60 protein-coding genes and 1 pseudogene (2 of these 61 only partly in view) are annotated in these 54980 nt (G+C 65.8%); 33 read left to right on the top strand and 28 right to left on the bottom strand.

Translation table 11 applies throughout. The features are described 5' to 3' along the window. The 3 genes from ACQR03_RS04965 to ACQR03_RS04955 form a co-directional block, all read right to left on the bottom strand. Positions 1-305, bottom strand: the 5' end (the start) of a protein-coding gene (locus ACQR03_RS04965; RefSeq protein WP_434841001.1) for an SDR family NAD(P)-dependent oxidoreductase. Its footprint begins 454 nt before the window's first position; only the first 305 of its 759 coding nucleotides appear in the window; it begins with the start codon at positions 303-305; the stop codon falls past the left edge of the window. A 155-nt stretch (positions 306-460) separates the two neighbouring features. Beyond that, complete coding sequence (locus tag ACQR03_RS04960) at positions 461-739, bottom strand: hypothetical protein (protein ID WP_434841000.1); 279 nt, start codon at positions 737-739, stop codon at positions 461-463. A gap of 125 nt (positions 740-864) precedes the next feature. Continuing rightward, the gene (locus ACQR03_RS04955) at positions 865-1806 is read right to left on the bottom strand and encodes a GlxA family transcriptional regulator (protein WP_315712236.1); all 942 of its coding nucleotides are present in this window, start codon (positions 1804-1806) and stop codon (positions 865-867) included. Positions 1807-1950: 144 nt separating this feature from the next. On the opposite strand from ACQR03_RS04955, the gene ACQR03_RS04950 reads away from it, so the two are divergent. Next, positions 1951-2649, top strand: coding sequence for a DJ-1/PfpI family protein (locus ACQR03_RS04950; protein ID WP_434840999.1), 699 nt, complete (start codon positions 1951-1953; stop codon positions 2647-2649). Positions 2650-2737: 88 nt separating this feature from the next. Here the strand turns inward: ACQR03_RS04950 and ACQR03_RS04945 are convergent, their stop codons facing one another. Further along, a complete protein-coding gene (locus ACQR03_RS04945) occupies positions 2738-3148 on the bottom strand; it encodes an NADH:ubiquinone oxidoreductase subunit NDUFA12 (protein WP_315712239.1) in 411 nt (136 codons plus the stop codon). Between the two features lie 165 nt (positions 3149-3313). Here ACQR03_RS04945 and ACQR03_RS04940 point away from each other — a divergent pair, with 165 nt between their 5' ends. From ACQR03_RS04940 to ACQR03_RS04930, 3 genes are all read left to right on the top strand, one after another. Further along, positions 3314-3979 carry a BA14K family protein gene (locus tag ACQR03_RS04940; RefSeq protein WP_316170455.1) on the top strand — a complete coding sequence of 222 codons (666 nt, stop codon included), beginning with the start codon at positions 3314-3316 and terminating at the stop codon, positions 3977-3979. 456 nt (positions 3980-4435) lie between these two features. Further along, entirely contained in the window at positions 4436-6754 is a 2319-nt protein-coding gene (locus ACQR03_RS04935; RefSeq protein WP_316170454.1) for a CHASE3 domain-containing protein, read from the top strand. Between the two features lie 122 nt (positions 6755-6876). Continuing rightward, positions 6877-9135, top strand: a complete 2259-nt coding sequence (locus ACQR03_RS04930; protein ID WP_434840998.1) for a CHASE3 domain-containing protein — start codon at positions 6877-6879, stop codon at positions 9133-9135. Here ACQR03_RS04930 and ACQR03_RS04925 read toward each other — a convergent pair. After that, entirely contained in the window at positions 9132-10025 is an 894-nt protein-coding gene (locus ACQR03_RS04925) for a DMT family transporter (protein ID WP_434840997.1), read from the bottom strand. The genes ACQR03_RS04930 and ACQR03_RS04925 overlap by 4 nt on opposite strands. 816 nt (positions 10026-10841) lie before the next feature. On the opposite strand from ACQR03_RS04925, the gene ACQR03_RS04920 reads away from it, so the two are divergent. The 3 genes from ACQR03_RS04920 to ACQR03_RS04910 all read left to right on the top strand — a co-directional run bounded on the left by ACQR03_RS04920 (position 10842) and on the right by ACQR03_RS04910 (position 16313). Then, on the top strand, positions 10842-14618 hold the full coding sequence (locus ACQR03_RS04920; protein WP_434840996.1) for a vitamin B12-dependent ribonucleotide reductase: 3777 nt from the start codon (positions 10842-10844) through the stop codon (positions 14616-14618). Between the two features lie 91 nt (positions 14619-14709). Next, on the top strand, positions 14710-15492 hold the full coding sequence (locus ACQR03_RS04915) for an ImmA/IrrE family metallo-endopeptidase (RefSeq protein ID WP_434840995.1): 783 nt from the start codon (positions 14710-14712) through the stop codon (positions 15490-15492). Positions 15493-15515: 23 nt separating this feature from the next. Further along, positions 15516-16313 carry an FRG domain-containing protein gene (locus ACQR03_RS04910; RefSeq protein ID WP_434840994.1) on the top strand — a complete coding sequence of 266 codons (798 nt, stop codon included), beginning with the start codon at positions 15516-15518 and terminating at the stop codon, positions 16311-16313. A gap of 149 nt (positions 16314-16462) precedes the next feature. Here the strand turns inward: ACQR03_RS04910 and ACQR03_RS04905 are convergent, their stop codons facing one another. Further along, positions 16463-16957 (bottom strand): protein-tyrosine phosphatase family protein, encoded by a 495-nt coding sequence (locus tag ACQR03_RS04905; protein ID WP_315712246.1) that lies wholly within the window; start codon positions 16955-16957, stop codon positions 16463-16465. Between the two features lie 206 nt (positions 16958-17163). On the opposite strand from ACQR03_RS04905, the gene ACQR03_RS04900 reads away from it, so the two are divergent. Next, a complete protein-coding gene (locus ACQR03_RS04900; protein ID WP_315751721.1) occupies positions 17164-17421 on the top strand; it encodes a hypothetical protein in 258 nt (85 codons plus the stop codon). Positions 17422-18205: 784 nt separating this feature from the next. Beyond that, entirely contained in the window at positions 18206-18559 is a 354-nt protein-coding gene (locus tag ACQR03_RS04895) for a hypothetical protein (RefSeq protein WP_315826839.1), read from the top strand. 115 nt (positions 18560-18674) lie between these two features. Here the strand turns inward: ACQR03_RS04895 and ACQR03_RS04890 are convergent, their stop codons facing one another. Further along, on the bottom strand, positions 18675-20216 hold the full coding sequence (locus ACQR03_RS04890; protein ID WP_434840993.1) for a hypothetical protein: 1542 nt from the start codon (positions 20214-20216) through the stop codon (positions 18675-18677). Between the two features lie 328 nt (positions 20217-20544). Here ACQR03_RS04890 and ACQR03_RS04885 point away from each other — a divergent pair, with 328 nt between their 5' ends. After that, positions 20545-20757, top strand: coding sequence for a CPCC family cysteine-rich protein (locus ACQR03_RS04885; protein WP_315751723.1), 213 nt, complete (start codon positions 20545-20547; stop codon positions 20755-20757). Between the two features lie 135 nt (positions 20758-20892). Here the strand turns inward: ACQR03_RS04885 and ACQR03_RS04880 are convergent, their stop codons facing one another. After that, a complete protein-coding gene (locus tag ACQR03_RS04880; protein ID WP_315751724.1) occupies positions 20893-21180 on the bottom strand; it encodes a hypothetical protein in 288 nt (95 codons plus the stop codon). A gap of 223 nt (positions 21181-21403) precedes the next feature. Between ACQR03_RS04880 and ACQR03_RS04875 the strand changes: the two genes are divergently transcribed. Further along, positions 21404-21640 (top strand): DUF2945 domain-containing protein, encoded by a 237-nt coding sequence (locus ACQR03_RS04875; RefSeq protein WP_315751725.1) that lies wholly within the window; start codon positions 21404-21406, stop codon positions 21638-21640. Next, entirely contained in the window at positions 21637-22218 is a 582-nt protein-coding gene (locus ACQR03_RS04870; RefSeq protein WP_434840992.1) for a DUF488 domain-containing protein, read from the top strand. Before ACQR03_RS04875 ends, ACQR03_RS04870 begins: the two co-directional genes overlap by 4 nt. 45 nt (positions 22219-22263) lie before the next feature. Here ACQR03_RS04870 and ACQR03_RS04865 read toward each other — a convergent pair whose 3' ends face one another. Both ACQR03_RS04865 and ACQR03_RS04860 read right to left on the bottom strand, forming a co-directional pair. After that, positions 22264-22497, bottom strand: a complete 234-nt coding sequence (locus tag ACQR03_RS04865) for a DUF2171 domain-containing protein (protein WP_315712258.1) — start codon at positions 22495-22497, stop codon at positions 22264-22266. An 835-nt stretch (positions 22498-23332) separates the two neighbouring features. Then, positions 23333-25402 (bottom strand): methyl-accepting chemotaxis protein, encoded by a 2070-nt coding sequence (locus ACQR03_RS04860; RefSeq protein WP_434840991.1) that lies wholly within the window; start codon positions 25400-25402, stop codon positions 23333-23335. 164 nt (positions 25403-25566) lie between these two features. Here ACQR03_RS04860 and ACQR03_RS04855 point away from each other — a divergent pair, with 164 nt between their 5' ends. The 6 genes from ACQR03_RS04855 (at position 25567) to ACQR03_RS04830 (ending at position 28666) form a co-directional block, all read left to right on the top strand. Next, positions 25567-26346 carry a transglycosylase SLT domain-containing protein gene (locus ACQR03_RS04855; protein ID WP_434841203.1) on the top strand — a complete coding sequence of 260 codons (780 nt, stop codon included), beginning with the start codon at positions 25567-25569 and terminating at the stop codon, positions 26344-26346. Between the two features lie 146 nt (positions 26347-26492). Further along, on the top strand, positions 26493-26777 hold the full coding sequence (locus ACQR03_RS04850) for a DUF2312 domain-containing protein (protein ID WP_434840990.1): 285 nt from the start codon (positions 26493-26495) through the stop codon (positions 26775-26777). A 131-nt stretch (positions 26778-26908) separates the two neighbouring features. Further along, positions 26909-27259 carry a zinc ribbon domain-containing protein YjdM gene (locus ACQR03_RS04845; protein WP_315751729.1) on the top strand — a complete coding sequence of 117 codons (351 nt, stop codon included), beginning with the start codon at positions 26909-26911 and terminating at the stop codon, positions 27257-27259. Between the two features lie 63 nt (positions 27260-27322). Further along, entirely contained in the window at positions 27323-27514 is a 192-nt protein-coding gene (locus ACQR03_RS04840) for a hypothetical protein (RefSeq protein WP_315712266.1), read from the top strand. A 477-nt stretch (positions 27515-27991) separates the two neighbouring features. Further along, positions 27992-28207 (top strand): hypothetical protein, encoded by a 216-nt coding sequence (locus ACQR03_RS04835; protein WP_316170439.1) that lies wholly within the window; start codon positions 27992-27994, stop codon positions 28205-28207. Positions 28208-28435: 228 nt separating this feature from the next. After that, positions 28436-28666, top strand: a complete 231-nt coding sequence (locus ACQR03_RS04830) for an FmdB family zinc ribbon protein (RefSeq protein ID WP_316170438.1) — start codon at positions 28436-28438, stop codon at positions 28664-28666. 27 nt (positions 28667-28693) lie between these two features. Here the strand turns inward: ACQR03_RS04830 and ACQR03_RS04825 are convergent, their stop codons facing one another. The 7 genes from ACQR03_RS04825 to ACQR03_RS04795 form a co-directional block, all read right to left on the bottom strand. Next, positions 28694-29128, bottom strand: a complete 435-nt coding sequence (locus tag ACQR03_RS04825) for a Rieske (2Fe-2S) protein (protein ID WP_316192636.1) — start codon at positions 29126-29128, stop codon at positions 28694-28696. A gap of 115 nt (positions 29129-29243) precedes the next feature. Continuing rightward, positions 29244-29966 carry a DUF3750 domain-containing protein gene (locus tag ACQR03_RS04820; RefSeq protein WP_315751730.1) on the bottom strand — a complete coding sequence of 241 codons (723 nt, stop codon included), beginning with the start codon at positions 29964-29966 and terminating at the stop codon, positions 29244-29246. A gap of 132 nt (positions 29967-30098) precedes the next feature. After that, entirely contained in the window at positions 30099-30941 is an 843-nt protein-coding gene (locus ACQR03_RS04815) for an SH3 domain-containing protein (RefSeq protein ID WP_434840989.1), read from the bottom strand. Between the two features lie 114 nt (positions 30942-31055). Further along, a complete protein-coding gene (locus tag ACQR03_RS04810) occupies positions 31056-31832 on the bottom strand; it encodes a DUF2066 domain-containing protein (RefSeq protein WP_315712277.1) in 777 nt (258 codons plus the stop codon). 82 nt (positions 31833-31914) lie between these two features. After that, the gene (locus tag ACQR03_RS04805) at positions 31915-32211 is read right to left on the bottom strand and encodes a copper-binding protein (RefSeq protein WP_315712278.1); all 297 of its coding nucleotides are present in this window, start codon (positions 32209-32211) and stop codon (positions 31915-31917) included. A 638-nt stretch (positions 32212-32849) separates the two neighbouring features. Further along, positions 32850-33056 (bottom strand): hypothetical protein, encoded by a 207-nt coding sequence (locus ACQR03_RS04800; RefSeq protein WP_434840988.1) that lies wholly within the window; start codon positions 33054-33056, stop codon positions 32850-32852. A gap of 55 nt (positions 33057-33111) precedes the next feature. Next, entirely contained in the window at positions 33112-33963 is an 852-nt protein-coding gene (locus ACQR03_RS04795) for a 3-hydroxybutyryl-CoA dehydrogenase (RefSeq protein WP_315751733.1), read from the bottom strand. A 441-nt stretch (positions 33964-34404) separates the two neighbouring features. Here ACQR03_RS04795 and ACQR03_RS04790 point away from each other — a divergent pair, with 441 nt between their 5' ends. The 6 genes and pseudogenes from ACQR03_RS04790 (at position 34405) to ACQR03_RS04765 (ending at position 38272) form a co-directional block, all read left to right on the top strand. Continuing rightward, the gene (locus ACQR03_RS04790; protein ID WP_316173772.1) at positions 34405-34869 is read left to right on the top strand and encodes a DUF2231 domain-containing protein; all 465 of its coding nucleotides are present in this window, start codon (positions 34405-34407) and stop codon (positions 34867-34869) included. Continuing rightward, positions 34866-36206, top strand: coding sequence for a PQQ-dependent sugar dehydrogenase (locus ACQR03_RS04785; protein WP_316173773.1), 1341 nt, complete (start codon positions 34866-34868; stop codon positions 36204-36206). The genes ACQR03_RS04790 and ACQR03_RS04785 overlap by 4 nt, the downstream gene beginning before the upstream one ends. Positions 36207-36244: 38 nt before the next feature. Beyond that, a complete protein-coding gene (locus ACQR03_RS04780) occupies positions 36245-36442 on the top strand; it encodes a hypothetical protein (protein WP_315712282.1) in 198 nt (65 codons plus the stop codon). A gap of 132 nt (positions 36443-36574) precedes the next feature. Next, positions 36575-36781: a hypothetical protein gene (locus tag ACQR03_RS04775; RefSeq protein ID WP_315712284.1), complete on the top strand. Its 207-nt coding sequence runs from the start codon at positions 36575-36577 to the stop codon at positions 36779-36781. A 95-nt stretch (positions 36782-36876) separates the two neighbouring features. Then, positions 36877-37671: a DUF72 domain-containing protein gene (locus tag ACQR03_RS04770; RefSeq protein ID WP_315826941.1), complete on the top strand. Its 795-nt coding sequence runs from the start codon at positions 36877-36879 to the stop codon at positions 37669-37671. Positions 37672-37713: 42 nt separating this feature from the next. Next, a pseudogene (locus ACQR03_RS04765) lies at positions 37714-38272 on the top strand (DUF4142 domain-containing protein). A gap of 31 nt (positions 38273-38303) precedes the next feature. Here ACQR03_RS04765 and ACQR03_RS04760 read toward each other — a convergent pair. Next, positions 38304-38609 carry a hypothetical protein gene (locus tag ACQR03_RS04760; protein ID WP_315826830.1) on the bottom strand — a complete coding sequence of 102 codons (306 nt, stop codon included), beginning with the start codon at positions 38607-38609 and terminating at the stop codon, positions 38304-38306. Positions 38610-39051: 442 nt separating this feature from the next. On the opposite strand from ACQR03_RS04760, the gene ACQR03_RS04755 reads away from it, so the two are divergent. The 6 genes from ACQR03_RS04755 to ACQR03_RS04730 all read left to right on the top strand — a co-directional run bounded on the left by ACQR03_RS04755 (position 39052) and on the right by ACQR03_RS04730 (position 45061). Beyond that, on the top strand, positions 39052-39789 hold the full coding sequence (locus ACQR03_RS04755) for a Crp/Fnr family transcriptional regulator (protein WP_315712288.1): 738 nt from the start codon (positions 39052-39054) through the stop codon (positions 39787-39789). A 64-nt stretch (positions 39790-39853) separates the two neighbouring features. Continuing rightward, positions 39854-41920 carry a sensor histidine kinase gene (locus ACQR03_RS04750; RefSeq protein ID WP_434840987.1) on the top strand — a complete coding sequence of 689 codons (2067 nt, stop codon included), beginning with the start codon at positions 39854-39856 and terminating at the stop codon, positions 41918-41920. A gap of 521 nt (positions 41921-42441) precedes the next feature. Continuing rightward, complete coding sequence (locus ACQR03_RS04745; protein WP_316164727.1) at positions 42442-43338, top strand: hypothetical protein; 897 nt, start codon at positions 42442-42444, stop codon at positions 43336-43338. Positions 43339-43471: 133 nt separating this feature from the next. Beyond that, a complete protein-coding gene (locus ACQR03_RS04740) occupies positions 43472-43678 on the top strand; it encodes a hypothetical protein (protein ID WP_315712292.1) in 207 nt (68 codons plus the stop codon). Between the two features lie 106 nt (positions 43679-43784). Next, entirely contained in the window at positions 43785-44192 is a 408-nt protein-coding gene (locus tag ACQR03_RS04735; RefSeq protein WP_434840986.1) for a hypothetical protein, read from the top strand. 194 nt (positions 44193-44386) lie between these two features. After that, positions 44387-45061 carry an HAD family hydrolase gene (locus ACQR03_RS04730; RefSeq protein ID WP_315712294.1) on the top strand — a complete coding sequence of 225 codons (675 nt, stop codon included), beginning with the start codon at positions 44387-44389 and terminating at the stop codon, positions 45059-45061. A gap of 10 nt (positions 45062-45071) precedes the next feature. On the opposite strand, the gene ACQR03_RS04725 is transcribed toward ACQR03_RS04730, so the two are convergent. The 4 genes from ACQR03_RS04725 to ACQR03_RS04710 all read right to left on the bottom strand — a co-directional run bounded on the left by ACQR03_RS04725 (position 45072) and on the right by ACQR03_RS04710 (position 47916). After that, complete coding sequence (locus tag ACQR03_RS04725; protein WP_315712295.1) at positions 45072-45908, bottom strand: HD domain-containing protein; 837 nt, start codon at positions 45906-45908, stop codon at positions 45072-45074. Positions 45909-46248: 340 nt separating this feature from the next. Beyond that, complete coding sequence (locus ACQR03_RS04720; RefSeq protein WP_315751740.1) at positions 46249-46638, bottom strand: cytochrome C; 390 nt, start codon at positions 46636-46638, stop codon at positions 46249-46251. Next, entirely contained in the window at positions 46628-47512 is an 885-nt protein-coding gene (locus ACQR03_RS04715) for a hypothetical protein (protein ID WP_315712299.1), read from the bottom strand. The genes ACQR03_RS04720 and ACQR03_RS04715 overlap by 11 nt, the downstream gene beginning before the upstream one ends. Positions 47513-47733: 221 nt before the next feature. After that, positions 47734-47916, bottom strand: coding sequence for a hypothetical protein (locus ACQR03_RS04710; protein ID WP_315712640.1), 183 nt, complete (start codon positions 47914-47916; stop codon positions 47734-47736). 207 nt (positions 47917-48123) lie between these two features. Between ACQR03_RS04710 and ACQR03_RS04705 the strand changes: the two genes are divergently transcribed. Next, positions 48124-48357, top strand: a complete 234-nt coding sequence (locus ACQR03_RS04705) for a DUF6894 family protein (RefSeq protein WP_315712301.1) — start codon at positions 48124-48126, stop codon at positions 48355-48357. Positions 48358-48502: 145 nt separating this feature from the next. After that, positions 48503-48886: a hypothetical protein gene (locus ACQR03_RS04700; protein WP_315712303.1), complete on the top strand. Its 384-nt coding sequence runs from the start codon at positions 48503-48505 to the stop codon at positions 48884-48886. Positions 48887-48899: 13 nt separating this feature from the next. On the opposite strand, the gene ACQR03_RS04695 is transcribed toward ACQR03_RS04700, so the two are convergent. The 4 genes from ACQR03_RS04695 to ACQR03_RS04680 all read right to left on the bottom strand — a co-directional run bounded on the left by ACQR03_RS04695 (position 48900) and on the right by ACQR03_RS04680 (position 53459). Further along, positions 48900-49826, bottom strand: a complete 927-nt coding sequence (locus ACQR03_RS04695) for a 2-hydroxyacid dehydrogenase (protein WP_315751760.1) — start codon at positions 49824-49826, stop codon at positions 48900-48902. Next, complete coding sequence (locus tag ACQR03_RS04690) at positions 49823-51121, bottom strand: ArgE/DapE family deacylase (protein ID WP_315751741.1); 1299 nt, start codon at positions 51119-51121, stop codon at positions 49823-49825. The genes ACQR03_RS04695 and ACQR03_RS04690 overlap by 4 nt, the downstream gene beginning before the upstream one ends. A 40-nt stretch (positions 51122-51161) precedes the next feature. Next, positions 51162-52451, bottom strand: a complete 1290-nt coding sequence (gene gabT / locus ACQR03_RS04685; RefSeq protein WP_316192638.1) for a 4-aminobutyrate--2-oxoglutarate transaminase — start codon at positions 52449-52451, stop codon at positions 51162-51164. Between the two features lie 120 nt (positions 52452-52571). Beyond that, on the bottom strand, positions 52572-53459 hold the full coding sequence (locus ACQR03_RS04680; RefSeq protein ID WP_315712307.1) for a LysR substrate-binding domain-containing protein: 888 nt from the start codon (positions 53457-53459) through the stop codon (positions 52572-52574). Between the two features lie 376 nt (positions 53460-53835). Between ACQR03_RS04680 and ACQR03_RS04675 the strand changes: the two genes are divergently transcribed. Next, positions 53836-54084: a hypothetical protein gene (locus ACQR03_RS04675; RefSeq protein ID WP_315712308.1), complete on the top strand. Its 249-nt coding sequence runs from the start codon at positions 53836-53838 to the stop codon at positions 54082-54084. Between the two features lie 69 nt (positions 54085-54153). On the opposite strand, the gene ACQR03_RS04670 is transcribed toward ACQR03_RS04675, so the two are convergent. Together ACQR03_RS04670 and ACQR03_RS04665 are read right to left on the bottom strand one after the other, a co-directional pair. Next, positions 54154-54744 (bottom strand): NADPH-dependent FMN reductase, encoded by a 591-nt coding sequence (locus ACQR03_RS04670; RefSeq protein ID WP_315826823.1) that lies wholly within the window; start codon positions 54742-54744, stop codon positions 54154-54156. Positions 54745-54872: 128 nt separating this feature from the next. After that, on the bottom strand, positions 54873-54980 hold the end of the coding sequence (locus ACQR03_RS04665) for a hypothetical protein (protein WP_315712310.1). Its footprint extends 129 nt past the window's final position; 108 of the gene's 237 nt are visible here — the last part of the coding sequence; the start codon falls outside the window, past its right edge; it ends in the stop codon at positions 54873-54875.

The following is a 54980-nucleotide window of genomic DNA, read 5'->3' as shown; positions in this document are numbered from 1 at the left end:
AGATCGCGAAAGCTGCGGCGGTCGGCAAAGCCGGCAGCATGCACCACCGCGTCGATCCGGCCGAACCGCGTTCGTGCCGCAGCCGCCAGCTCGGTGGCAACGCCCTGCCTGGCCAGATCGCCGCAATGAAACTCGGCTTCGGCGCCGGCCTCCCGGCACGCCGCGGCGACGTTCCGCAGACGCGCGAGACCTGCTTCGTCAGCCCCCTGCCCGTGCAGCATCAAGGCCTGCCCAGGTGCGGCCACGCGGCGCGCCACCGCAGCGCCGATGCCGGCCCCGCTGCCGGTGATGATGGTGACACGCATCGCGCCTCGTCTACCCCTCGGTTTCGCGGGGCGGACTATAGGTCTCACACCTGCCGATGCCAACACGCGGACGGACATGCGCCGATGTCCGTCGCGCGGGACTTCTTGCGCCTCGGACGTTCAGAACGTCCAGGTCGAACGGCTGAGTTCGCCGCTCAGCACTTGCCGCCGACTTTGCACTTGTTGGTCGACTGTGAAATCGTGCCGCCCTTGCCGCTGCAGGTGGCGGCATAGGCATTCACGCAGGCGACCTTCGCGGATGTGCAGCCCGCATGATCGTTCTTCACACAGATCGTCTCGCTATAGGTCTCGATCGTGCTGCCGCCTTTCTTGCAGACGCACATTCCGGTGACTTCGGCTTTTGCCGCAAAAGCGCTGTCGACACTGCTGACCGCGGCAGCAGCAAACAAAATCAGGGACAGAAATACGCGCATCGTATCCTCCATGGACAAAGTGGCAATGCGCGTACTATGCGCGCCTCGCGCATGTCACACAACTTTAACTTGTATCAACTGCCATCGAGGATCGTCGCCCGCGGCCGCTCGTCCACTGATCCAGGTCAGGCGGTGAGGCGTGCCGCGCGCCGCAGGGCCTGCGGCGGCTGGCCGAAGGCGCGAATGAAGGCGCGGCGCATCCGCTCAGGATCGCGAAAGCCGGTCGCCTCGGCCACCAGCTCGATCGGCTGATGCGAAGCCTGCACGCGATCGCGCGCCACCTCCAGCCTGAGACGCTCGATCGCCTTCGACGGCGTCGTCCCGGTCTCGGCCACGAAGGCGCGGGTGAAATGCCGCGTGCTCATGCCGGCACGCTCGGCAAGGTCGTCGACCGTCAGCGGCGCATCGAGATGCTCGCGCGCCCAGGTCAGGAGCTCGGCGAAGCGGCCGCTCGGCGCCTTCAGCTCCAGCAGCGAGGAGAACTGCGACTGCCCGCCGCTGCGGCGATGATACAGCACGAGCTGACGTGCGGTCTTCTGCGCGATCTCCTCGCCGTGATCGTCGGCGACCATGGCGAGTGCGAGATCGATGCCGGCAGTGATCCCAGCCGAGCTCCAGACATTGCCGTCGCGGACGTAGATGCTGTCAGGCTCGAGCTTCACCTGGGGGTAGGCTCGCAGGAACTGCCGCGTGCGCTGCCAATGCGTGGTCGCGCGCCGGCCGTCCAGCAGGCCCGCTTCGGCCAGCACGAAGGCGCCGGAACAGATGCTGGCAAGCCGGGTGCCGCGCTGCGCGACCTTACGAACGAAGTTCAGCGTGCATGCGTTGCGGCTCGCAGCTTCCACGCCCTCGCCGCCAGCGATCAGCAGCGTGGTCAGCGCCGACACCGGACCGAATTTGCGCGCCAGCATTTCGGCCCCTGACGACGACCGCACGGGTCCGGGCGTGGCGGCGACGACCCTGATCGATGGCGCGGCGCGCGCATAACGCGAAGCGATCTCGAACACCGAGATCGGTCCGGCGGCGTCGAGCAACTGAAAATCGGGGTAGATGAGCACGCCGATCATGGTGGATGGCTCCGTGAGCCCAAGTCCGTGAGCCCAAGTGTGAAATCCCAAGCCCGTCCGGAAACGAGGGAACTTTGGCATATGCGCCATCCAGCGGACCATGCAGAATGCCCGCCGTCAAGCACCACACCTGCGAGCACCGCCATGGCCCAACCGCTCTCGATCGCTCTCGTCCTGTTTCCACATCTGACCCAGCTCGATCTCACCGGTCCGGTGCAGGTGTTCTCCAGCGTGCCGGGGGCGACACTGCATCTGGCGTGGAAGAGGATCGAGCCGATTCCGACCGACTCGGTCCTCACACTGATGCCGACCACCACCTTCGCTGACTGTCCGCGGGCGGACGTGATCTGCATTCCCGGCGGCTTCGGCGTCGACGCCATCCTCGATGACGCCGAGGTCATCGGCTTCATCCGCCGCCAGGCCGAAGGAGCCAGGTACGTCACCTCGGTGTGCACGGGCTCGCTCGCGCTCGGCGCCGCCGGCCTGCTGGATGGCTATCGCGCGGCGACCCATTGGAGCGCGCGCGAGTGCCTGCCGCTGTTCGGGGCCACCGTCAGCACCGAGCGCGTCTGCATCGACCGCAACCGGATCACCGGCGGCGGCGTCACGGCCGGCATCGACTTCGCGCTGACCCTGGTGGCGCAGTTGGTCGATCGTCAGACGGCGGAGGCAATCCAGCTCAGACTCGAATACAATCCGGCGCCCCCTTTCACCGCTGGATCCCCCGACACGGCGCCGTCCGAGGTGGTGTCACGCATGCTGGAGCGGATCGCACCGTTCCGGAAGCGGCGAATCGAGGCGGCGGAGCATGCGGCGGCCGCCCTCAGGACCAACCCGGCGTAGCGCAGGCTTGGCAGGCTCCCGAAAGTAAAGAGGCCGCCCGGAGCTCGGGGCGGCCTTTTCCGATCGGGTCATCTCGAGCGAAATCGAATCAGCCGCCAGGAGTCCAGGGCTGATAATCACCGGTGGCCTTTGGCCTGCGACCGCTGCCCAAGGTCGAGCCGGCCGGGCGATACGCCAGCGCAGTCCCCGTCAGGTTCGGCTCATGCGGCTTTTCCCACTCGCGCGGCTTGTAGCCCTCCTGAGTCGGCGGCACGTCGACCATATGATGCATCCAGCCGTGCCATTCGGGCGGAATACGGCTGGCTTCGGCCAGGCCGTTATAGATCACCCAGCGCCGCTCGAAATGCAGCACCGGGTCGATCTTGCCGCCGGCAGTCCGATAATAGCGGTTGCCCTGTGCATCCTGCCCCACGAGCTCGCCGAAGCGCCAGGTCCACAATTGCGTGCCGAAAGTCTGGCCGTTCCACCACGTGAAGAGCTTTAGAAAGAACTGTTTCATGGGCTTGGGGCCGGTTCTGTGAAGGTCCCGGTTCTGATGCCACCCCGCCCGCATCTTGTCCAGTGTTGCACCGCCTCCGCCCGCGACGATGTATCGGTTCGCGGCGGGGAACGACATCCGCGGCCTGCGGTTAGGTCACTTTCCCCCCCTGATGGAGCGATAGCGATGACCAGACTGAAGAGATGGAGCACTGCGGCGGCAGTGGCGCTGATTCTGCCGCTGGCGGCAGCGACGACAAGCTTTGCCCAGGGTCCCGGCGGCGGCGGTCGTGGTCCGGGCGGCGGTGGTGGTGCCGCCGTCGGCGGGGGCGGTGGCGCGGCCGTCGGTGGTGGCGGCGGCGGAGCGATCGGCGGCGGCGGACGCGGCGGCTTTGCGGCGGGCCCGGGTGGCGCCGGGATGAGCGGCGGCAGCTTCGCCGGACGCGCAGCCGTTGGCGGCGCAGCGCTGGCGGGTCGCGGTCCGGCGGCCGGCGCCAACGTCGCCGTCAACACGGGTGGCGGCCGCGGCAACTGGAGCGGCGGCAATTGGAGTGGCGGCGGCTGGCAGGGCGGTCACCGTGGCGGCTGGCATCACCGCGGCGGCGGCTTCTGGCCGGGTGTCGGCGTTGGCGTCGGGATCGGATTGGGCAGCAGCTATGCCTACTACAACGATCCGTATTATTACGGGCCCGACTATTACTCCGACTACTCGTACTATGACGACTCCGCGCCTGTCGCCATCGTTGGAACCGAAGGCGTCGACCCGAGCTACTGCGCACGCAGGTACCGCTCGTATGATCCGGCTTCGGGAACCTATCTCGGTTATGATGGCTTTCGCCATCCATGTCCGTAAGAGTCTGACATAGTAGCTGCGACAACAGAGGGCGGCGAGCCTATGCTCGCCGCCTTTTTCGTGCCGTATTGTTGTTTGTTCTGTGTCTAATGCGCCACGTTGCAGGCCGATTTTCGCCCATATTCCAAAATGTGCCCCGCGACGTGCAGATGATCGTCCCGTTTCGGTCCAATATTGTTTGAGCTCGTGATTCTGCCCGTTTGGCCGCTTCGCAGGCTTGGTTGATATCAGTTGATGGACACATGGATTTTCGCGGGACTCGCGCAGTGCAAACGCCGCGGGTGAGCAGCTTGGGCCTGCCGCCCGCGAACGCGCCAAGAACTTCGAACAAGGAGGCGCGCCTTGCCGACATATCTTCACTGCTTGGACGCAGCTGCATCGAAACTCGGATGCATGGGGCTGGCCGCGATGATCCCCGGCCCAGCTGGCGGACATGTCGATGATTGAGAAACGCAGATGACCTATCAGCGCCTCGCATTGGGGCTCGGTCTTGGAACGCTGCTGGCGATCGGGGCCGCGTCCACGGCGCTCGACATCAAGTCGCGCCACGACGCGGCCTGGGTGAATTCATCGCTCGACATCCTGCAGAAGACCTCCGATCTGCGTCTGCTGCTACGCGAAGCGGAAGCGACCTCTCGCGGCTACGCACTCGTCGGTGACGATCAATTCAGGACGGAGTTTGCCGATGTCAGCACGAGAATTCCGGTCGCCATGGCCGAGCTGCGGCGCGCCGTGGCCGACAATCCCGAACCGCTGAAGCTTCTGACCGAGACCGAAGCCCTGATTGTCCGCAGGGTCGAGCTCGCTGCGGAGTTGATCCGGTTGCACGCCGCCTCGGATCGTGCGGGGCTCGAAGCCCTCAGAAGCCGCGCCGAAGGGCCGGCGACCATGAGCGAGATCACGGCCCATCTCGACCGTTTCGTTGCCGATCAGCGCAAGCTGCTGACGCAGCGTTCGATGACGTCGAAATCCACCGGATCGCTGCTGCTCACGATCGACCTGTGCGGTCTCGCGCTGCTGCTGATCATCGCCTTCTACCTCATCCGGCGGACCTATCTCCACGATCGTGCGCTGCGCGCGTCGCTGGTCCGCTCCGAAGCCGAGGCCAACTCGCTGGCGGAAAAGGCCGAGCAACAGCATCTCGACCTGATCGCCGCCCATGAGAAGCTGCGCCATTCCGCCGAGATCCTGCAGAACACGTTCAACAGCATGGCAGAGGGTGTGCTCGTCATCGATGCCACCGACACCGTGGTATTCTCGAACCCCGCGGTCGAACATCTGCTCGGCTACAGCCCGGAAAAGAATCTGGCCGACGTCCGCGCGCGCCTCCGCGTCTACGAAAGCGACGGCGTGACGCCTGTCGCAGCACACGACCTGCCGACGCCGCGAGCGTTGCGGGGCGAGAGCTTCGACCGCCGCGAGCTGATCGTCTACCGGCCCGACCGGGACGAGACGCTGCGGCTGATGATCTCCGGCCGCCCGCTGCGCGACGCCGCGGGCGGCATTACCGGCGCGGCGATGGTCTATCACGACATCACCACGGCGCACGAGACCGAGCGGCTGCTGCAGCAGGCGCAGAAGCTGGATGCGATCGGCAAGCTCACCGGCGGCGTCGCACACGACTTCAACAACATGCTGACGATCATTACCGGCACCATCGAAACGCTGGCCGACGAGGTGAAGGACCGCCCCGCCGCCGCGGCGACCGCGGCGCTGATCGGACAGGCGGCAGACCGCTGCACCGAGCTGATCCGGCATCTGCTCGCCTTCGCCCGCAAGCAGCCGCTGCATCCGCGCGACAGCGACGTCAACAGCACGATTCTCGACATCGCAAAGCTGCTGCGTCCGACGCTCGGCGAGCAGATCGAGATCAACTCGATCCTCGAAGAGGAGACGCTGATCACGCACATCGATTCGGCGCAGCTCGCCAACTCGCTGGTCAACATGGCGATCAACGCCCGCGACGCGATGCCCAATGGCGGCAAGCTGCTGCTGGAATCGCGCAGGGTGGAGCTCGATGAGGCCTATGCCTCAGCCAACGCCGGCGTGACGCCCGGCCCCTATGTCATGGTCGCCGTCAGCGACACGGGTACTGGCATGTTGCCGGAGGTCCGCGACCGCGCCTTCGAACCCTTCTTCACGACGAAGGAAGCCGGCAAGGGCTCCGGCCTCGGCCTCAGCATGGTCTACGGCTTCGTCAAGCAATCCGGCGGCCACATCAAGATCTACAGCGAGGAAGGACGGGGCACCACGATCCGGCTCTACATCCCTGTGCCCAAGGGACAGGCTGCGAGCCCTGCTCCGCCCGAGCCCCCGCCGCCGCGCGGCGAGGAGACCATCTTCATCGTCGAGGACGATCCACTGGTGCAGGACTTCGTCGTCTCACAGTTGCAGAGCCTCGGCTACAAGACCATCACCGCATCGACCGGGGTCGAGGCGCTGGCCAAGATCGACTCCGGCCAAAGCTTCGATCTCCTGTTCACCGACGTCATCATGCCCGGCGGCGTCAACGGCAAGGAGCTCGCCGAGGAGGCGCTGCGGCAGCGGCCCGGCACCAAGGTGCTGTACACGTCCGGCTATACCGACAATGCGATGGTCGAGCACGGTCGCCTCGACCAGGCTGCGCTGCTGCTCACCAAGCCCTATCGCAAGTCGGAGCTCGCCAAGATGGTGCGGCTGGCGCTGGCAGGCCCCGTGGATGACGCCTTGGCCGATGATGCCTTGGCCGAGAACGCCTTTTCCGAGGACGCGCCGACGCGCGCTCACTTCTCCTGACTTGACCATCGCGCAGATCGGAACTGCGATCGTCACGGAGCTGGGCGCCACAAATTCCAATGGAAACCTACCCCATGCAATTGGCAGGACGCGACGGCATCCCGCGCCATTGGAGGCCACCGATGATCCGCCGGCGGGTGGTGATCGGGCTTGGCCTTGGAACCCTGCTCGCGATCGGCGCCGCGTCGACGGGACTGGACATCAAGGCGCGCAACGATACCGCCCTGGTCGAGCACACGATGGAGGTGCTGGAGAAATCCTCCGAGCTCCGCGCCCTGCTGCGACAGTCAGAAGCCGCCTCGCGCGGCTTCGCATTGTCCGGAGCCGACCGGTTCATCGCAGAGTTTCAGGCGACGAGTGGACTTATTCCTGCGGCCTGGGCGGACCTGCGAGAGCTCGTCCGGGACAATTCCTCGCAGAGCGAGCGGCTGCGATCGATTTATGGCATCGTGCAGCGGCGTATTCAGCTTGCCGGCGAACTGATCCGTCGCCACGCGGCGAACGATCGCGACGGCCCGGAGGCGCTGGCGGCGAGCGCGGCCGGTCCGGCGGCGATGACGACGATCAACCAGGCGCTCGACGCCTTTACCGATGAGGAGCGCCGGCTGCTGGCGGACCGCGCCACGATCTCGCGACGAACCGGATCCTGGCTGCTGGCGATCGACCTCGCCGGCGTCGGCCTGCTGCTCCTGATGTCGGCCTATCTCGTCCGGCGCGCTCATCTTTCCGACCGGGCGCTGCGCTCGTCCCTCACCCGGTCACGGGAGACCGCGACCTCGCTGGAAGCCCAGGCCGTGCAGCAGCGCAGCGATCTCGCCGCCGCCTATGACGCGCTGCGCCGCTTCTCCGCCATTCTCACGAACACCTTCAACAGCATGGCCGAGGGCGTCCTCGTCGTCGATCCCGAAGGCACGATCATGCTGTCGAACCAGGCGATGGGACGTTTCCTGGGAACGAATGTGGGCAAGACCTTCGCCGAGATGCAGGCTGCCAACCAGTTCTACGAGAGCGACGCCGTCACCCGCATCGTCGACGAGGAGCTCCCGATCGCGCGCGCCTTGTGCGGGCTGTCGTTCGACCGCCGCGAGGTCGTGGTCAAGCCGACCGACGGCCGGCCGCAGTTTCGCCTGATGGTCAGCGGGCGGCCGCTGCGCAATTCCGCAGGCGCGATCAGTGGCGCCGCGCTGGTGTATCACGACGTCACCGACGTGCACGAGACCGAGCGCCTACTGCAGCAGGCGCAGAAGCTCGATGCCATCGGCAAGCTCACCGGCGGCGTCGCGCACGACTTCAACAACATGCTGACGATCATCACCGGGTCGATCGAGGTCCTGATCGACGCGGTGCAGGACCGGCCGGCGGCGGCCGAGTTCGCAGCCCTGATCGGCAGGGCCACCGATCGCTGCACCGAGCTGATCCGGCATCTGCTCGCCTTCGCCCGCAAGCAGCCGCTGCGTCCGCGCGACATCGACGTCAACGCCACGGTGGAGGACATCGCCAAGCTGCTGCGGCCGACCCTCGGCGAGCAGGTCGAGATCAGGACCGTTCTCGCCGACGAGGATCTCATCGCCCATGTCGATTCCGCGCAGCTCGCGAACGCGCTGGTCAACATGGCGATCAACGCGCGCGATGCGATGCCCGATGGCGGCAGGCTGCTGCTGGAGACGGCGAAGACCACGCTCGACGCGGCCCATGCAGCGGCCAATCCCGGCATCGTGCCCGGTTCCTACGTCATGGTCGCGGTCAGCGACACCGGCAGCGGCATGCCGCTGGAGGTGAAGGACCGCGCCTTCGAGCCGTTCTTCACCACCAAGGATGCCGGCAAGGGCTCCGGCCTCGGCCTCAGCATGGTCTATGGCTTCGTCAGGCAGTCCGGCGGCCACGTCAAGCTTCAGAGCGAGCAGAACCGCGGCACGACGATCCGGCTCTATCTGCCGGCGGCGCAGGCGACGCAGCAGATCGAGAAGGAGCACGAGCAGGCGCTGCCGCATGGCCGCGAGACGATCCTGGTGGTCGAGGACGATCCGCTGGTGCGCGACTTCGTGCTCGCCCAGTTGCAGGGCCTCGGCTACACCACCCTCGTCGCCTCGCAGGCCTCGGAGGCGCTGGCGATCGCCGCGCGGAACCAGCCCTTCGACCTGCTGTTCACCGACGTCATCATGCCCGGCGGCATCAGCGGCCGGCAGCTCGCCGAAACCATCATGACCACGCGCCCCGCGCTCCCAGTGCTCTACACCTCCGGCTATACCGGCGATGAGATGGTCGAGAATCGGCAGCTCGTGCCGGACGCGCTGCTGCTGACCAAGCCGTATCGCCGCGCCGAGCTCGCGCAGATGGTGCGGCGGGCGCTGGACGGCAAGCCGGCGGCCGGCTGGCGTTAGCCGCGGGTCGCCATCGCCACCGCGGCCAGCGTGAAGGCCAGCGCGGCCACCTGCCCTGCCCCGAGCGGCTCGCGCAGCGCGATCGCGGAGGCCAGGACGCCGATCACCGGCACCGCCATGGTGCCGATCGCCGCCACCGAGGCCGGCAGCCGCGACAGCGCCGCGAACCAGGCGACATAGGCGACGCAGAACTGGATCACGGTGGAATAGAACATCAGCGCCCAGTCGAGCTGATCCAGCTTCGTCCAGTCGGAATGCTCGACCGCGAAGCCCACGAGCACGATCGGCACGCAGCCGATGCCGATCTGCCAGGCCGCCGCCGACAGCGGCGGCAGCCTGATCGGGAGCTTCTTGGCCATGACCGTGCCGAGCGCGAAGCCGAACGCGCCACCGAGCACCATCAGGATGCCCGGCAGCTTGTCGCGGCTGGCGTTGAGCCCGTTGCTGCCCATGATCGAAGCCAGCCCGGCGAACGCCAGCACCAGCGCGAGCACGCGCAACAGCGTCGGCCGCTCGCCGAGGATCGGCCAGGCCAAGAGCGAGGCCCACACCGGCATGGTGTAGGCGATCAGCGCAGCCTCGCTCGCCGGCAGCCACAGCAGCGCCAGCCCCATCAGCACCATCCAGGCGGTGACGTTGAGCATCCCGGCCAGGACCAGCCGCGGCCAGACCTCCCGTGGCACGGCGAGGCTCTGGCGGCGGATGACGGCCAGCAGCGCCAACAGCAGCGCCCCCACCACCCCGGTGGTGCCGCGCAGAGTGAGCGGCGGCAGCACGCCGACCAGATGCTTTGTGACCGGCCAGTTGAAGCCCCAGCCGAGCGAGGTGATGGCGAGGAACATCAGCCCGGCGGGCGTGATCCGCCCGCTGGCCACTGGCTTGTCTGTCATGGAATCACCGGCGCCGTCCGTGGGACGATGAGCTTGCCGGCGTTTTCCCGGCCACACCAGGGATTGTGGGGCATGCCTGCCCCGCGAACGCTCCGTAGGCGCCCGTGAGTCCCGCTGATGCAAGCGAAACACGTCATTCGCACGCGAATAAATCTGCCCCTGTGAACAGCGGGACGAAGCCCTGTGGACAGCCTGCGGCACAAATTTTTTCGGTTTCGAATCCGCGAGGACTCGCCGATAGTTACGGCCATCACGATACCGGCACACGCCCTGGTTATCCCGTACTTTCCCCCATATTTAGTGTTTGATTTAGGAACCTGTACTAGTCCTTGACGGGTGGAGCGGAGTCGTCCTAGCTTCCGGCCCGGTTCGGCGCACAGTCATGTTTCGGGTCTGGCCGGCCGCTTCCCTCGAGAGGGTTCGAAGACGACCACGCCGCCGTCGCCACGGCAGCGGGCGTGGGTCGCCGTCTGCCCTGTAGACCATCGCTGCGCCGACGCGCCCCGACAGGGAACCCACTAGATGTGGGGCCTCCCCTGCAGGGACGACGGAGCAGAACGGCGGGAGTGACGCGTTGAGAACGGACGGTGCGGGCAGCGGACGGGCTGCACGCCCCGCGCAGGAAGACGGGGCGAGACGCCGGACAACGGCGCAAGGCCTTCGCCTTCGAGGCTGAACAGATGCGGACCGGGCAACCGGTTGAACTGCGGCGGCAGACGAATTTTCCGGCAGCGTCCGGGGACTTCCAGCCGCCGCCCTTGGATGCAATGATCCCGGCCGCCAAGCGCGGTCCGGCAAGAACTATTGGGGCTCGCGATGCGGATTGAACGGCGCAACACCACCGAAGGACAGTCGCCCTATGCAGGGATCGACTTCCGCCTGACCACGTCCGAGATCAAGAATCCGGATGGCTCCGTGGTGTTCCGGCTCGAGAATGTCGAGGTCCCCGAGTTCTGGTCGCAGGTCGCCTCCGACGTGCTGGCGCAGAAGTATTTCCGCAAGGCCGGCGTTGCCGCCAAGTTGAAGAAGGTCGAGGAAGAGAGCGTGCCGTCGTGGCTGTGGCGCTCGGTGCCCGACACCGAGGCGCTGGCTGCGCTGCCTGAGAACGAGCGCTACGGCAGCGAGCGCTCGGCCAAGCAGGTGTTCGACCGTCTCGCCGGCTGCTGGACCTATTGGGGCTGGAAGGGCAACTACTTCTCCTCGGAAGCGGACGCGCAGGCGTTCTATGACGAGCTCCGCGTCATGCTCGCCAAGCAGATGGTCGCGCCGAACTCGCCGCAATGGTTCAACACCGGCCTGCACTGGGCCTACGGCATCGACGGCCCCGGCCAGGGCCACTATTACGTCGACTACAAGACCGGCAAGCTGACCAAGTCGAAGTCGTCCTACGAGCATCCGCAGCCGCACGCCTGCTTCATCCAGGGCGTCGAGGACGACCTCGTCAATGACGGCGGCATCATGGACCTGTGGGTGCGCGAGGCGCGCCTGTTCAAATACGGCTCCGGCACCGGCTCCAACTTCTCGCGGCTGCGCGGCGAAGGCGAGCGGCTGTCGGGCGGCGGCCGCTCGTCCGGCCTGATGAGCTTCCTCAAGATCGGCGACCGCGCTGCCGGCGCGATCAAGTCGGGCGGCACCACCCGCCGCGCCGCCAAGATGGTGGTGGTCGACGCCGACCATCCGGACATCGAGGCCTATATCGACTGGAAGGTGAAGGAGGAGCAGAAGGTCGCGGCGCTGGTCACCGGCTCCAAGATCAACCAGAAGCACCTCAAGGCCGTGATGAAGGCCTGCGTCAATTGCGAGGGCTCCGGCGACGACTGCTTCGATCCCGAGAAGAACCCGGCGCTGCGCCGCGAGATCAAGCTCGCGCGTCGCGCGCTGGTGCCCGACAACTACATCAAGCGGGTGATCCAGTTCGCCAAGCAGGGCTACAAGGACATCGACTTCCCGATCTACGACACGGACTGGGATTCGGAAGCCTATCTCACGGTGTCCGGCCAGAACTCCAACAACTCGGTGTCGCTGAAGGACGACTTCCTCCGCGCGGTCGAGACCGACGGCGACTGGAATCTGATCGGCCGCACCAACAAGAAGGTCGTCAAGACGCTGAAGGCCAGGGACCTCTGGGAGAAGATCGGCCACGCCGCCTGGGCCTCGGCCGATCCCGGCCTGCACTTCAACACCACGATGAACGACTGGCACACCTGCAAGGCGTCCGGCGACATCCGCGCGTCCAATCCGTGCTCGGAATACATGTTCCTGGACGACACCGCGTGCAACCTGGCCTCGGCCAACCTGCTGACGTTCTACAACACGGAAACGAAGCACTTCGACGTCGGCGCCTACGAGCATCTCTGCCGGCTCTGGACGGTCGTGCTCGAGATCTCCGTGCTGATGGCGCAGTTCCCGTCGAAGGCGATTGCCGAGCTCTCCTACGAGTTCCGCACGCTGGGCCTCGGCTATGCCAATATCGGCGGCCTGTTGATGACCATGGGCCTGTCCTACGACTCCAAGGAAGGCCGCGCGCTGTGCGGCGCGCTCTCGGCCATCATGACCGGCATCGCCTACAAGACCTCCGCCGAGATGGCCGGCGAGCTCGGATCCTTCCCCGGCTACAAGAAGAACGCCGCGCACATGCTGCGCGTCATCCGCAACCATCGCCGCGCCGCGCGCGGCGAGGCGACCGGCTATGAGGCGCTCTCGGTCGCCCCGGTGCCGCTCGACCACGCCCACTGCCCGCAGGTCTCGCTGGTCAGCCACGCCATCCAGGCCTGGGACGACGCGCTCGCGCTCGGCGAGACCAACGGCTACCGCAACGCCCAGGTCACCGTGGTCGCCCCCACCGGCACCATCGGCCTGGTGATGGACTGCGACACCACCGGCATCGAGCCTGATTTCGCGCTGGTGAAGTTCAAGAAGCTGGCCGGCGGCGGCTACTTCAAGATCATCAACCGCGCCGTGCCCGCAGCCCTGCGCGTGCTCGGCTATCGCGAGAGCGAGATCGCCGAGATCGAGGCCTATGCGGTCGGTCACGGCTCGCTGTCGAACGCCCCCGGCGTCAACGCCACCACCCTGAAGGCCAAGGGCTTCACCGACGAGGCCATCGCCAAGGTCGAGAAGGCGCTGCCGACCGCGTTCGACATCAAGTTCGTGTTCAACAAGTGGACGCTCGGCGAGGACTTCATCGTCAAGCAGCTCGGCGTCACCACTGAGGCGATCGCCGCCCCCACCTTCGACCTGCTCACCGCGATCGGCTTCACCAAGCGCGAGATCGAGGCCGCCAACGTGCACATCTGCGGCGCGATGACGGTCGAGGGCGCGCCGCATCTGAAGGCGGAGCACTATTCGGTGTTCGACTGCGCCAACCCCTGCGGCAAGATCGGCAAGCGCTATCTCTCGGTCGAGAGCCACATCCGCATGATGGCGGCGGCGCAGCCGTTCATCTCGGGTGCGATCTCCAAGACCATCAACATGCCGAACGACGCCACGGTCGAGGACTGCAAGGCGGCGTATCTCTTGTCGTGGAAGCTCGCGCTGAAGGCCAACGCGCTCTACCGCGACGGCTCGAAGCTGTCGCAGCCACTGAACTCGCAGCTCATCGCCGACGATGAGGACGAGGACGATGCGGTCGAGTCCTTCTACGACAAGCCGATGGCGGCGCGCGCCACGCAGGTCTCGGAGAAGATCGTCGAGAAGCTGGTCGAGCGCATCGTCGTGATGCGCGAGCGCGAGAAGATGCCGGATCGCCGCAAGGGCTACACCCAGAAGGCGGTCGTCGGCGGCCACAAGGTGTATTTGCGCACCGGCGAGTATGACGACGGCCGCCTCGGCGAGATCTTCATCGACATGCACAAGGAGGGCGCGGCACTGCGCTCCTTCATCAACAACTTCGCCATCGCGGTGTCGCTCGGCCTCCAGTACGGCGTGCCGCTGGAGGAGTATGTCGACGCCTTCACCTTCACCCGCTTCGAGCCGGCCGGTCCCGTGCAGGGCAACGACTCGATCAAGTATGCGACGTCGATCCTCGACTACGTGTTCCGCGAGCTCGCCGTCAGCTACATGTCGCGCTTCGACCTCGCCCATGTCGATCCGTCCGAGAGCAATTTCGACGCGCTCGGCCGCGGCGTCGACGAAGGCAAGCCGTCGGAGGACGGCCCGAGCCAGCAGGCCGCGAAATACGTCTCGCGCGGCCTGACCCGCTCGCGCACCGACAACCTCGTGGTGATGCGCGGCGGCTCCTCGTCACCCTCCCCTTCAGGGGGAGGGTCGATCGGAAGCTCCGCTTCCGATCGGGGTGGGGTGAATCTCACCGCCCTCTCCCACGCCCGCACCGGTGACTCCCTCGACGGCGCCGTCGCCCTGAAGCAGGAGCCGCAGCACGACCTCTCGCCCACCGAGAAGCTCGAGGCGCTGCAATGGAGCAAGGCCGGCACGGCCAACACGCAAGTGGCCTCCAAGGCCGAACGCCGCGCCGAAGCCAAGGCCAAGGGCTACGAAGGCGAGATGTGCTCGGAGTGCGGCAACTTCACCCTGGTGCGGAACGGGACCTGCATGAAGTGCGATACGTGCGGAAGCACGACGGGGTGTTCGTGACAAAATTTGGAATTGGAAATGCCCGGGTAAACGCCCGGGCATTTTACAATATAGGTGTCTGAGGGGGGCCAATTCAAAAGCGAGGTAGCTGATGTCAGCCGACGACTATTTGGTTGATCCACTGCGAGATATAGAAATTCGCGCTCACGCAAAGACCCAACGCCGGTCTTTAGGACTTGGCGATGCCGTACGTATAGATCCACTGATACTTGAGCAGATTCCAAACATCTGGACTATTCACGGACCAAAGCCATTTAAGCTTGAAGTCACCTCAGACGAAGATCTGCCCGGCGATTCGGGGCTGACCACCTATGACGGATCGCGGGTCTTGATAAAGATCCCGAGGCGCATCCGGCACAAAGCCTTTTTGGGTGACGGATACGCGAGGTTCACAATTTGCCACGAACTCGGGCACGCGACCCTGCATATAACCAAGCTCATGCAAGGCGCAGCGCTGCCAAGACGTCGCAGCGGAAACTCGACGTCCCGGTGGATTCCTAAATTCAAATCCGCCGAGCATCAAGCCATGGTTTTCGGAGCAGCCTTTCTCGTCAACGACGAAACGGCTCGCCAGGCGCTATCCGCGGACGAACTCTCAGTCCAGGCCGGCATCAGCCTAGCAGCAGCACGCATTTACTTCGAACAACTGCAAGAGGAACTAGAACGGCCTGCTGCTGCTGCGAGAGTTCGCAAGATCGTGGATGAAGCACGAGCAGTGTTGACCCCAAAACCTCAACCGCACGCAACCACCTTCCTCGCGGAGCTTTGTACATACTGCCAACAACAGAAGCTCTTCCCGGTCGGAAACAAGTTCATGTGCCAGGGCTGTGATGCGGTCTATGATCGCTTTCAAGACGGCGACTCTGTCCAATAGCTGACACACCACTAGGACGAGACATGATCGAGGGCATTCACTGCACTTGGGAAGAGTTCAAGGCCGAAGCTGCACAACTCCGTCAAGCGGCCCCATCATTCTCGCCAATGCTATTTCGAGGGCAATCTAACGCGAGCTGGGATCTTGAGACGACATTGGAGCGAAGTGGCCACGGCGAAACCGTATCCGAATATTATCATCTGATACTCCGCATCAAAGCGGAAGCAGAAGTGGCAACAAACAACAAATGGGCCGACCTCCCCTTTATTCCAGAAATTGATGTACTGGCTCGCGATTACGATGAATTCAGCAGAGCACTAAGCAATTTGCCGCACTACGCGTATATGGCTTACCTCCGGCATCACAGCTTTCCGAGCCCGCTCCTAGATTGGTCAAACTCTCCCTATGTAGCGGCTTATTTCGCATTCCGGACAGAAACAGGCCCGGAGCAAGAGGTAGCGATTTTTGCTTACACGGAGCGAACTGGCTCGCTTAAGATTTCTTCCTCAGAACACCCTCAAATCCATCGACTTGGCCCGTATGTTAACGCCCACAAGCGACACTTCTCTCAGCAATCCGAATATACAGTTTGCGTCCATTTCTTAAACGGACGCTGGACTTTCGTCCAACACTCAAACGTATTCGATAGCTCACCGGAGGGGCGTGAGCAGGATGTTCTGAAGAAGTTTGTCATCAAAGCCACTGAACGCAAGGCTGTGTTGCGGGAGCTATCGGATTACAATCTTAACGCCTACACGCTCTTCGGCTCTGAAGAAGGTCTAATGGAGAGCCTCTCCAATCGAGAGGAGATTAGAGACTAACGGAGGTATAGCACGTAAACCCGATCGGCGCGTTAGTCGTCGCTGGCGTGCCATACGGATGCTAGCTCGCGGCTGACAATTCCCCCCATAGGCACCTCCACATCTTCTCCGATCTCCACGCCGACGTGGAGCTACGGTGACGCTGCACTTTACTCGATCTGTTTGCGCTCGAACGTCCTCACCCACTCCCGCTGATCTTCCGTATCCGGCACGCGCACGCCGCGTGCGGCGGCGATCCGGTCGAAGGCCTCAGCTCCATCAATGCCCAGCCGAATCATCACGCAGGCCGCGATCACGGCGGAGCGGCCGATGCCGGCGCGGCAATGGATCAGGACCGTCTGGCCGTCCGTCAGCCGCGCGGCGAGGTCGTGCGCGAGCCGCAACGCTACGCTGCGGCTCTCAGGAAGACCACGGTCGGGGATTGGAAATGACACGAAGGCCATGCCGTGTGACTGGCACAGCGCGGCCTCGCGCTGAAGGCCGAGGTCATGAACCTCAGCCGGCTCCAGCAGGCTGACGACGACGGCGATGCCCTCGCCCACCCAGGCCGCGATGTCCTCCGCCAGCCAGTCCTCCGCCCTCGGCCGCGCCGCGATGGCGAGGCGGCCGGCGGTGGGCAGGTCGATCCGGTGCAGGCGGGACATGGTGATGGTCCTGTCATGAATGAGCGTTCGTAACCCGGATGAGCGAGAGCGACATCCGGGATCGCGGCTGCCGAGACGGATGCACTCTCAGGCCCCCGAACATCATACCGCGTCCGCTACTCGATCCCCAGGATTTCCCGGAGCAGCGGAACGATCGCCGACACGCCGCAGTTTGCTACGAACCCAACAACGAAGGAGGTTCGTTCATGAAGATGGCAATCGTCTTGACGGCGGCTCTGTTCGCCGCTTCGCCTGTGTTCGCCGCAGAGACCGGCGCAAGTTCGCACGGCGCGTCGAAGAAAGCGCCCGGTCAGCAGATGCAGCGTAGCAAGACGTCGACGGCGCCCGGCGCTTCGGAGTACGCGCCCGGTCATCAGAGCAACACCGCCGCCGGCCCGGGGCATTCCGAGAGCGCTCCTGGCCAGCGCATGACGACCACCGGCTCCAGCACGCATAGGAAGTAGTGGGCGCGCGAACGGGAACGATCCCGCTTCTCGGCCCCCCTTTCGCTTGAAGACACAGAAAAGCCGTAAGCCTCTCAGTTCATCGTCAGACATCCGAGGGAGTCACATGCGCAAAGCGATCTTCATCCTTGCAACATCGATTTCAACCGCGCTGGTCGTGCCCGCCAGCGCGTTGCCTCGCGCTCCCCTTCAGGTCGATCGCGGCGCATCTGATCTCATCGAGGTGAGAGGCGGTCATGGCCATGGTCATGGTCATGGCTGGGGCCGCGGCGGCGGTCACCGGGCCTTCGGCTGGAGTCGCGGCCGAAAGGTGGGTTGGCGCGGCCATCACTGTCCGCCGGGCCACTGGAAGAAGGGATGGTGCTGATCGGCCGGACCAGGAGCGTTAGCAAGCATAGGGCGGATGAGCGGAGCGTAATCCGCCGCTTGACCAGATCGGCGCGTTACGCTTCGCTAACGCGCCCTACGCAGCGAGCCCTGGGCTCCACCTCCCTGCCCGCCATGAACCTCCACATCATGGCGTGCCGATCGTCATGGTGATGGGCAACCATGAATTTGATCACCGCACCTTTCCCGAAGAGCTGAAGCTGGCGCGCGCCGAGGCGGCGCGGTTCGGCGTGCATCCCCTAGAAGACGAGGCGGTCGTGCTCGCGGGCGTACGCTTTGCGGGCGCCACGCTGTGGACACGACCACGCGCTTCCCGCGCGCTTTGGTTGACCTGCATCAACAGGGTCGAAGTGAATCCGCATCAAGCTGTCATCGTCAGAGAAGCGGAGGCAGTATCATGGCCGACTCGCAAGCATCTCTCGTCCCATCCCACGACGCGCCCGATCCGCACCGTCAAATCGATTCAGCCGCTTGGGCCGTATTCTTCATCTGGCTCGGCGTGGTCATGCTCGCAGGGCTTCCCTGGGGCTGGTTCCTGGTGGGCGTCGGCATCCTCATCCTGGGCGCACAGATGGTGCGGACGCAACGGAGCCTAAAGGTCGACAGGTTCGGCGTGGTCATCGGGGTCATCATTCTTGCGGCCGGCCTGTGGGATCTTCTTGCCTTGCCGTTGCCGCTCATGCCGATGATCCTGATCGTGCTGGGCGGATATCTGCTCTGGAAGACGCTTTCGACGACGGAATCCCCCTAAAGCGGCGCACGAAACATCAGGAGGCTCGGACGAGCGGGACAGCCCGTAGGGTGCGGGCGGTTCGCAATGGTGGGCACGCGCCGCCTTGCGGCGGCGCTTTGCCCGCCCTGCGGCGCTACTTGAAACACACCGATTTGTCGTTCGGGTCGAACGAATTGCCCGGCATCGGCCGCAGCGGGGTCAGCTTGGGGTTGGCGTTGATCAGTCGCTTCGAATAGGCCCCCAGCGTGGCGTTCATCGTGTTCAGGCGGTCCTGGGCGTCGGTGCGTTGCAGCGGCAGGGTGACCACGCCAGAGTTGTAGACCTCCGCCCGCGACCATTGCTGGCCCTGCACGATGCGGCCGACGAGGCGCGACTTCAAATCGGCGGCGCTGTCACCGGCCGCGCTCTTGGCCCCGACGACGTTCGGCGGCAAGAGGCTCGGGTTGACGATCCAGCCGCGCGGCTTGGCAACGTTGTTGCCGAACAGGATCAGCTCGTCGACGGTGTTGTTCAGCGCCACATAGTCGCGCAGCGGCAGGCTGGCGTCGCCGGTGCCGGTCTCCTGGACGTGGCTCGCCAGATGCGGGCCGGTGGCGCAATAGGTGCCGAAGCTGAGCTTGATGCTGCCGGAGCTCATGGCCATGTAGCTGCCGACATCCGAGCCGCCCGGCGGCGACGGCGCGTCGTCGCCGCAGAAGGTGCCGTGCGACGAGGCATCCTGCAGGGAGTGCAGATAGAGCCCGATCCGGGCGATCTGCACCGGCACCGGCGGCTTCCTGGGATCGTCGAACAGCACGCCGGTGGTCCGGCTCTTGTCGTCCAGCCAGGACTTGAGCTGGGTGTAGTCGACGACGCCGTTGCTGTTGTCGAGCACCTTCGGTCCCGAGGTGATGTTGATGGCCGGCCCGATGGCGTAGTTCTCCAGCAGCGGCACGTTGCCGCTGATCGGCACGTTCGCCAGGCATTGCGGGCCGCTAAAGTTCGAGGAGCCGTTCGGCACCGTGTATCCGGCGGTGCACAGCAGGCCCGGGGCGTCGTCGGGCTTCATCGCCCATTGCCGGAGATCGTACAGCGTGCCCTGATAGACGCTGTCGATGGTCACGGGATAGCCGGGCGGCGGATAGTGGAACGGATACACCGCCTGCACGCCGCTGGCGCCGTGCACGTCGGTGCCCTGCCCGTTCGGCGAGAAGTTCAGCAGGTAATGATACAGCGGCCCGTCGGTGGTGTTGTTGGTGCGCTGGAAGCCGTTGAACTTGGCGGTGATGTAGCTGGCGCCGGAATTGGTCGATGTCGCCTGCCCGCCGCACTGGTCGATCGGCGCATATTGTGCGTAGTCGGAATTCTCGTTGTAGGCGGCGATCCAATAGGCCACGTCGGCGCGATAGCCGAGCGCCTGGGCGATGAAATAGGTCGAGTCGGCGTGGATCATGCTGCGGCCGGGCGGAATGACGGCGAACTGCACCGCCTCGAGCAGGCAGCCCCGGTTGAGCGCCTCCGCCGGATTGCGGCACGCGCTGGCCGGCGCGAGACAATTCCTCAAGCCGTCCTTCACGCGCGGGATGCAGATGTCCTCCAGGAACGCCTGCGCGGGGTGCGGCGTGATCAGCCCCCAGCCGAGAACGGACGATCCCACGACGACGGAGAGGGTCGACAATGCAAAGCCAATGCGCATGAAAAACTCCTTGGTGATTGAAATCCAGCCGGTCGGGAGCTGAACCATGGCCAAACGCCACGTCTCTCAAGCCACGCGAAACGCTGCGTGAGGCTTGCCTCGCGGATTCGGCGAGGATGATTTGCCCCCATCTCGATCAAAATATCAACCTATAGTTGTTATAACAAATGCATCGCTTTCGCAAAGATGGCGCGCTGCTTGGCCCGCCGACGGCTCGCCGTTGACGCAGGTCTTTCAGACTCGCATCATCACGCCCTGATGTATCGCGATGTCACCGAGCCGCCGTCGGAGGTGCGCTATCGCTGCCCGTGCTGCCGCTTCCTCACCCTTGGGTGAGCGCGGCGGGTTCGAGATCTGCCCGGTCTGCTATTGGGAGGACGACGGCCAGGACGACCACGATGCCGACCTCGTCCGTGGTGGTCCCAATGGAGCGCTGTCGCTGACCGAGGCACGCGCCAATTTCAAGACCCTCGGCGCCTCGGAGGCGGCGCATCGTGCATGCGTCCGTCTCCCCCGGCGGACGGCGGACGGCGAACGCTAGCTCGTCGCACGATGCGGGACCGTCATCGGCCCGACGGGAGACGCCGGATGTTGTCATCGCTGGATGCCACCACGCCAGCATAGCTATCGCAGGCGAGCACCAAGCGCTAGCGTCATGTCGCAGGGAACGAGCCGTTCAGCTCGCTCCGTCTCGTTTGCTATGAGCGTCGTTCTTCTCGCGCTGAGGAGAGATCTTCCAGTCGCGACCTGCCTTACGGTGGTCCCAATCGATGCCGGGTCCCATCCGATGCAGCGTGTGCTGCTTCTGACGTTCGCTGGTCGACTGCCCCTTCTCTCTTGCCGGCACGCCTGAACTCGCTTTGGTCTCCGCGGGATTGGGGGAAGGTTTTCCTTGCCCCTGAGCGAACAAGGGATTGAGGCTGACTGACGCCAGCAAGACGATCATGAAGGCAAAAGTACGCATGGAACGGCTCTCCCTTTGCATGTCACATCGACCATCCGGCCGCGACCTCGACAGGAGCACTCTGAAGGTCGCGGGCGGCTGCGGATTGATCTGGATCAGATATCCCGCGGGACCAGGCAATCGCGGCTCGCCGGAGCGGATTGACCAGCGATGGATGGAACATGCCTTTGCCTGAGCCGTTCCTGGCTGAAGTGCGGATCGCGGCTGTTTACAGAGCAGACAGATGACCAAGTTTGCGAAGGGCGACCACGTCTCCTGGAACTCGGAGGCCGGCCGCGTGACCGGACGCATCGTCGCGGTGCATGTGCGCGACTTCGACTACAAGGGCTATCGTCACCGCGCCAGCAAGGACTCTCCGCAATACGAGATCAAGAGCGACAAGAGCGAGCACATCGCCGCTCACAAGGAGAGCGCCTTGACCAGGGTGAGCGGCGATGAGGCTCGCGGTTCGCAGGGATGACCGAGCACTCACCCGCCAAGACCGCAATGACACGGGCGCGCGACGCGCTTCCCGTCTTCACCATCGGGCACTCCACGCGGACGATCGCCGAGTTCGTCACGCTGTTGCGGGCCGGCGAGGTTCAACTCGTCGTCGATATCAGGCGCATCCCGCGCTCGCGGACCAACCCGCAGTACAATTCGGAGGTGCTGCCGGCCGAGCTCGCGCGCCATCAGATCGGCCATCTGCGCATTGCCGAGCTCGGCGGCCTGCGCAAGACGAGCGGCATTTCACCGGACACGAACGGCTTCTGGACCAACAAGAGCTTCCATCATTACGCTGACTACGCCCTGTCCGATGACTTCCGGCGCGGCTTCGATCGCCTGCTGACCGTGTCGGCCGCGCAACGCACGGCCATCATGTGCGCGGAGGCGGTGTGGTGGCGCTGTCATCGTCGCATCGTCGCCGACTACCTGATCGATGCCGGCCGCGCCGTGTATCATCTCATGGGCCAAGACGAGGTTCGTGCGGCGACGTTATCTGAGGGTGCGGTGCGAGCCGGCGACAGATTGACCTATCCCGGCTCGAACAACGAATGACACGCAACTCGCGCCGCAGCCGACGCGCTCCGCATCGCGACCAGGCTAGGTCTCCTCCTCCATCGTCACCGCAACGGCGCCGATGGCCGACAGCCGCACCTTGTCGCCTTCGACGTCGGCGACGAGGCCCTTGTCGATGAAGTGATGATGCCCCTTGTGGCTGCCCTCGCCGCTGTCCTTCCTGGTCAGCTTGATGCGGTTGCCGTCGACGCGGTCGACGGTGCCGACATGCGCGCCGTCGGCGCCGATGACTTCCATGTGTTCCCTGATGTCCTGCATGACGCGTCTCCTTCGTGGCTGATGATCGGTCTGAAACGGCCTCAACCGGCGGGGTGCCCGAACAGTTCCGTCCGCGCACGGAGCCGTAGGGCGGATCAGCGCAGCGTGATCCGCCCTTCCTCCGCAGGCGGCGGTTACGGCTGCGCCAAACCCCGCCCTACGGACTCTCGTCATTGCGAGGAGCCGAAGGCGACGAAGCAATCCAGGGCGGCATGAGAATTCTGGAGTGCCGCGGATCCTGCCACGGGCTGCGCCTCGGCGGGGACCCGTCGGCTGGCAATGACGCGAAAATCCGCCTGCGCCGACAGGCCATTTTCATCAGCAGCCTCAAGCTGATCTGGCCTGTCCAGTCCTTCGGTGAAAAATAAATCACTTTCGCTTTTTCAAAAATCATGATTGTCTACGCCCATCCCGGCCCGCCGAGAGGGGCGTATCGCGATCGTCACGAGACGTGGGCCGGAGATGCGGTGGCTGTGAGTGTGCCGCAGCGGGCTTGAGGCCCACCGACGAACGGCACGCTTGCGGACGTGAAGACGCGTGGTCCTGGCGCCCCGAAGCTGGCGCCAAGTGCGGTGGTGATGATGATCGCGCCGTGCGACGGTGGCTAACAAGCCGGACACCGGGGAGATCGCGACATAAGCGTGAAAACCATCGCGCGGGGAATGCCGGGATGCCTCGGCTGAACCTGTGGTGACTGCCGCCTGCTTATCTTCTGCAGGCGGGCCATGGGTGCGGCCAGCGCCCGGCATTCCCCGCGCCCTCTCCCTTCAGAGGGCCAACGACCGGCAAGGCTCGGGCGCCATCTGCGTCGCGGGATCGCGCCCGCTTGGCGACGCTACGCCTTGCGCACGGTGCCGAGGAAGCCCTCCACCGCCACGCGGAAACGATCGGCATCGGTGGACATGCGGCGGACGGAGTCGACCATCGCCGCGCCCGCATTGCCGGTCTGGCGGTTGAGCGCTGCGACCGAGCCGATCGTGTCGGTCACGGCGCGGGTGCCCTGGGCGGCATGCTGGAAGTTGCGCGAGATCTCGGTGGTGGCGGCGCGCTGCTCTTCGACCGCCGCGGCGATCGCCGTCATCTTCTCGTCGATGCTGGAGATGTTGTGGCTGATGGCGCGGATCGCCTCGACCGACTCGCCGGTGGCGGCCTGGATCTCGGCGATCTGGCGGGTGATGTCGTCGGTGGCGGTCGCCGTCTGCGCCGCGAGGTTCTTGACCTCGCCGGCGACCACGGCGAAGCCGCGGCCGGCTTCGCCGGCGCGCGCCGCCTCGATGGTCGCGTTGAGCGCCAGCAGGTTGGTCTGCGCGGCGATCGCGGTGATCATCTTGACCACCTCGCCGATGCGGTTGGCGGCGCGGTCGAGCATCTCGACGGTGGCGTTGGTCTGCGCCGCCTTCTCCACCGCCTGGCGCGCATCGGCCGCGGAGGCCTGCACCTGGGCCGCGATCTCGGAGACCGACGCGGTCAGCTCCTCGGTGGCGGCGGCGATGGTCTCGAGATTGGTGGTCGCGGTCTCCGCGGCGCTGGCGACCGCGGCCGTCTGCTCGGTGGACTCATCGACCAGCTTGCGGACCTCGCCGGCGCTGGAATCGAGCTGGCCGGTCGAGTTGCCCATGCTGACGATGACCGCCTGCACGGTGTCGTCGAAGCTCTTGCAGGCGCTGTCGATCGCCTGCGAGCGCTCCAGCCGGCGGCCCTGGTCGAGCTCGCGCTCGCGCGACAGCTGCTCGGCGGTGGCGGCGCTCTCGCGCAGGCCCTCGAGGGCGGCAGCCATGGCGCCGAACTCGTCGGCATGAGCGAATTGCGGCACCGGCGTCTGGTAGTCGCGCTGGCCGATGCGCTGGATCGCCTGCATCAGGACGCCGACCGGGCGCATCAGGCGGACGCGCACCGCGCGCAGCGCCAGGCCGGCCACCACGAGCGCGGTGATGAAGGCGAGCGACTGGACGATCAGACTGCTCAGCGCCGCGGTCTTGATCTCCTCGGCGCGCGCGATCGAGCCGTCGAGCGCGGTCATGCCGATGGCGATGATGCCGGCGAACGGGCCCTGGCAGAACGCGTTCCATTCCGGCGCCGGCATCGCCGGCTTGCCGCTGCCGTCGAACCCCTTGGCGAGCTGGTCCATGCGCTGATGCGCGGCATCGACCTCGGCGCGCGAGGTCTTCACGGCCCCGGCGAGCCCGGTGCTGCCGCCCCCCGCCAGGAGGTCGTCGAGCCCGGACCAGCCGGCCGCGACGGTGCCGCGCCATTGCGCGATCGCGCCCTTCTGGGCGTCGTCGAGCGGCTTGGAGGCGTTGATGTTGGGGCGCAGCGCCGAGCATTGCAGGCCGTAGCGGTCGCGGACCTGCCAGGCCAGCCGCCGCGCCTGCACCATCTTGGCGATCGCCGGATCGGTCATCCAGGCGCGGTTCGAGACGGCGAGCGAGGCAGCGTTGGCGACGTCCAGCGTCTTGGTCATTGCCTGGTACCAGGCCTGCGTACGCGCCAGCACGCGTTCGGAGCGCGGCTTCGCGGCTTCATCGAACAACAGCTTGAACTGCGGAACCGTGGCGTCCCAGCTCGATTTCAACCCGGCCATGAGGTCGTCGCGCTCGGGCATGTCGACGCCGGCGAGCGCGGCGACGATGCCGTCATAGCCCTTGGCCTCGATGCCCTGATATTCGGTGAGCTTGGCGCGCGGATCGTCCTCGCTCAGCAGCACGCTCTGGATGTCGCCGCGGTGGGCGCGCATGACCAGGACGTTCTGGAAGATCGCCTTGTCGGCCGCGGTCAATTGCTCGGTCGCGACGCTCTCGCGATAGCGGCCCGCGGCGCCGCTCATCAGGATCGCCGTGGACACCAGGATGCCCGCCGCCAGCACCGACAACAGCACCATCAGCAGAGTACTGACCGATTTCTTCATCACGCCCCGCCCCACACCAGAAAGTGGCAGGATGACGCGATTGCACAAATTCTTCCTTAACCATGGACCGGCACACCGGCGGCCGAGGTAATCAGTTGCCGAAATCCCCTGCTCCACGCCAACAAAAATTGCGCAAGCCGCAACGCGGCAGCCGCTGGCGCGCGCTGCGGCGCGATGCGAAGCGAATCGCAGGGCGCGGTGCGCAGTGGTTGGGCCGGACGGTGGGCGCGGCGCCGCGGTGGATCAAGATCGCCTGCGGCGCCTTGGTGCTGCTCGTGACCTTCGCGCTGGTCAATCTGGCCTATCACGTGCTGCGCAAGCCGACCGAGCTGTTCGTGGTAACGGGTCATTCGCTCGACAAGGAGCCGGAGGAGACTTGGCGCCAATATGGCGCGCTGTTCCGTGAGAGCTCGACACGATCGATCACGTCGGAGCTGCTCGCCGCCCTGGCGCAGACCGAGAGCTCGGGCAATCCGGTGGCGCGCACCTATTGGCGCTGGCGCTTCGCATGGAATCCGTTCGCGCTGTATCAGCCGGCGTCCAGCGCCGTCGGCTTGTTCCAGATGACCGACGGCGCCTTTGCCGACGCCGCACGGTTCTGCATCCGGGATCACGAGGTGGTCAGCGACGGCTGTGGGTCGCCGAGCCTGTACGTCCGCGCATGGCCGGCGCATGCGGTGGCGCTCACGGTGATCTCGCTCGACCGCCAGGTCGCTGCCGTGCTCGCGCGGCAGCCTGGCGCCAAGCCGAGCGCGCAGCAGCGGCAGGATCTCGCGGCCGTCATTCATCTGTGCGGCGCCGGGCCGGCGGCCGGGTTCGTGCGCCATGGCTTCAAGCCGGCGGATGGCGAGCGCTGCGGCGACCATTCGGTCGCCGGTTATCTCGGCCGCGTCAATGCGATGAAGAAGCAGTTTCAGAAGCTCTCGGCGGCGGAGCAGAGCTAGCGCATGGCGTCCGCTCGGCAACATCGCAGCCCGCCCGGTTCCGCGTTAAGCACGTCGGATTCACTGATGTGGGCAAAGCGCGCCCGTTAAGACATTGGCAACGAACTGCCGCGCATTTTCTCCGTCCCATTAGTACAGGAGTCACCATGTCAGAGATCGGCATTCCCGGCGCGCGCATCCGGTCCTTCGTCGAGCGGATCGAGCACCTCGATGGCGAATTGGCGGAGCTGAACGAGCAGAAGAAGGAAGTGTTCGCCGAAGCCAAGGGCGAAGGCTTCGATGTCAAGATCCTGAAGGAGATCATCAAGCTCAGGAAGCAGGACCAGGACGAGCGCGACGAGCACGAGACGCTGCTCGACACCTATCTCCGGGCGATGGAAGCGGCCGAGACCGGGCCGGCCAGCAAAAGCCCCGAGCGCAAGGCGGCGTGACACGCCGCCGACCGACGATGGCGGCGCGCAGCCCATCTGCGCCGCGCGCTGCCCTCCCCGGGATTTTCCTTGCCCGGTTCCATCCGAGCCTCTAACGCTGCGCTACGCTTCTGCCCGCGCCCGAGGATGAGATGACCGACGCAATGACCTGCCCGCAATGCCGCTCCGAGCACGCCTATCAGGACGGCGCGCTATGGGTCTGTCCCGAATGCGGCCATGAATGGAGCGGCGACGCCGCCGTTGCGGCATCGGCCGGCGACGACGCCAGCATCCGCGACGCCAACGGCAACGTTCTGGCCGACGGTGACAGCGTCATCGTCATCAAGGACCTGAAAGTGAAGGGATCGTCGTCGGTGGTGAAGGGCGGCACCAAGGTGCGCAACATCCGCCTGCAGGAGGCGAGCGACGGCCACAACATCGCCTGCAAGATCGACGGCATCGGCCAGATGAACCTGAAGTCGGAGTTCGTGCGCAAGGCGTAGAGCCTAGTGCTCCCGGAACATTCGCGACGCCATGGCGTTCGGATCAACAACGGGAGGATGGCCATGCTGACGGACGACCAGATCGCGACGCTTTCGGATATCGGCCAGGCGATCGCCTTCTCGCCCGACCGGCAGGACGAACTCGATGGACTGATCCGCGAAGGTTATGTCGCCAAGGACGGCGACATCTACGAGCTGACGGCGAAGGGTCAGAAGATCCTGACCGATCGAGGTGCCGGATTGAACGAGGCCTGACGGACCGGAGGCTCGCAGCACCGGGCATCGGGGCGTCGGTATCAGCGCCACCGGAAAGTCTGGCATCCGGCCAAATATCATGCGGGGAATCGGCGGTTCGTCTGCAGACACCCTTGCGAATCGAACTCTGATTCACCCAATGAACGGCGATATTCCGCCCGAAGACCGAAAACAACGTCCGCGGGCGCCGCAGGACTGCGCAGGCGCTGCCTGTTATTTGACGCAACAGGTCCGGCTCAGGCCCGGCACTCAGGCCGAACAGCACAACACGGGCAAATCGCCAATTGATCGAGCAGCAAACGCAGGCCGGTTGCCCAACGCTGCGTGATCCAAGCAGTGAATCCGTCACGCTTCTGTGGTCATGAAGTGACACCCGTAGCAATCCGTTCCGTAGCAGCACGGCGTGGATTCATAACTTGGCATGAACTCTGCTTTCCCGATCCTGACCGGGTCCCACTCTTTGGAGGCAGAATCAACGTGCTCGTCACTCTCGTCGCAATGCTATGCAACGGCCAGCTCTGCATGGAGAAGGTCGTCACCAACAGCGAGATGTCCGGCATCACGATGACATCCTGCGCCGTCAGCGCGCAGATCGGAATCGCAGACTGGATGTCCAAGGGTCCCTATCACGAGTGGCATCTGCAGAGTTACAAGTGTGTCGCCGGCAAGTACGTGCCGAAGACCAACGCCTGATCCGCTTTGTCCGTCCGGCTGGCGCCCGGATATCCGGGGCCGGCCGGCCAGGCGGAAGAGCTCTGCACTGCTGTCGAATGTTCGACCCCAGTCGCGTCGCATTCGGGACATGCGCAGCAAAAAACGCTGCCGTCAGCGTGCAAACGCGCCCTGAATCGGCGAATTCGATGCGCAATGGCGCTGGCCCGCTTCGTGCAACGCCCCTCAGCGACAATGAGGGATGACGTCATGCCGTTCTACAGCTTCCATTGCGCAGCCTGCGCAGAGGATATCGAGTTGCTGATCGGGATTTCTGAAAGGCCGGTCTGTCCGACCTGCGGCAGTCGCAAGCTGACCCGCCTGCCCTCGCTACCGGCGCCGCCAGCGCGCAGCCCCGGCCTGATCAAGGCGGCGCGCAGCCAGGCAGCACGCGAGGGGCACCTCAGCAACTACAGCCGCGCCGAACGGAAGAAGCGCTGACCCGGCCGCGGCCGCCGGCCCTCGGCCTCAGTCCGATGTGATCTGCACGTCGGGCACGTCATCCTCGGGATCGTCGATGTCGAGGCCGTCCTCCTCGTCCAGATCGATCCCGGAGAGGCAGATGTCACCGTCGTCGATCACAAGCTCGACTGGAGCCAACGTCCGGCCCTGACAGGGCCCGATGAAGCATTGTCCGGTATCGAGGTCGAACTGCGCACCATGCTCGCCACAAACGAGGAAATTGCCTTCCTCGTCCATGAACTCGCCCGGGTGCTTGTCGAGGCGGGCGCCCTGATGCGGGCAGGCATTCTCGAAGCCATAGAAATTGTTGCCCTTGCGCGTGACCAGGATCGGCCAAGGCTTGGCGCTGCCGTCGGGCTCGCGGCGCTGGAGAACGAAGCCCCGCGCCGCGCCATCGTCCACCTCATAGGTCGCGCAGATCGCAAACAGCGTGCTCATCATCCGCCTCTTCTCGCCTCGCCCGGCGTTCTTGGCGCATCCGCGACATCACAGGCGCGCTGAAGAGGGTCGCAGCAAGCAGCATGCCAGCCAGTGCCTGACAGGCAGATCGCGGGCCTCAGACCGCTCGCATGCCGAGGCGGCCGATCCCGGGAAATTTCAGCGCCGGCCGACGCAGATCGACGCCGAGAACTCCCCCGAAGAAGTTCAGCTCGACGCCCTCGATCCACCCGACGGTGACACCGAGATAGCCGCCGAGCGATACGAACAGACCGGTCCCGGAGGCCGTGCGCCCCCACCAGCCGTCAAAGGGGAAGTCCTTGCCGATTGCGGTTGGCGGCAGCACGGCGTTCAGCTCAGGAACCGCGTTCAGCGCCGCCTGCACGAAGGTGTTCGAATTCGGCCCCGGCCAGGCGTTGTAGTCGCCATAGGCGCGGAAGCGGTAGTTCTCGATCACGCTGCGGATCCTCGGGATCACCCGCTCGGCTTCATCGCCGTCGACGGCCAGCACTGTCTCCGGCAATGCACCGAACCAGCGACCATCGGGCGCGAAGCCATCGACCCGGATCGGCTCACCCCACGCGGTGTAGTCGTAGCGGGTGTAGCGCGGGCCGCCCTTCTCCTTCACGACGATCCAGGTGTGGACCGCGAAGATGCCACGCCAACGCACCGTGCGCGCAGCGAATACGCGCACCATCGCGTCGGCATGCTGCGCCGGCGATGGCAGCAGGCCCGCGCTCGAACGGTCCGCAGTCTGCCAGCTGCCGCGACGATCGCCGCGCAGATAGTTCGCGGCCGACAGCGAGATGGGCACGAAGATGAGCAGGAGGAAAGCGAGCACGGGCTTTTTCACGATGGGCGAGAACAATGGAGGCACCGAGGAGTGACAGCCATGTAGTCATCGCGCCCGCCCTCGCCAGCGCCGGCCGGCACGCCACCTTCACAATCCGGACACCAGGGCAGCGCTGATGACTCAGTGCCGACGGAAACCACCGTCCGGGCCGGAACGCCCGCCGCCGCCGCGAGGGCCACTGACGCCGACACGCGCAGCGCCCATGGCGGGGCCGCCCCCGATATGCGCCAAGCCGATTTGCGGCGAAGTCCCGATCATGCGCATGCCGCCCATCTGCGCGCGGGCGCTCTGCGGCGCACCGCTGCTTCGGCTCATCAATGGCTGCACCATGGGTGGCGTTGCAGCTCGAGCGGGAGCACCAGCCACGACCGGAGGTGCGGCGGGGCCGGCCGCAGTCGAAGGCGGCACACGACCTTGCATGCCCGAAGTCGGGCCGGATCGTTGGCCCGTGCCGGCGACCGCGCCCGCTCCGGCGCCAGGCTGGATCATCCCGCCGGGACCACGACCCGGCATCCCCGGGGTCATGCCAGGCTGAGGCGGATTTTGCGCCATGACCGGCGGATGGCGATGCCAGTAGCGGTTCCAGAACGCGTGCCGATGATACCAAGGCCGTCCGAAATAGAAGCTGCTCCAATAGGTGGTCAGCGTGAATCCGACAGTCGGCACGTACTCGACATATTCGGGCAGGTAGACGTACTGCTCACGATACAGATAGGCGAGCGTCCGCGCCGCGACCCAGCCGCGTTCGCCTCCGAAGCTGACATCGCACCACGCGCCGCCTTGAATGCAGCCATGGATGGTGATCCTGGCACCGACTGGAATGCGCTCGACGACGGGAAAACCGGGGCCGGGTCCTGCGCGCATGGTGGCCGCGGTGCGCACCAGGCCCGGCGCGGCCACCGCCAGCGAGGCGGGCGTGGCAATCAACAGCGCAGCAACGAGACACGGTCTGAGTTTCACCACGGGCACCCCTCCTGTCTGTTTGCCTGAGCGAGCTCGGGCGCGAGACTCTCGCGCCCCGCATGCGCGGCTCAGGCATCCGGTCCACGGGGATGGTTGCAGACTATCGCGGCAACCTCACGGCGCCCCGTTGTCGGAGAGGAGTTGCGCTGCTCCACCGAGAGCACGGCGAAATGCTTCGTCGAACGTCACGCCACGGAATTGCCACCGATCTTGCTTGCCAGCGCGATCGAGGCGCCATTGCGTGACCCAGCCCAGTTCGGCATCGTCCCAGGTGAGATCGCCAAAGAGCATGACATCAGCGCCGGGAAACCACGACGCAACCGCCGCGGGCTGGACATCGTTCAACTTGGTCCGCTCAATAGCGGCCTTCGAGACCTCGGAGGCGCTTGGCAGAGCGATCTCGAGTCCACGCTTGACGGCGGCTGCGCGCAGCGCGTCGCGCTGCAGATCGGACCTCCGGTCGTCGGATGCAACAAAGAAAGTACGACCGCCCGACGTCATCGCCACGATCACGGCAATCGACGGGCGCGGCGCCGGCCACGGCTTGATGTTCAAGCTCGCAAGCAACTGATCGATCCGCGCGCGATCGAATGACACAGTCAAGTCATATGGACGGTCGCGCGTGCCCTGCTCATCGTGCTTCGGCTTGCCCGACATCTGATCGTGATAATCGAAGCCGGTGACGAACTCCGCTGCCCGCGCCTCGAGTGGCGCGAGCCTTGCGTCGTTCCTGAGCTGAAATGCACCGGACACCTTGATCAGCACGTCTTCCAGACATGCTGCAAATGCCGCCCGGCGATTGTCCTCGCCCTGACCGGTCACGACCGTCTGCGCCTGGTACAGGTCGGTCGGAGCCGCATTCGCAATAGTGCAGGCCCCGACGACCATCATCGCCCAGAGCCCGAGACGCCATACGCCCCAACCGCGGAGAGCACCGCACTGCCTCATCGCGCCCTCGATCCGGCTATGTCGGCTATTTCTGCCGGTCGAGCTTGACGATCGTCGGTGTGGCGGCGTCGGACGTCGAGAACGTCACGCGATCGCCGGCGTGGATGTTCTCGATCATGGCATTGTCCTTGATCTTGAACTCCTGGGCCGCTCCGGCCGTGTTGGCGCCGACGGTCCCGTTGGGAACGCGCTTGATCGCGATCGTGCCGTTGAGACGGTTGATCCCCGTGACCATGCCCGCCGTGTCTTGCTCCGCTGCCAGAGCGGGCCAAGTCCCCGCAAACAGGGCGACCGTCGCCAGAGTAATGCCAACTGCTCTCATCGCTGTTCTCCTGCCTTGCTTCTCGCGGCAAACAAAACACCACGAATTCTTTGGTTCCCGGAACCTTCAGCTTCGTCGCTGACGACTTTGGGCCGTCTAACGCGCCACAATCAAATGCGCCGTGCAGCCCGTTTGTCGCCCCCAAGCACTACGCCTACATACAACATGCTGATCGTCTCCGCCGCTGCGGACGACGCGCGCTCGACCGGGCAATCGCGAACCTTCTTCGACCGACACGGCTCGGCCACCCTCATGTAGTGATTTGCACGGATTTGTCATCAGACCAGCGCGTGATCAAAGTTTTCCTGCACTCGCAGTATCGACGCCCCGTAACGCCGAATTCATCAATGCGTCAGGATGCGCCTTGACAGCACAGGCAGCCGGGAGGACGATAACCGTGTCGTCCAATCTCGGTGGCCGTTCCTGACGGCGCCGCGATGTCCGAACGACAACAACCCATCTGATTGCAGGGAGGTTCTATGACTCCACCTCCGTACCAGATCCGCTGAGTGCGACGGGACTCGCTTCGGACCATCGCATAGCGGCAAATCACGAACGGCACGCCGGGTCGCGGCTTAGTGGGCTGCATCAGCGAGGCATGGCCCCTTGCCCGCCCGGCGCTGTGCCGTCCCTCTGGATCACGTCAGCGCGAGCTTGGTAGCTATCTGCGGCTCGAGGCCCAATACTCGGGTTGATGGTTGATACTGCGCAACGAGAACATTGGAACGTGTGATCAGTCGATCGCGCGCAGCGATCAGTTGACCAATGGCAGCCGAGATATCCGCTCGCGGCATCGCCGCATTCCCAATGTCCCCGACCAATGTCCCCGAAACGAAATCCTTCATCGCCTGATGCACGGCGGGTGCAGGCGTCACCCGCCGCCGAAGCAATCTGCCGCAGCTACTTGCTGTAGTCGTAGAAGCCCTTGCCGGTCTTGCGGCCGAGCTGGCCTGCGGCCACCATCTCCTTCAGCAACGGCGCCGGCCGATACTTCGGATCGTTGAAGCCGTTGTAGAACACCTCCATCACCGACAGCATCGTGTCGAGACCGATCAGATCGGCCAGCGCCAGCGGACCGATGGGGTGATTGCAGCCGAGCTTCATGCCCTCGTCGATGTCGGCCGCGGTGGCAATGCCTTCCGAATACGCGAAGATCGCCTCGTTGATCATCGGGCACAGGATGCGGTTTACGGCAAAGCCCGGGCTGTTCTTCGCGGTGATCGCGACCTTGCCGATCCGCTTGGCGAAATCGGCGGCGGCCGCATGGGTCGCATCCGAGGTCTGCAGGCCGCGGATCAGTTCGAGCAGCGCCATCATCGGCACCGGATTGAAGAAGTGCATGCCGATGAATCGGTCGGGCCGGTCGGTGGCGGTGGCCAGCTTGGTGATCGAGATCGAGGAGGTGTTGGTCGCGATCAGCGCCTCGGGTTTCAGACCGGCAGAGAGGTCCTTGAGGATCTTGAGCTTCAACTCCTCGTTCTCCGTGGCGGCCTCGATGACCAGGTCGCAGTTCGACAGCTTCGCTTTGTCGGCGGTGCCGGTGATGAGCGACAACGCCCTGTCCTTGTCGGCGGTCGTCATCTTCTCCTTCTTGACCAGGCGATCGAGGCTGGAGCCCACCGTCGCCAGCCCGCGCGCCACGGCCTGCTCCGAGATGTCGACCATGACGACCGGAACGCCCGCGGCGGCGCACACCTGCGCGATGCCGTTGCCCATGGTGCCTGCTCCGATGATGCCGACCGTCTGAATCATTGCCGCTTCCTCTCAATCTCGTATCCGCGGGGACCGCCCCGTCCTGCGCCGTTGCTTAACAGGCTATCGGCCGGCCGGGTAGACCCAAGGCGGCGGGCTGAGAAGGGGCCGGCTGCCCCGCGGTTCGGCGGCATCGGAAGCGAACGGTCGCCCCGGGGTCCAAACGAAGAGCCGGCAGACAACTGGCACGGCGCCCAGCCAGAGCCAGCCGCCCGCACCCGCGCCGACGGCGCCGCGCAACGACGTGGCCGGCGACAGCGCGCGCGGCACCGGGCCGCTGAACAGGAGCCGCTGACCGACACGCCGGCACGGGCGACCGGGCGGCGGCGGCCGTCGCGTGACGTTGCGTGAGCGCCACGCCAAATCCCGTCGGTGTCATCGGAACACCTGTTGAGGCCGACGGTTCTCCACGCTGCAACAGGTCCAATCGAGGAGACCGCCGTGGCGACCGCCGAAACCACCCGACCATCCCTGGAGCCAACGGCGCAGATCGCGCGGCATCCGATCCACCCGATGCTGGTGCCGTTCCCTATCGTCTGCTTCATCGGAGCGTTCGTCACCGACATCGCCTATTGGCGGACCGCCGAAATCATGTGGGCCGACATCTCCGCCTGGCTGCTGCTGGTCGGACTGATCATGGGCGTGCTGGCCGGCATCGCCGGGCTCATCGACTTCCTCGGCAATCGGCTGATCCGGTCGCAGGCACCGACCTGGCCGCACATGGCCGGCAACCTCATCGCCCTGGTGCTGGCCTTCTTCAACAACTTGGTCCATTCACGCGATGCCTGGACCTCGGTCGTGCCGACCGGCCTCATCCTGTCGCTCGTCACGGTGCTGATCCTGCCCGTCACCGGCTGGCTCGGTTGGTCGCTCGTGTATCGTCACAGGGTGGGAGTCGCACGATGACGCCGTCCGGCTCCTCCCGCCTCGCGCCTCTGCTCACAGCCCTCCTGCTCGGAATATCCGCGCTTGGTCTCACCGCGTGCAACGAAGGTGGCGATCCGAACGCCGAGGTCGGCGCCAACGTCAAGCTGCCCGCATTGACGCAATACCTGTTGCCGCCAATGAACGTCGCCACGGTGGTCGGCTGGAAACAGGGCGAGAATCCCAAAGTCGCGCCGGGCCTGAAGATCGAGGCGCTCGCGACCGGCCTGCAGCATCCGCGCTCGCTCTACACGCTGCCGGACGGCGACGTCCTGGTGGTGGAATCGAAAGCGCCGCTCCCGCCGCCGGCGAAACGGCCGAAGGACCTCGTGATGGCTCTCGTCGAATCCTGGGCCACATCGGGCGGCGACACCGGAGCGAGCAACCGCGTCACATTGTTGCACGACGCCAATGGCGATGGCATTCCCGAGCAGCAGAGCGTGTTCATCGACCATCTCAATTCGCCGTTCGGGATCGCTCTGGTCGGCAACGATCTCTACATCGCCAACACCGACGCCATCGTTCGATATCCCTACACGCCGGGCGAAACCCAGATGAAGGATGCGGGCACGACGCTTGCCGCGCTGCCGGGCGGCCCGATCGATCATCACTGGACCAAGAGCCTGGTGGCGAGCCCCGACGGCCGGTTGCTCTATGTGGGCGTCGGCTCCAACAGCAACATCACCGAGAACGGCATCGAGGCCGAGAAGAACCGTGCCGCCATTCTCCAGGTGGATCGCACCACGGGACGCTGGCGGGTATTCGCGAGCGGCCTGCGCAATCCGAACGGATTGAGCTTCGAGCCGCAGAGCGGCGCGCTTTGGACGGTCGTGAACGAGCGTGACGAGATCGGTCCGGACCTCGTGCCCGACTACATGACCTCGGTGAAGGACGGCGGCTTCTATGGCTGGCCATACAGCTATTACGGCCAGCATGTCGATCCCCGCGTGCAGCCGCAGCGGCCGGACCTGGTCGAAAAGGCCATCGTCCCGGACTACGCGCTCAGCTCGCATGTCGCGCCGCTCGGCATGACGTTCTACACCGCCAGCGCACTGCCGCAGGCCTATCGCGGCGGCGCGTTCGTCGGCGAGCACGGCAGCTGGAACCGCACGCCGTTGAACGGCTACAAGGTGGTCTACGTCCCCTTCGATGGCGGCAAGCCGAACGGCGAAGCCCAGGACGTCGTGACCGGCTTCCTCAATGATCGGAACGAGGCGCGCGGCCGGCCGGTCGGTCTCGCCGTGGACAAGACCGGCGCCCTGCTGATTGCCGACGATGTCGGCAATACGGTCTGGCGCGTCACGGCATCCGGCGGCTGACGGCCTTCAGCCGAATGACGCGAAGAATGGAGGACGATATGGGACTGGCTCAATACGCCATCGTTGCAGTCGGCGATCATTGGAGCGTGCTGCATGACGGCAACGCCCATGGCGACTACGCGACCAAAGAGGCTGCGTTCGAATCCGCTGCATCAGCTGCGACGCTGGCCATCAAGCAAGGCCACGAGGTGCATCTCAGCGTTCCGGGCAATGACCCCGATCGCTCGAACAACTAATCAGCACCACAACACTCATCGTGGGTTCCGACGGGACCTCCAGGGATAGTGAAGTGCACGCTAACGTGTGTTAGCGACAGCCCCTCGGCAGGGCAGCAGACTCATGTTCGGAGGATCAACAGGAGTTTCGCCATGAAGGTCACCCGGAACCGGCGCAAGCAGACAGTGTCGTTCCGCCAGCGGCTGCAGCAGGCTGCAGCCGCTGCCCGCGAGGCGGCAGCACGTCTTCCCGCAGGCCCCGAACGCGACATCATGCTGAAGAAGGCGATGCAGGCGGAGACGGCGGCGCATATCAACGAGCTGTTGAGCGCGCCGGTGCTGCACGCCGCGGAGCGCTAGACCACGCGCCGTATCGTCTGCTGCGGCTCTGAAAGGAACCCGAACGCCATCACGACGCTTTGCTTTCGAGGTCTTGTCTCGGCGAGAGGACGATGATGGCCCGGGTCGTGATAGGCACATCGGGATGGCACTACGAGTCCTGGCGCGGCGCGTTCTTTCCGCCGGGACTGCTGATCAGACATCGGCTGCCCTACTACGCCAGCCAGTTCGAGACCACCGAGCTGAATGGCGTGTTCTACAGGACACCGACGGAAGCTGCCGTCCGCGGCTGGCGCGATCAGACCGGGCCCGATTTCGTTTTCGCCTGGAAGGCCTCCAAGTTCATCACGCATTGGAAGCGCCTGTCTGCGCGCTCGGTCAACAGCATCGCGCTGATGGAGAGCCGGCTGTCGCTGCTCGGCGACAAGGCCGGCCCCGTGCTGTTCCAGCTGCCGCCGCAATTCGAAGCGAATCCAGAACGGCTCGAGTCGTTTCTGCCGCTGCTGCCGACGCACCGGCGCTACAGCTTCGAATTCCGTCACCCGAGCTGGTACACACCGGCCATCATGCGCCTGCTGAGGGACGCGAACATCTCGCTCTGCCTGTCGGACCATCACGACGCGCCGGCGCCGTGGAGGCGCACGGCCGATTTCGTCTATGTGCGCGGCCATGGTCCGGGCGGCCGCTACAAGGACAACTATCCGGACGCGACACTCGAGGCCTGGGCCAAGCGCATGCGCGCCTGGGCGTCGCGCGGCATCGACGTCTACGTCTATTTCGACAACGACCAGAAGAGCGCGGCACCCGCCGACGCTCTGCGGCTACGTCGGCTGCTCGCGGCGTCTTCTCACCGGGCAGGCCGCGCAGCGCGCGCCAGCTCGTCCGAACATCGTGCACATCTCTCGGTTTAGGTCTGCAACCAACGAGAGGAACGATCCGCGCGACGCACACTCATCACGCTCGGCTGCCTGGTGCTGGCGGGCCCTTCCCTCGCCCAATCCGTCGGCGAAAAGACCGGGGTGAATTCGGCGCTCGGCATTGCGCCGATCACCGAGGACTTCGTCAAGCAGGTCGCCATCAGCGACATGTTCGAACTGCAAATTGAACCAGTTCGGCGAGCAGAAGGGCAACGCGCAGGAGAAGAGCTTCGCCGCGCAGATCGTCAAGGATCACACCAAGACTTCGACCGGGCTGAAGAGCATGGTCGAGAGCGGCAAGGTCAAGGTCCAGCTGCCCGCCGTTCTCGACAGCGCGCATCAGAGCAAGCTCGACAAGCTGAAGGCAGCGAGCGGCAAGGACTTCAGCTCGGATTTCGACGACATGCAGGTCAGCGCCCACAAGAACGCGGTGTCGCTGTTCGAGCGTTATGCGAAGGGCGGCGACAATCCGGCGCTGAAGGAATGGGCCGGCAAAACCCTGCCGGCCCTGCAGCATCATCTCGAAATGGCGCAGAACCTCGACAAGGGCAAGCGAGCGAACGATATGAGCGCTGGTCCGAGCTGGCCCTCATGATGTTCGGATGCTGTGCCGTGCAGTCCCGTCGTCAGGCGGCGCGGACGGAGGATTGCCGAGTTGATCGATGCTCGACTCGATCCGTACGCGATCGACCTCGATCCGGCCTTGCGGCGCGGTCGACCATCGCGCGCACGTCGGTGAGCTTTGCCTTGGCAGCGCTCAGTCCGTCGAAGATGGCTTGGCTGTCGGAGAGCGTCTCAACGGCCGCTTTCGCTTTGGCGAAGGCGGCGTCGGCCTGCTGCCCGGCCTTGTCGACGGACTTGATCGCTTCGGTTCTGCTCGCGTAGGCGCGATAGTGAGATACCAGCACCTCGCCCCCCGAGAACACAGGCAAGCGCCGTGACCGAGAGCATCGATGCCGCAAAGAGCTGACCGGCTCGCATTGATGCATTTCCAGTTGCTTGTTTTGATCAACCCAGAAGCCGGAACTAAGGGGGCCTTAACTACACAGGTTTCGCCGAGCGCCAGATCGTCGCGATCACGCATCGGGTCCCGTAATTTCACGGGCTTCGACGGTGATGCCGCATCAGATTTCATGAGAGTTCCACGACAGGGGCGCGAAGGACTGGTCGGACTCGCGCGATGTCGACCAGCTCAGAGCAACGCTGAGGGCAGGAGCATCGCCAAGATGCCGCAGCAATCCCCGGCCGCGGGCCGCACTTTGGTTCCGCGCGCAGGTGCAGAAAGATCAGCGGTCAACGCGGTATCATGCTAACATAAGTTATTGAAGTCGCACCGAATGGAACCCCAATAAACCAACTCGGGGGAACCACTCTTTGAGTCATCTGGTCCGCAAGCTCGAGAATTTCGTCCGCCTCTCTGCGGCCGACCGCCTGATGCTCAACCGCGCGGCGGCTCAACGGGTAAGGACCTTCGCGCCACGCACCGACATCGCGCGCGAAGGCGAGAAGCCCAAGGACGTGCATCTGATCCTGAACGGCTGGGCCTGCCGCTACAAGCAGCTCGAGGACGGCCGCCGCCAGATCGTCTCGTTCTTCCTGCCTGGCGATATCTGCGATCTCAACATCTTCATCCTGCGCGAGATGGACCATTCGATCGGCACCATCACGCCGGTGTCGATCGCCGACCTGCCGCGCGAGTTCTTCGACGAGATCAGCGCCGGCTATCCACGCATTGCGACGGCGTTCTGGTGGGAGACGCTGGTCAACGCCGCAATCCAGCGCGAATGGACCATGAATCTCGGGCAACGCACCGCGTCCGAACGCATGGCTCACCTGTTGTGCGAACTGTTCTTCCGGCTGCGCCTGGCGGGCCTGGCCGACGACAGCAGCTGTAGCTTCCCTCTCACCCAAGCCGATCTCGCCGAGGCGACAGGCCTGTCGAAGGTCCACGTCAACCGCACGCTGCAGGAACTGCGCGCCAGCAACCTGATCGTGCTCAAGGGCAAGATGCTGGTACTTCCGGACCTCGAGCGCCTGATGAGCGCCGGCCTGTTCAACGCGAATTACTTGCATTTGGACCGCGAAGGCCGTCAGCTCGACGCGAATGAGTGAGAGGTTCGGAGCGCTGGCGCTTGCGCTATGCTGACCGTGTCGGCACTCTGCCGGGGAAACGGCGATGGTCGAACAGCGCATGGTGGACGGACCCTTCGAGCAGGAGATCGTGCAGCGCCTCGGGCTGATGCCCAACCTGTTCAGGTCGGCGCCGTCAGCGCCTGAGGCGACCCGACAGCTCTGGCAGTTCGCCAAATGCGCCTATCTCGACACCCCGCTTCCGGCCCTTTTCAAGGAGCGGCTCGCCGTCCATCTGTCGCGCCTCAACCGCTCGCCTTATTGTCTGACCCGGCATTTCGGATTTCTGGTCGGATTGGGCAAGCCCGCGGGTGACTCGACGTCTCGCCCGGAGACAATCGATCGGGCGCGTCACCTGCTCGCGCGGCCGCTCGCGGATCCCGCGCGCGCCGCGGCGGCGCTCGACCGGCTTGAACTCGTCCAGCCCCCGCTCGACATCCCGGAGCCGGGCAGCGATGGTGAGGCGGACCTGTTCGAGGCCGCGTCGGTGCTGTTCATGCAGCGTGCTGATTCCGACCGCTCGCGGCGCGCAATCCGACATGCCTTCGGCAACACCAGGTTCGATCTGCTGGCGGCCTTCCTTGCCTATCTGCGCACAGCCCATTTCTGGGCCGATGTACACCTGCTTGCGATCGATTCGGACGTGCTTGCCCTCGCACAGACCGATCCCGAGCTTGCCGTCTGCCTCGGGTGCAGCGAGCTGCCGGAGGCAGGGCCGTCCGCACGGCAGCCGCATTCGAACGGCGGCGATCCCGGCGATCATCGGCTGCGCCGCCTCCTCGAGATCGATTCGGTCGGCGTGCTGTTCTTCGATCATGCAGCCGGCACCCTGATCGACGCCAACGAGGCCTTCTTGGCGATGACAGGCTATTCGCGCCAGGACATCGACAGCGGCGAGCTGACCTGGAAGAGCCTGACACCCCCGGAATGGATGCGCACCTCGAGCGACCAGATCGAGCTGCTGCGGCAGACCGGCCGGATCGGTCCCTATGAGAAGCAGTATTTTCGCAAGGACGGGGAACGCGCCTGGATGATGTTCGCCGGCCGTGACCTCGGCGACGGCACCCTGGTCGGGCTCGCGATGAACATCGACGACCGCAAGCGCACCGAGGCCGCGCTGCGCGACAGCGAGGCGCGCTTCCGCCAGTTCGGCGAAGCATCCTCCGACGTCGTGTGGATCCGCGATGCCGAGACCCTGCGCTGGGAATATCTCAGCCCCGCATTCGAGACGATCTATGGCGTCCCGCGCAGCGCTGTGCTCCGCGGCGACCATCTGGCATCGTGGACCGAGCTCATGCTGCCGGAGGACCGGCCCCGCGCCATCGAGAGCCTCGAGCGCGCCCGGCATGGCCAGCGCGACAGCCTGGATGTCCGTATCGTCAGCCAGCCGGACGACGTCACGCGCTGGCTGCGCATCCGTAGTTTTCCCATGGTCGACGAGCTGGGACGGGTGCAGCGCATCGGCGGCATCACCCAAGACATCACGGCGCTGGTCTCGGCCTCCGAGCACCAGAAGCTGCTGCTCGCCGAGCTGCAGCACCGCGTCCGCAACATGCTCGCCGTGATCCGCTCGATCATCCGCCGCACGGGCGACTCGAGCGACAGTGTCGAGGATTTCGCCAGTCACCTCGAAGGCCGCATCACTGCGCTGTCGCGCATCCAGGCGGTCGTCACGCGCGATCCCCTCGCCGGTTTCGATCTGGCCGAACTGATCGCCGATGAGCTGCGCGCCGGCGCCGCGCGCGAGGACAGGCAATTCTCGCTGTCGGGCCCCCAGGTGCGACTGAAGCCGAAGGCGGCCGAGAGCATCGGGCTTGCCATGCACGAGCTCGCGACCAATGCGCTGAAATACGGCGCGCTCACAGTGCCGCGGGGCTTCATCAGGATCGAATGGCGGCTCGATGAGCGCGACGCGGCCGACTGGCTGGTCATCGACTGGACCGAGACCGGCATGTCCGGCCGTCCGCTGGGTGCGCAGCGCCAGGGTTTTGGAACCGTGCTGCTGGAACAGATGCTGCCGTACGAGGTCGGTGCCCGCGTTGTCCGGCGCTTCGAGCCGAGCGGCCTCTGCTGCGAGATCCGAGTGCCCACGGGCGACATTCTCAAGCGTTGACGGGCCGATCGACGCTTCATTTCGCGGCACCGGTCGGTAACAATGGCCAGGATCTCGCCGGCACGGCGAAACGCCGTCGGCATAGCCTTCGCGGTGCATTCGGGGTATGCTCCGCCTGCGGCCAGAGGTGGAGGTCGCATGGGTCGCGCAACCGCCATGTCTTCGCCTTGGTTGGGGCGGATATGACCAAGTGTCGATGAGAATGGGAATCAGCAGAGCGTCGGCGCGACGGAACGATGATGGGACGTTCCCGAGCATGCGGCTCTGGCCAAGATGGATCACCGTGAACATGCAGATGCGTGGGCACGAGGGACAACCGGTATCCAGGTTCTGTGCTGATGCGGCCGGAGAGGCCGAGCGTTTCGTGGCGCAGTCGTCATCCGACGTTGGTGTCACGAAGCGTCAGTACGATGCAGCGTGAGTACGCGAAGCGTGGGTGCACGAGGCGTTGGTAGGACGACGCATCGGAACAGAGCCGAGCGCCGCCTGCGAGGCGGACGACAACGGAGGACGGAGCGTCAATGCTTGCAACGACGACCAAGGACGGCGATCAGCAGCCTCATGCCGTGATCGATCCCGAGATCGTGCTGGCGGCCCGCGCCGATCGCACTGCCGCCGAAGCGGACAGGCGCAGCTCGCAACGGCCACCGGACGTGCCCTCGCCGAAGATCGACCCTGACTACAGGACGCAGGCGACCAGCGACTTCGCGGTCACCGGAGAGCGCAGCACGTTCGCCACCTGGGCCGTGCGCACCATTCTGGCGGTGCTGTTCGCGGTCGGCAGCGCCGTCGCCGCAGCCGCCTGGCAGAGCTATGGAGACCAGGCCCAGGAGATGATCGCGCATTGGATGCCGCGGATCTCGCTGGCTTCGAACGCCGACAAGGATGCCGCGGCACAGCCAGCCGCGACCGCGCCCCAGCAGGCGGCCGCAGAAGCGCCGGCCGAGGCGCAGGAGCACGCAACGAGCGCGGTTGGCGCGACCTCGCAGGAGCAGGCGCAGTTGCTGCAATCGATGGCCCACGACCTCGCTGCCTTGAGCCAGCAGATCGGCGAGCTGAAGACGAGCCTCGCACAGTTGAAGGCCGGGCAGGAGCAGATGGTCCGCGACATGGCGCGGGTCGCCGAGGCCAAGTCCAGCGACAGGCCCACCGAGCGGCCGAGCGAGCGGACCGCGGAAGCACGGTCGTTCGATCCGCGCGCCATCGAGCAGACGATCCGGCCGCCGCGCCCGGCCGCGCGCCCTGCAACGGCGGCCGTGACCCCGGCACAGCCTGGTGCGGCAGCACCGCACCGGCCGCGCATGCCGCCGCCGGCCGCAACCAGCATGGCCCCTCCGCCGCCCGCCCCGATGCCGCTGCCGTCGGCGCCGGTCGATCCGGATCAGCCCGTGGTGCGCCCGCCAATGCCGGTGCGCTGAAGGATCCGCACAGGCGCCCGCGCTGGTCCGCGCCGATCGGCGCAGCGGTGATCGATGTCGTCGATCCACTTGTGGCGACGCGGCTTTCCGAGCTAAGGAACTGCGCCTGACAATGCGCATCCCCGAGGGGTTCATGAGCCTGACCGATCCGACCGTCCTGTCCGCCTCCGACCTCGCAGACCGCATCGCGATCCTGCGCGACAACATCCGCCAGATCACCGAGCAGGCCGCCTCGCAGTCGGGTGCCGCGGACGAGGAGCGCAACGCCGACCGCCTCGCGCAGCAGAGCGAGGAGCTCGACGTTCTGCTCAAGGAGCAGGAGCGGCGGCTGAACAAGTAGCCGGCGACCCCTTCGATCAATTCGCGCGTGCTGCACTGCGCTCGTTGTTGCCCGCGCTTCGCCCACAGGCTAGCCTCGCCGAAAACAAGCGGGAGGTAGCCAGAGAATGCGAAACGGTCTGCTTTACACGTCAACCCTTGCGGCATTGACCATTGCGTCATTGCTGGCGGCCCCGACACCGGGCAGCGCCGAGCCACGCCACATGTATACGACCATGGTACTGGAGGCGTTCGCCACCAAGGTCGAATGTCCCGGCGTCGATGTCGTCTATCAGGATCTGGTCCAGAAGGCGCAGGACATGAAGATGCCTGACGGCACGACCGAGAAAGTGCGCAAGGCGATCGCCTATATGCACACCGGCGGCAAGATGGGCGAGAAGCAGGACGACGAGCTGATGGCGGAGGTCGCCGTCGCCACGCAGGCCATCGACATGGATCAGCGCCGCCTCGGCATGACGAACTGGTGCGAGGAGCAGAAGAAGACGCTGGCCGGCTTCATCCGTCCCAAGGGCTGACCCCGGAGCGGCCGCGAGGCTGGCGGAAAGACCTCGCGGCGCGTTGCCGGCAATGGCCGAATGACGCGCCGGTCGTCGACCAGCGCACCGCCATAGCGGGCACCGGCACAGCCCTGCGGCGGGCAGGAACCCGGATGGCCGCTGCCGCTTGGCCTTGAGCTGCTACGCAGCAGACATCCAGCCCGGAGCGAGCCATGCGCATCGAAACCGCCTTCCTGTTCGACCTCGACGGCACGCTGGTCGACAGCGTCTATCAGCACGTGCTCGCCTGGAAGACGGCGCTGGATGCCGAGAACATCGAGCTCTCGGTCTGGCGCATCCACCGCAAAATCGGCATGAGCGGCGGCCTGTTCACCAATCAGTTGCTGCGCGAGACAGGTTTTGCCATCGAGCCCGAGCGGATCGAGCGGCTGCGGAAAGCGCATGCGGCGGCCTATCAGAAGCTCGGAGGCCAGGTCCGGCCCCTGCCCGGCGCCCGCGAGCTGCTGGGTTTCCTGACCGATGCCGGCATCCCCTGGGCGATCGCGACCAGCGGCAGAATGGAAACGGCGGCCGTCAATCTCGCCGCGCTCGGCGTCGATCCCAAGACCAGCGCCGTCGTGACCCGCGACGAGGTCCGCTACGCCAAGCCTGATCCCGACCTGTTTCTCGCCGCCGCCGCCCGCCTCGACGCGCCGATCGAGCGCGCGGTCGTGATCGGCGACAGCATCTGGGACATGCTTGCCGCAACCCGCTGCCGGGCGCTCGGCGTCGGCCTGTTGAGCGGCGGCTATGGCTCGGAGGAATTGCGCCAGTCCGGCGCCATCCGCGTCTACGAGGACCCGGCCGACCTGCTCGACCACATCGACGAGGTCGGCGGCCGGCGTTGACTCCAGCCAGTCAACTCTGCGGGCCCGACAGCGAGATGTCGCGTTCGGCGCGGAACACGTTGGCATAGAGGTTGGCGATCCACTGGCGCCCCGTCGATGTCATGTTGAGATAGCGGATCTCGGTCTGGATGTGCGGGGCGACGCTGTTCCAATAAAACTGCGGATAACGATTGACGATGTCGGCCGGTGACTCATAGCCGAGCTGCCGGTTGATGCCGACCTCCTCGAACTCGTGATACAGCGCGTTGGCCTTGCGGATGTAGTTGGGGTCGCCGAGCTGTCCGATCAGGTCGGCGGCGCGCACGATCGACTGCTCTTCGTCGAACTGCTGGCCGGCGAGCGGCGGAAAGCGCGTGCCCTCGATGGCGCGGGCGATGCGGTCCTTGTCCAGCGGCGCCATGCCTTCGATGCGGTTGATCACGTACAGCTTCGAGCGGTCGACGTGATACGGCATCAGGCTGGCATCGGAGGAGCCGCGCGGCAGGCAGATCTTGCGGCCGCCGCGATCGACGACGAAGCCATTGACATCGTCTTCCCTGAACAAGCCGCGGACATAGCCGATGTCGTGAAGCAGGCAGGCCAGGATGACGTGGACGTAGTCGTCCGCCGTCATGTGGCTGTGCAGCGCACGGCCGCGCAGGATCTCGTGGCCGGCCAACGTCACCAGCAAGGTGTGCTCGACGTTGTGATACAGCGCATCGCTGTTGCCGATGCATTCCAGCGCAATGCGCGCAGCTGCCGGAAGCATCTCCGTCAACTGGGTATGAGACGATCCGAAACGGCGTCGCATATAGGAGCTGAGGAAACGCTCCAACGCCGCTGCCGCGAGCTCCGGTAAGGTCATCATCGCCGCTGCCCCGCCTCAGACAGCCTAAACACAACGTCAAAAGACATAACGCCCGAAAACACAATCACGATAACGCGGCTCGTGGCACGACTGAGACGTCACGATGATCCGGCTCGGGACGGCCAGCTTCGCACGGACACGCGCGAGATCGGCCTCCCGGGGGCGTCGAGCACCTTGGCCGACGAGCATAGCCCAGGTCGAGGATATCGGCCACACCCGGACGGGCACACACCGGAAAACTGCGGGCCGAGCGGCTGCACCTGAGCAGCTCAAATTCGATCGCCGCGGCCCGTTCACCTCACGTGACGAGAGAGGCGGAGCGCGACGTGCAGCGCGATCGCTAACGTCCCCGCACCGGCAGCGGCGGCCGCGGCGGTCGTGTCTCACCACGATGGGCCGGGCGCCGCGAAGGGGGACGGCGGGCCGGCGCGGCTGCCGGCGCATCGACCGACTGCAGATAGGTGCTCAAGGCCGACGCGGCGTCGTCGCTGCTGGTGTAGTGCTTCTGCAGGAACAGATAGAGCGTCAGGCGAAAGCGCCCCTTGGCGAGCCCACGTGCCGAGCGATGACAGGTGGCGCAGCTGTCCGCAAACAGCCGCGCACCGGATTTGCCGGCATCGAGATTTTCCGCCCGTGCACCGCTGATGACAATCAGCAGCAGCACGGCCGATCCAACAAGCCTCAGCCGCGCTCCGGCGCGCCTGCGCGCGTGGACGCGCTCAGGCGACATCAGCCTGCGGGCTTTCCTCGGCCTGCGCACCCAGCGCATCGAGATCGACCAGCGCCGGATCGTCGGGCATCGGCTCGCTCTGCTGCTGTCCGCCGCCATGGACGTGCATCAGCGTCTGGACCCGGCGCGCGTTGAGATAGTCGACGTGCTGATGCGCCAGCGCCAGCGGCAGCAGGGCCTTGGGCAGCGCCGTCATGGTGAACGCGGCGACGCGCTTCACCTCCTCGCCCTCGCGCCAGGTCAGCGGGCTCAGCGTATAGATCATCTGACGGTCGGTCTCGGGCGCCGGCAGTTGCCGCGTCTCGGGCGGCGCCAGCAGGGCCACGTTGATGTTGCCGGCCCGCGTGCGGCTTGCGGCGGCGCGCAGCTCCCAGCAGATCAGCTCCGCGGCGGAGAGCACCTCGCGGCGGATGTCGTCGACATCGGACGCGAAACGGCTGGCCTCGCTCAGCGCCGCGCGGCCGCGCGTGACCGCATCGACGAGCGCCGCCGCACCGATTTCGAAGCGAGGAACCGCCTGCTCGATGGCGGTGGCGACGGCCTCGATGTCGTTGGCGGCGCGGTCGCGGTCGCGCTGCGCCACCGCGTCGGCGAAGGCGCGCTCCGCCAGGATGATCTGCTCGTCGCACTCGGCGACGGATGCGCGCAGCGCCTTGGCCTTCTGCTCGACGGCCTGCATCTTGGATTCGGCACGATCGAGCTGCCCGTTGCTGGCGCCGGCTTTGGCAAGCCGCTCCGCGACGACGCGCTTCTCGTCCAGCGCCGCCTCGGCCACGCGGAGACGGTCCGTCAGCCGCTGCCGCGCGGCCTGCTTGTCCTTCAGCGCACGCTCGAAGATCTCGACGGGGCTCAGCTCACGCTTGAAGAAGACCATGGCAATAATCCCTGGACGGCGGGCGCGCCGGCAACGTTGGTCAGCGGCGAATCCACTGCCGAATCATGTTGCCCGATTCTTGCGTGGAAAATGGGTCGGAAACCAGGATGAGATGCGGCACACGTTCCCTTGACGGAACGTATCCACCGCCGGCTGGTGCGGAGCAGAGTCGGCGGATCCGACGGACCGCGCGGCGATATTCGGTAAAATGGAATCCGATGTCAGCTCTGATGCGGACCGCGCATCATCCTCATGGCGTCCGCGATGTGGCGCCATTCGCGGGCCTCCTCGGCCTCGCCACTGGCTTCGCATTGCTGCGCCTTCTGCGCAGCCTGCGCGACGGCCGAGGCGCCGTGCATCTCGAGCATCTGCCGGGCGATCGCGTGGATCTGGACTTCAGACATCATGTCGAGCTCCTGTCGCCGGATCGAATGGTTCGCGACAACTTCCTCTGCGCCGATGCGTTCCGTGAGCTGGATCACTGCACGTCCGGTTCCACCGGCCCAGACTGCGCCCCGTAATTTACCTTACGTGATCAATCCGATTTCGCGCGCGCCGCCACGCTGTTACTTCTGACTGAGATTCGCCGGAGGGCGATTGAGGAGACGGACATGACGCAGGTCTTCTTCCACTGCTCCAATCCCGATGAGTTCCTCGTCGATCGGCGTGGAACCGCGGTCATCGATCTCGCCGAGGCCTGTGATCACGCCGAGCGCGTCATGCAGTCGCTGATCTCGTCCGAGAGCGAGGAGGATTGGCGCGACTGGGTGCTGCACATTTCCGACGATCTCGGCGAGGAAATCATCGCCATGCCATTCACGTCGGTGCTCGGCCCGATGCATTGAACGGAGCTGCGCACTGCGCCCTCCCCGGCGCTGAGACATTGTGTCCGCATTAGGGTTACCGGCTTCCTTACAAGTTCCGCTCCTCGCATTCTTCTCGCCACATTTGTCCGCCATTTCGGCGCTGTTGCGACGGAGGGGACATCTCATGACCAGACTGCTGACGGCCGCGGCCTTGGCGCTGACATTGACGGCATCGGCGGCGATGGCCGACGAGCACCGCGGCGGCGATGCCGCACTGGGCGCCTTGTCGGGCGCCGTCGTATTTGGACCGGTCGGGGCCGTTGCCGGCGCCGTCGTCGGCTATACCGCAGGTCCTTCGATCGCGCGCTCCTGGGGCTTCCGCCGCTCGCGTGCAGCCCGGTCGCAGCAGGTTCGGCGTCCGGTCAGGGACAGCCAGGCTGCGATGACCGAGTCTCAGCAGCAGCCGCAGGCCGCGCCGCGCAGCGCACCCCCGCCTGCACGGACCGTCGCTGTCGCTCCGCCGGCGCCGCGCGGCCCGGTCGCGCCGCCGGTGCAGACACTCGAGTAGACACGCTGGTAAATCAGTAGCCGCGGGCGCGATCGACGACGTTCCGCAACGTCTCTCCGCGCAGCAACCGCCGCGCATTCTCCGCGACCTGCTGCGCGATCACCTCCCAGGAGGCGATCGCCGCCATGTGCGGCGTCACCAGCACGCCCGGCTCGCGCCACAGCGCATGGTCCGCGGGCAACGGCTCATGCGCGAAGACATCGAGCACCGCGCCGCGCAGATGGCCGCTGCGAAGCAGCGCGACCAGATCCTCCGTCACCAGGTGCTCGCCGCGGCTGCACAGGATCAGCGCGGCGCCCTTGGGCAGCCGGCCCAGGCGCCCGGCATCGAGCAGGCCCTCGGTCGAGGCCGTCAGCGGCAGCAAGCAGATCAGGATCTCCGTCTCGCCGAGGAAGGCGTCGAGCGCATCGGCGCCGCCATAGGTCCGCACACCGGCGAGCGCCTTGGGCGAGCGCGACCACGCGCTCACCGCGAACCCCAGCTCGACGAGACGGATCGCCGCCGCAAAGCCGAGCTCGCCGAGACCGAGAATGCCGACCCGGCGGTCCTTCGCGGCGCGCTGCTCGTAACGCCGCCACACGCCGTTGCGCGCATTGCTGACGACGCGATCGAAATCGCGGTGGAAATACAGCGTCCCCCACAGCACGAACTCGGTCATGGCCGCGGAGATATCGGGATCGACGATCCGGCACAGCGGCACGTCCGGCACGGTCGGATCGGACAGGATGTTGTCGACGCCCGCTGCGATCGAATGGATCAGCTTCAGCTTCGGCATCGCCGCCAGCGCGCCGGGCTCCGGCTTCCAGCACACGGCAAGGTCGGCGTCGCGTGCCGCCGACTCCGGCCATGACGCGACGGTCACGCCCGGCAGCTCGCGCGCGAGCAGCGCCTGCATCGGATCCATCAGTCCGGGACGGCTGAGGAGCGCGACCGTGATCATGCCGGCCGCAGTCCGCACCATTGCGCGACGAACATCGCGATCGACAGCGTGGTCTTGCGCACGCTGTCGAGATCGACACGCTCGTCGAACGCGTGCGGACCGATGCCATAGGGCCCGTAGCACAGCGCCGGGATGCCATAGTCGACCTGATAGTAGCGGGTGTCGTTGACCGCCGTAGAGAGCCGCACGTCGAGCGGCTTCTCGAATACCCGTGCATGTACCTCGGCCAGCGCCGCCTCGGCGGCGCTGCCGGGCTCGCACACCGCAGGATCGGCCTGGAAGCCGCTCCACACCAGCTCGACCGGATTCTCCGACAGGAAGCTGTCTGCGGCCTGCGCCTTCGCGAGACACTGCTCGATGCCGGCCATGGCCTGCGCCGGCGTCTCGCCCGGCAGCACGCCCAGCCGGCAATCGAGGTCGCACCAGGCCGGCGTCGAGCTCGCCCAGTCGCCGCCCTTGATGATGCCGACGTTGAACTTGATCGGATCCTTGACCGCAGCGAACCAGGCGTTCGACTTGGCACGCGCGTTGATCTCTTTCGTGTGCTCCTGGAAGGCGCGGATCAGATGCATCGCCGAGAGGATCGCATTGGTGCCGGTCTCGGCATAGGCAACGTGGACCGGCGTGCCGCGGACGCGCAGCCGGAACCAGATGGCGCCGACCTGCGCGCGGGTCAGCGTGTGGCCGGTCGGCTCCGGGATCAGGCAGGCATCCGCCGTGTAGCCGCGCATCAAGGTCGAGAGCGCGCCGTTGCCGGTGCTCTCCTCCTCGGTCACGGTCTCCAGGTGAATGCGTCCGTCCGGCACGAAGCCGGCGGCCTTGATCGCGTCGAGCGCGAAGATCATCGCGGAGACGCCGGCCTTCATGTCCTGCGCGCCGCGGCCGATCATCCAGCCGTCGCGCACGATCCCCTCATAGGGTGGATCGTCCCAGAGATCGGTCGGCCCTTCCGGCACGACGTCGATGTGGCCCTGCAGAATCAGGCTGCGGCCCTTGCCCGCGCCGTCGAGCGTCGCCACCACCTGCTGCGAGCCGTCGAGCGCGATGCTGTCCATCGGCGCCGCCTTGGGATGGCGCATCAGGTCGACATCCTCGAGGCTGAAGCGGTCGACCTGATAGCCGCGGGTCGCGAACTCGCGAGCCAGCCAGTCCTGCGCCGGCGCCTCCTCGCCACGCAGGCTGCGGAACTGGACGAGTTGCTGCAGGAAGGCGACCTGCTTGGCGAAGTTGGCATCGACAGCGGCGGCGAGCCGCTCCATCACGTCATTCGGCACAGCCGCCGCAGCGTCGGTCACGTCTCAAACCTCCAGCCTTCCAGTTCACCTCGGCCACGCGTCAGGCGGCCAGGCACTTCTCCAGGATCGCGAGCCCTTCGTCCACGATCTCGTCGGACGCGGTCAGCGGCACCAGGATGCGGATGGTGCTCGCGGTGACGCCGCAGGACAACAGGATCAGTCCGTTCTCGTGCGCCACGCGGGTCACGCGCTTGGTCATTTCGGAATCCGGCTCGTCGCTGCCGCGCTGCTTCAGGATATCGAATGCAACCATCGCGCCAGGACCGCGCGGCCCGGAAACCGGAACCAGGTTGTTGGCGCGCGAGAAGCGCTCGATCGCCGCGCGCAGCCGCTCGCCGATCGCATTGGCGCGGTCGAGCAGCTTCTCCTGCTCGAACACGTCGAGCACGGCGAGCGCCGCCGCGCAGGCCAGCGGATTGCCGCCATAGGTGCCGCCGAGGCCGCCCGGCTCCGCGGCGTCCATGATTGCGGCACGTCCGATCACGCCGGACAGCGGCATGCCGCCGGCGAGACTCTTGGCGACGCAGATCAGGTCCGGCTGCACGTCGTAGTGCTCCATCGCGAACATCTTGCCGGTTCGGCCGAAGCCGGTCTGCACCTCGTCGGCGATCAGCACGATGCCATTGCTGTCGCAGATGCGGCGCAGGCCGCGCATCAGGTCCGGCGGCGCCTGGTGGAAGCCGCCCTCGCCCTGCACCGGCTCGATGATGATGGCCGCGACCTGCGAGGCGTCGATGTCGGCCTTGAAGATGAAGTTGATGTAGGACAGCGTATCCTCGACCGTCACGTTGCTGCCGGAGATCGGGAACGGCGCGTGCCAGACGCCTGGCAGCGGCGGCCCGAAATGCTTCTTGTACGGCATCACCTTGCCGGTCATCGCATTGGCGAGCGCGGTGCGGCCGTGGAACGCGCCGGTGAAGGCGATGATGCCGCTGCGCCCCGTGGCCGCGCGCGCGATCTTGATGGCGTTCTCGGTCGCCTCCGCGCCGGTCGTCAGCAGGATCGACTTGGCCGGCCCCGAAATCGGCGCCAGCGCGTTGAGCCGCTCGCTCAGCCGCACATACGGCTCGTATTGCAGCACCTGGAAGCAGGTGTGGGTGAAGCGGTCGAGCTGCGCCCGGATCGCGGCAACGACATGCGGATGGCAGTGGCCGGTGTTGAGCACCGCGATGCCGCCGGCAAAGTCGACATAGCGCTTGCCCTCGACGTCCCACACCTCGCTGTTGAGGGCGCGGTCAGCAAACAACGGCGTCGCATAGCTCACGCCCCGGACGACGGCCTCGTGTCGTCGCGCCAGCAGGTCTTCGTTCGCAGCCGAATTCGCAACCATGGCTCAACTCCTCGTGGGAAAATCGAGCCGCAGGCTACGCCGAGAGCCGTCGCGATCAATCAGCTTGTTCCCGACGACAGGTGCCTGCAATGCACCGGACCCAGCGGGACGAGCGCGCAGCTACGCGGCGAGCACATTCTTCAGCCAAGCCCGCAGCGCGACGATCGCGGGCTCGTCCCAGCGCTCCCGCAGCGCGACGAGCTGATAGGCTCCCATGTGGAGTGCCGAGGGGATCACCTCGACCAGCGCACCGCTGCGCAGATCATCGGCGACCAACACCTCGTTGGCGAGCGCGACGCCCTGGCCGAAGCGGGCGGCTTCGATGGCGAGATGCGCGTGCCACAGCCGCTGACCGCGCAACGTGACCGGCTCCCGATACCCCGCCAGCTCGAACCATTGCTCCCATTGCGCGGTGGATTCCTCGTGGATCAGCGAGGCCCTGGCGAGGCCCGGGAGTGTCGCGATCGCCGGAAACCTTGCCAGATAGGCCGGGCTTGCGACCGGGAATACGCGTGGGCGCACCAGCTCCTCAGCGACCAGGCCGCCGCTCCGGTCGACCGCTTCGGCATAGACGATCTCCGCATCCGCTTCGCCGCGCTGCAAATCGGGGTGCGCCAGCGTCGGCTGCAGATTGATGTCCCAGTTGCGCGGCGGGCCGCTCAGCTCGGGCAGCCGCGCCAGCAGGCGGCGATTGGCGAGGCCCGGAATGCACCAGATGTTCAGGGTCGGACGCGCCACGGGCCGCACCGAGATTGTCGCGCGGGCGATGATGTCGAAGGCCTGGCTGACCTCGGCATGAAACTGACGTCCGGCCTCGGTCAGCGCGAGGCCCCGCCCCTCCGCCCGCACCAGCGCCACGCCCAGACTGCGCTGCAGATTTTGCAGATGGCGCGAGACCACGGTGTGGCTGACCGCGAGCTCGTCGCCGGCGGCGCGCACGCTGCCCTTGCGGCCGACGGCCTCGAAGGCACGCAGCGCGATCAGGGAGGGCAATCGGGGTCTCGTCATGCTCGCACAGTTCTCAGCCTGCGCGATCTCCCTCCCGCCCTGAAGCGGAACCGCCGCGATCCGTGATCGCGCGGCTGATGTCGGAGCGCCGGCTGCCATGGCGGCGTCCGTTGTCCGCACAAGGCGTTCCGGGCGGAGCGCCGCATCGCGGTCACGAGGGCGCTTGCGCGCGTCACGCCGCTCTTAGCGTCAGCATTGGCGCAACGCCAGCCCAGAGAAAGCCACGCGCGCGGCCGGGAGCTCCGCGGACGTCTTAACGAGGCAGGCCACGTCGCAAACGATCCTTAAGCCTCCCGCCATGGCAGGCGCCATTTGCCTAAAAGTTTCCACAATTCGACTTTGAATCGAGAGTGCTTCGAGCAGGAGAACCCCCAAGATGCGGATCAGCCAAATGATCTACGTCGGTTCGCTGGCAGCCCTCGTCGCGACGGCCGCCCCCGCACTGGCGAAAAGCTCCCAGACGCCCAAGCCGGATGATCAGACCACGTCGTCCCTGCCGTGCCGCGCCTACCAGCAGGCCCCCGACGGAACCTGGATGGAGCGGCCATGTCAGGGCCAGGGCGCAAGCGCCCCGGCGCGTCAGCGCGCGGTCACCAACGGGACCGGCAGCGCCGAACAACGTTAGCGGATCTGGTTCGCGGACGTGGCGCAAGAGCCGGAGCGCTTGCGCTCCGGCCTGCACTGATGCCCGCGCTCAGTAAGGTGGCGCCCGGCGCGCCCGCTGCTCCCTGCCCGCCTCGACCCACCACAAGAGATCGTCGGCAAAACGCGGAAACGCGCGTTCCAGCGACTGGCCGGAATCGCCGGTCGGCCTGCCGTCGGCGGACAGCGCCTGACCGATCGGGCCGACGGCAAGCGTGCTCGACACCACCACCATGCCCATCTCCGACAACGTGCCGTGCCACGCCGTGGCGGCCCGGGCCCCGGAGAGCCGGCCGGCGGAATAGCTCGCGATCGCCGCCGGACGCCAGAACCATTCCTCGAGAAAGTGGTCGGTGAGGTTCTTCAGTCCCGGCTGCATGCCCCAGTTATATTCGCCAGTGACGAACACGAAGCCGTCGGCGGCACGGATCTTGGCCGCAAGCTCGGCCATGGCCGCTGGCGCCTGGCCGGGCGGATATTCCTTGTACATGCGGTCGAGCATCGGCAGGCCGACCGCCTTGGCGTCGATCAGCTCGACGTCCTGGTCCTTGGCGCGCAACCCGTCCACGACGAATTGCGCGAGCCGGATGCCCATCCGGTCGGAGCGATAGGAGCCGTAGAGGACGAGGATGCGGAAGCTCATGGCGGGTCAACTCCTGGCCGGACGATCCGCGCCAGACTACCACGCCGTCATGTCATGGAGGTCATTATGGTCACGCCGCAGATCGATGGACCGGCGGCGCGTGGTTGCAGAAACGAGACGAGGCAGGCTCAGCGCGTCACCGTGGCCGAAGCGGAGCGCTCGGATGGCCGGCCGAACACGCTGCGGCAGCCGTCGCTGAGGCTGGCGCGCTGCTTCATCATGCAGGCAATGATGCG

This window comes from Bradyrhizobium sp. HKCCYLS3070, from assembly GCF_051167575.1.
Lineage (GTDB): Bacteria > Pseudomonadota > Alphaproteobacteria > Rhizobiales > Xanthobacteraceae > Bradyrhizobium.
This window is presented reverse-complemented; position numbering and strand designations above follow the sequence as displayed.

Bases quoted from the DNA above. Each gene is read 5' to 3' on its own strand.
- ACQR03_RS04960 (WP_434841000.1), bottom strand. From the start codon at position 739: ATGCGCGTATTTCTGTCCCTGATTTTGTTTGCTGCTGCCGCGGTCAGC.
- ACQR03_RS04955 (WP_315712236.1), bottom strand. From the start codon at position 1,806: ATGATCGGCGTGCTCATCTACCCCGATTTTCAGTTGCTCGACGCCGCC.
- ACQR03_RS04950 (WP_434840999.1), top strand. From the start codon at position 1,951: ATGGCCCAACCGCTCTCGATCGCTCTCGTCCTGTTTCCACATCTGACC.
- ACQR03_RS04945 (WP_315712239.1), bottom strand. From the start codon at position 3,148: ATGAAACAGTTCTTTCTAAAGCTCTTCACGTGGTGGAACGGCCAGACT.
- ACQR03_RS04940 (WP_316170455.1), top strand. From the start codon at position 3,314: ATGACCAGACTGAAGAGATGGAGCACTGCGGCGGCAGTGGCGCTGATT.
- ACQR03_RS04935 (WP_316170454.1), top strand. From the start codon at position 4,436: ATGACCTATCAGCGCCTCGCATTGGGGCTCGGTCTTGGAACGCTGCTG.
- ACQR03_RS04930 (WP_434840998.1), top strand. From the start codon at position 6,877: ATGATCCGCCGGCGGGTGGTGATCGGGCTTGGCCTTGGAACCCTGCTC.
- ACQR03_RS04925 (WP_434840997.1), bottom strand. From the start codon at position 10,025: ATGACAGACAAGCCAGTGGCCAGCGGGCGGATCACGCCCGCCGGGCTG.
- ACQR03_RS04920 (WP_434840996.1), top strand. From the start codon at position 10,842: ATGCGGATTGAACGGCGCAACACCACCGAAGGACAGTCGCCCTATGCA.
- ACQR03_RS04915 (WP_434840995.1), top strand. From the start codon at position 14,710: ATGTCAGCCGACGACTATTTGGTTGATCCACTGCGAGATATAGAAATT.
- ACQR03_RS04910 (WP_434840994.1), top strand. From the start codon at position 15,516: ATGATCGAGGGCATTCACTGCACTTGGGAAGAGTTCAAGGCCGAAGCT.
- ACQR03_RS04905 (WP_315712246.1), bottom strand. From the start codon at position 16,957: ATGTCCCGCCTGCACCGGATCGACCTGCCCACCGCCGGCCGCCTCGCC.
- ACQR03_RS04900 (WP_315751721.1), top strand. From the start codon at position 17,164: ATGAAGATGGCAATCGTCTTGACGGCGGCTCTGTTCGCCGCTTCGCCT.
- ACQR03_RS04895 (WP_315826839.1), top strand. From the start codon at position 18,206: ATGGCCGACTCGCAAGCATCTCTCGTCCCATCCCACGACGCGCCCGAT.
- ACQR03_RS04890 (WP_434840993.1), bottom strand. From the start codon at position 20,216: ATGCGCATTGGCTTTGCATTGTCGACCCTCTCCGTCGTCGTGGGATCG.
- ACQR03_RS04880 (WP_315751724.1), bottom strand. From the start codon at position 21,180: ATGCGTACTTTTGCCTTCATGATCGTCTTGCTGGCGTCAGTCAGCCTC.
- ACQR03_RS04875 (WP_315751725.1), top strand. From the start codon at position 21,404: ATGACCAAGTTTGCGAAGGGCGACCACGTCTCCTGGAACTCGGAGGCC.
- ACQR03_RS04870 (WP_434840992.1), top strand. From the start codon at position 21,637: ATGACCGAGCACTCACCCGCCAAGACCGCAATGACACGGGCGCGCGAC.
- ACQR03_RS04865 (WP_315712258.1), bottom strand. From the start codon at position 22,497: ATGCAGGACATCAGGGAACACATGGAAGTCATCGGCGCCGACGGCGCG.
- ACQR03_RS04860 (WP_434840991.1), bottom strand. From the start codon at position 25,402: ATGAAGAAATCGGTCAGTACTCTGCTGATGGTGCTGTTGTCGGTGCTG.
- ACQR03_RS04850 (WP_434840990.1), top strand. From the start codon at position 26,493: ATGTCAGAGATCGGCATTCCCGGCGCGCGCATCCGGTCCTTCGTCGAG.
- ACQR03_RS04845 (WP_315751729.1), top strand. From the start codon at position 26,909: ATGACCGACGCAATGACCTGCCCGCAATGCCGCTCCGAGCACGCCTAT.
- ACQR03_RS04840 (WP_315712266.1), top strand. From the start codon at position 27,323: ATGCTGACGGACGACCAGATCGCGACGCTTTCGGATATCGGCCAGGCG.
- ACQR03_RS04830 (WP_316170438.1), top strand. From the start codon at position 28,436: ATGCCGTTCTACAGCTTCCATTGCGCAGCCTGCGCAGAGGATATCGAG.
- ACQR03_RS04825 (WP_316192636.1), bottom strand. From the start codon at position 29,128: ATGATGAGCACGCTGTTTGCGATCTGCGCGACCTATGAGGTGGACGAT.
- ACQR03_RS04810 (WP_315712277.1), bottom strand. From the start codon at position 31,832: ATGATGGTCGTCGGGGCCTGCACTATTGCGAATGCGGCTCCGACCGAC.
- ACQR03_RS04805 (WP_315712278.1), bottom strand. From the start codon at position 32,211: ATGAGAGCAGTTGGCATTACTCTGGCGACGGTCGCCCTGTTTGCGGGG.
- ACQR03_RS04800 (WP_434840988.1), bottom strand. From the start codon at position 33,056: ATGAAGGATTTCGTTTCGGGGACATTGGTCGGGGACATTGGGAATGCG.
- ACQR03_RS04795 (WP_315751733.1), bottom strand. From the start codon at position 33,963: ATGATTCAGACGGTCGGCATCATCGGAGCAGGCACCATGGGCAACGGC.
- ACQR03_RS04785 (WP_316173773.1), top strand. From the start codon at position 34,866: ATGACGCCGTCCGGCTCCTCCCGCCTCGCGCCTCTGCTCACAGCCCTC.
- ACQR03_RS04780 (WP_315712282.1), top strand. From the start codon at position 36,245: ATGGGACTGGCTCAATACGCCATCGTTGCAGTCGGCGATCATTGGAGC.
- ACQR03_RS04775 (WP_315712284.1), top strand. From the start codon at position 36,575: ATGAAGGTCACCCGGAACCGGCGCAAGCAGACAGTGTCGTTCCGCCAG.
- ACQR03_RS04770 (WP_315826941.1), top strand. From the start codon at position 36,877: ATGGCCCGGGTCGTGATAGGCACATCGGGATGGCACTACGAGTCCTGG.
- ACQR03_RS04750 (WP_434840987.1), top strand. From the start codon at position 39,854: ATGGTCGAACAGCGCATGGTGGACGGACCCTTCGAGCAGGAGATCGTG.
- ACQR03_RS04745 (WP_316164727.1), top strand. From the start codon at position 42,442: ATGCTTGCAACGACGACCAAGGACGGCGATCAGCAGCCTCATGCCGTG.
- ACQR03_RS04740 (WP_315712292.1), top strand. From the start codon at position 43,472: ATGAGCCTGACCGATCCGACCGTCCTGTCCGCCTCCGACCTCGCAGAC.
- ACQR03_RS04735 (WP_434840986.1), top strand. From the start codon at position 43,785: ATGCGAAACGGTCTGCTTTACACGTCAACCCTTGCGGCATTGACCATT.
- ACQR03_RS04730 (WP_315712294.1), top strand. From the start codon at position 44,387: ATGCGCATCGAAACCGCCTTCCTGTTCGACCTCGACGGCACGCTGGTC.
- ACQR03_RS04725 (WP_315712295.1), bottom strand. From the start codon at position 45,908: ATGATGACCTTACCGGAGCTCGCGGCAGCGGCGTTGGAGCGTTTCCTC.
- ACQR03_RS04720 (WP_315751740.1), bottom strand. From the start codon at position 46,638: ATGTCGCCTGAGCGCGTCCACGCGCGCAGGCGCGCCGGAGCGCGGCTG.
- ACQR03_RS04715 (WP_315712299.1), bottom strand. From the start codon at position 47,512: ATGGTCTTCTTCAAGCGTGAGCTGAGCCCCGTCGAGATCTTCGAGCGT.
- ACQR03_RS04710 (WP_315712640.1), bottom strand. From the start codon at position 47,916: ATGTCTGAAGTCCAGATCCACGCGATCGCCCGGCAGATGCTCGAGATG.
- ACQR03_RS04705 (WP_315712301.1), top strand. From the start codon at position 48,124: ATGACGCAGGTCTTCTTCCACTGCTCCAATCCCGATGAGTTCCTCGTC.
- ACQR03_RS04700 (WP_315712303.1), top strand. From the start codon at position 48,503: ATGACCAGACTGCTGACGGCCGCGGCCTTGGCGCTGACATTGACGGCA.
- ACQR03_RS04695 (WP_315751760.1), bottom strand. From the start codon at position 49,826: ATGATCACGGTCGCGCTCCTCAGCCGTCCCGGACTGATGGATCCGATG.
- gabT (WP_316192638.1), bottom strand. From the start codon at position 52,451: ATGGTTGCGAATTCGGCTGCGAACGAAGACCTGCTGGCGCGACGACAC.
- ACQR03_RS04680 (WP_315712307.1), bottom strand. From the start codon at position 53,459: ATGACGAGACCCCGATTGCCCTCCCTGATCGCGCTGCGTGCCTTCGAG.
- ACQR03_RS04675 (WP_315712308.1), top strand. From the start codon at position 53,836: ATGCGGATCAGCCAAATGATCTACGTCGGTTCGCTGGCAGCCCTCGTC.
- ACQR03_RS04670 (WP_315826823.1), bottom strand. From the start codon at position 54,744: ATGAGCTTCCGCATCCTCGTCCTCTACGGCTCCTATCGCTCCGACCGG.